Here is a 55,109-nt window from a genome sequence, read left to right as displayed (position 1 = left end):
CGCGGCACGGCGATGATGTTCCAGTCCTATGCGCTATTTCCGCATCTCACCGTGCTCGACAACGTTGCCTTCGCGCTGAAGATGCGCGGCATCGATCGCGCGACGCGTCACAAGCGCGCCGGCGAGCTGCTCGAACTGGTGGCAATGACGCCCTATGCCGCGCGCCTGCCGGCGCAGCTCTCGGGCGGCCAGCAGCAGCGCGTGGCGCTTGCCCGCGCCCTGATCACCGAGCCTCAGATCCTGCTGCTCGACGAGCCGCTCTCTGCGCTCGATCCGTTCCTGCGCGTCAGGATGCGCGGCGAGTTGAAGCGGCTTCAGCGCGAGCTGGGCATCAGCTTCATCCAGGTCACGCACGGCCAGGAAGAGGCGATGGCGCTCGCCGACCACATTGTGGTCATGAACCAGGGACGCATCGAGCAGCAGGGCAGCGCCCGCGACATCTTCCACCATCCGCGCACCGAGTTCGTCGCGCGCTTCATCGGCGGACACAACGTGCTCTCGGATGCCGGCCAGATGATCGCGGTTCGCGCCGATCAGCTCGGCATCAAGCCGATCGCGGACGGCGCCTTCGGCGCGCCAGCGCTTTTGACCGAGACCGAGTACCAGGGCTCCTATGTCGCCGTCTCGCTCACGCTCGACGACGGCACCGCCCTGTTCTCCCATGTTCCCGAGGCCACCTTCGACGCCCACCCCTTCCGTCCAGGCGATCGCGTGCTGGCCACCTGGGATCCCGCCAAGGCGCAGCGTCTGCAATAGCGCCATCCAGTCCAGAAAATGCGCAACACAGAGGAGTGACCGACATGACAGAGACGACGAGGAAGACCGGCGTCAGCCGCCGCACATTGTTGAAGGGGACCGCGGGCCTCGCAGGTTTCGCCGCCGGCTCCGGCGCCATCACCGGCTTCCCCTACGTGATGTCGGCCGAGCCGAAAGTGCTGCGCTATCTCGGCACCGCCGTGAACGAGGGCGATGACATCTCCAAGCAGTGCCTGAAGGACACCGGCATCAAGATCGAATACATCACCGCGACGACCGATGACGTCACCAAGCGCGTGATGACCCAGCCGAACTCCTTCGACGTGCTCGACACCGAATATTTCTCGCTGAAGAAGCTCGTGCCCTCCGGCAACATCCTTGCCCTCGACGCCAAGAAGATCAAGGAATTCGACAACATCACTCCCGTCTTCACCAAGGGCGAGACGCCCGGCGGCAAGAAGATCGGCAATCAGGGCACCGCGCCATGGAAGGTGCTCTATCTCGAAGGCAAGGACTCCAAGACCTTCGCCAAGTCGGCGACCGAATTCGTGACGCTGATCCCGACCGTCTACAACGCCGACACGCTCGGCATCCGTCCCGATCTCATCAAGCGCCCGATCAGCTCGTGGGCCGAGCTGCTCAATCCCGAGTTCAAGGGCAAGGCCTCGATCCTCAACATCCCCTCGATTGGCATCATGGATGCGGCGATGGTCGTGGAAGCCACCGGCAAGTACAAATATGCCGACAAAGGCAACATGACCAAGGAAGAGATCGATCTCACCATGAAGGTGATGACCGAAGCCAAGAAGGCCGGTCAGTTCCGCGCCTTCTGGAAGGACTTCAACGAGAGCGTCAACCTGATGGCGTCGGGTGAGACCGTCATCCAGTCGATGTGGTCGCCGGCCGTGACCAAGGTCCGCTCCATGGGCATCGCCTGCACCTTCCAGCCGCTGAAGGAAGGCTACCGCTCGTGGGCCTCGGGCTTCTGCGTCTCCAAGGGCGTGTCGGGCGCGAAGCTCGACTGGGCCTACGAGTTCGTCAACTGGTTCCTGTCCGGCTACGCCGGCGCGTACCTCAACCGCCAAGGCTACTACTCCGCGGTGCTCTCGACCGCGAAGGCGCACATGGAGCCCTACGAGTGGGCCTACTGGATGGAAGGCAAGCCCGCCGAGAGGGACATCAAGGCGCCCGACGGCTCGCTGCTCGAGAAGGCCGGTGCCGTGCGCGACGGCGGTTCGTACGAGGACCGTATGGGCGGCGTCGCCTGCTGGAACGCGGTCATGGATGAGAACGACTACATGGTCCGCAAGTGGAACGAGTTCATCGCAGCGTGATGGACACGTCCGACGAGCTCTTGCAACAGGCATCCCCGGGCCTCGCCCGGGGATCGGGACAGGCGCGCCAGAAAGCGGCGCGTCTGTCGCCTTCCTTCATCTCCTGGCTGCAGGCCGGGCCGATGATGCTCGTCTTCCTCGCCTTCTTCCTGATCCCGCTGGTGTTCGTCGTCATCGTCTCCTTCTGGGACTACAACGAGTACCAGTTGCTGCCCGCCTTCTCCGGCCGCGGCTACACCGACACGTTCGAAGGCTGCATCGGGCAGCTCCCCGATCTCTGCACGATCGGCAAGACCTATGTGAAGACTTTGAAGCTGTGCTTCATGGTCTGGGCGATCACACTGTTCGTCGGCTTCTGGGTCGCCTACTTCCTCGCCTTCCATATCAAGTCCAAAACCTGGCAGATGGGCCTGTCGCTGCTCTGCACGATCCCGTTCTGGACCTCGAACGTGATCCGCATGATCGCCTGGATTCCGCTGCTCGGCCGCAACGGCCTCGTCAATTCCGGGTTGCTCAAGATCGGCGTGATCGACCAGCCGGTCGAATGGCTGCTCTATTCCGAATTCTCCGTGGTGCTCGCGCTCGTGCACCTCTTCACCTTCTTCATGGTGGTGCCGATCTTCAACTCGATGGTGCGCATCGACAAGTCACTGATCGAGGCCGCCTATGACGCCGGCGCCACCGGCTTCCAGACCCTCGTCAACGTCATCATCCCCCTTGCAAAACCCGGCATCGTGATCGGCTCGATCTTCGTCATCACCATCGTGATGGGCGACTTCATCACCATCGGCGTGATGGGCGGCCAGCAGATCGCCGCCGCCGGCAAGATCATCGAGACCCGGCTCAACGCGCTGCAATTCCCCGCGGCTGCTGCAAACGCCGTGATCCTGCTCGCGATCACCTTCCTGATCATCACCATGATGTCGCGCATCGTCGACATCCGGAAGGAGCTGTGATGAAGGAAGGACGCCCGCGCTCCTTCTACGTGCTCGCGATCTTCTTCGCGGCCTATGTGTTGTTTCTCTATGGCCCGATGATCGCGATCTACGTACTATCGTTCCAGGGCCCGCAGGGCGGCCTCACCTTCCCGATGAACGGGGTATCCACCTTCTGGCTGGCAAAGCTGTTCGAGGGTACCGGCATCGTCGATCTCGGGGCCGCCTTCCGCCGCTCGCTCCTGCTCGGGCTGGTCGTGATGGCGGTCACCGTCGTGCTGTCGGTCGCCGCGGGCATGGCGTTCCGCCGCAGGTTCAAGGCGCAGAGCATCCTGTTCTATTCGGCGATCGCGAGCCTCATCGTTCCCTCCATCATCACCTCGCTCGGCATCTCCCTGGAATTCCGCATCATCGACGATCTCATCAAGGCGCATTGGAACGAGAATTTCGAGACCTCGATGGGCCTGCTCACCTCGGGCCTAGGTGCGCATCTGACCTGGACGCTGCCGTTCGGCCTGCTCATCATGTTCGCGATCTTCAACCGTTTCGACCCCAGGCTCGAGGAAGCCGCGCGCGATCTCGGCGCGACGCCCTGGCAGACCTTCCGCCACGTCGTGCTGCCGATCATCCTGCCCTCGGTGATCGGCATCGGGCTGTTCGGCTTCACATTGTCCTGGGACGAGCTCGCCCGCTCCAGCCAGGCGATCGGATCGGTGAACACGCTGCCGCTGGATCTCCAGGGCCTCACCACCACGGTGACGAAGCCCGACATCTATGCGCTCGGCACCATCATCTCCGCGGTCTCCTTTGCGGTGATCACGCTCGCGCTCGGCACCATCCACATGCTGAACAAGCGGCAGGCCGCAAAGGGATCGGATGCCGGCAAGGGACTGGTCTGACCTGATGCGGCTCCACGTCGTCAATCCCAACACCACGGCCGCGATGACGGCAAAGATCGCCACAGCCGCCCGCGCTGTCGCCTTGCCGGACACATTGATCGATGCCCGTCAGCCCGCGATGGGCCCGGTCTCGATCGAGGGCTTCTACGACGAGGCCTTCGCCGTGCCCGGCATGCTCGGCTGCATCCGCGAGGCCGACCGCGATGGCGCGGACGCCCACATCATCGCGTGTTTCGACGACACCGGCCTCGATGCGGCGCGTGCGATCGCCAAGGCACCGGTGATCGGCATCGGTGAAGCCGCGTTCCACATGGCGAGCCTGATCGCGGCGCGCTTCTCGGTGGTGACGACGCTCGGTGTCTCCATCGTGCCGATCGAGCATAATTTGCGTAAATACGGCCTCGCCGAGCGCTGCGCCCGCGTCCGTGCCGCCGAGGTCCCCGTGCTCGCGCTCGAGGAGCGCAATGCCGATGCGCTCGGCAAGATCTCCGGCGAGATCACGGCCGCGATCCGCGAGGACCGCACGGAGGCCTTCGTGCTCGGCTGCGCCGGCATGGCCGACCTCGCCGGCGAGCTAGCGACCAAGCATGGCCTCCCGGTCGTCGACGGCGTCGCCGCAGCCGTCCCACTCGCCGAGGCGCTGGTGCGGCTGGGACTGAAAACGTCGCGGCTGGGGCCCTATGCGTCGCCGCGGGCGAAGACGTATTCGGGACCGCTGAGCGGCTTTCAACCCTGAATCCCGCGGCCCTTGCGGCCATATTCGGCCGCAACGGCCTTTTTTTGCCCCCGCAGCCTCTTTTTGGTCCTATTTCCTGCCGAAATGTAATGTTTTCGGGACGCCCCGGCGGCCGTTGCCGCTGGTCTTCGCCACTTCAGTTCATTTTTTGGGCTTTGTCAGCGATGATTGATCTCGCACCGCGCGACGCGCGAACCAGCGCCTTGACCCGTCTCGGCAGCCAGCCGATCGCGCTCACGGCTGCGACCTTGCTCCTGCTCGTCACCGGGGTCACCTCGATCGCGATCTGGCGCGTCTATAGCGGCACCGCCCCGGAGTCCCACCGGGTGGTCACCGCCCGGCTGCTGCAGGCCCGCACGGCGCAGGCTTCCGAGCAGCTCGTCGAGAAGACCCGGGGACTGGAAGCCACCCAGCAGGAATCCATCGACCAGCTCCAAGTGGTGCAGGACCAGCTTCTGACGGTCAAACGCCTGCTCGCCTCGCAGCAGGCCGACACCAAGCGCCTGTCGGAGCAGGTCGCGACCCTGACCGAATCCGTCGACGGGCTCAAACAGTCCTACGCCAGCGCGCAGGCCACGGAGACCGAAACGCCGGCAGTTGGCCGCCGGAAAGCGGCGCGGCGCCATGCCAGCCTGCGCAAGCGGGGCAGATCGCGAAGCTGATTTGGCCGGCGGCGATTTGTTCCGGCCTGGTGCGCCAAAATTTTGCGTCATGTGAACTAGATCACATTCCCCCGTATGATTCCGCGTCATGCTGCGGGCTACCGGATGGCGTGAGCCAATTTCAATATCCGGGGCTGGCAAGGTCGTTGGCGGTATATTGCGTCAACGGCCTTGTTTTTTACGGCTGCTTTTCAAGCACTTAAGGGATTGGCCCATCCCTGCCGGCTCAGCAGCCGCGGCAGATGCTTTTCACCGTCTTGTCGATCTTCTTGTTCTCGGCATTGACCACCGAGTCGACTGACTTGTCTCCACTACCGGATCCCATGCCGACGGTCCCGCCGGAGGACTGTGCGGTGCCGAGGCTGTTCGTGCCGGGCGGCGGAGCAACCCCACTCGTCGCCCCGGTACCGCCCGGACCGTTGGCGGACGTCGCGCTGCTGCTTCCGCCCGTACCTCCGCTGCTTTGTGCGAACGAGGTCGTCGGCATTGCAAGGACCGCGAGACCAAGCATCGATACGAACATCGCTGCCGAAACTGTTGCAGGCAATCTCATCATCGGAAACTCTCCCTTTCGGGCACCAACGAAGGGCGCTCGGGCGCGTTCCGGAACATTTCCGTCACGCACGATTCGAAAAAGGAGGCGGCGACGATCATGCGCAAGCTGATCGCATTCGACGAGGACACGTTCGGCAAGCTCAAGCAGCTTGCGCGCGACCGCATGGAGACGCTTCAGGATCTGGCGGACGAGGCCTTCGCAGACCTCCTGGAAAAGCACGGCATACCGGCCGACCTGAAGGACGCGCTGCGCAAGAGTGCCAAGCTCGATCAGGCAAATGCCAAGCGAACCGCGCGTCCAAGATCCGGAAAGGCAAAGTCATGACGGCTGATCGCGATCCCTTCGCCGAAGGCGAGCGCGCCGCGCGCGAGAACATCCCGCGCGAGGCCAATCCCTATCAGGATGGCAGCGACGAACATGCGCTGTGGGCCGCTGGCCATGAAAAGATCGCCGGATCCCGCGAGGCCCGGGAGTCCGAAGGGAGCTGACGCGTGACGTCAGCCGATCCGCTTCAAGCCTTTCTTAAAGCGCGGGCCGTTGGCGACGTAGAACTTCGCGGCGCTGCCCATCCTCGCGACTTGCGCGTCGTCGAGCGCGCGGATCACGCGCGCCGGCGAGCCGATGATCAGCGAGCGTTCGGGAAATTCCTTGCCTTCGGTGATGACGGAGCCGGCGCCGACGATGCTGTTGCGGCCGATCTTCGCGCCGTTCATCACGATCGCGCCCATGCCGACCAGCGCGCCGTCCTCGACGGTGCAGCCGTGCAGGATCACGTTGTGGCCGACGGTGCAGTTTTTGCCAATATGGAGCGGAAAACCGAGATCGGTGTGGCAGGTCGAGCCGTCCTGCACGTTGGAGCCCTCGCCGATCTCGATCCACTCATTGTCGCCGCGCAGCACCGCGCCGAACCAGACGCTGGCGCCTGGCTTGAGGCGCACCCGGCCGATCACGGTTGCGGTATCGGCGATGAAGTAGTTGCCATCGGCGGGAAGGTCGGGCGCCTGCCCGTCAAGCTCGTAGATCGCCATGAAGGTCTCCTGTCAGGAAACCTTGGCATAGCGGAGCTGCGACGTTCAAGCAAAGGGCCGCGAGGCGTGCGCTCAGGCCAGCACGCCGGCGGCGCGCAGCGTCATCAGGAAGAACGTGCCGCTCATCATGCTCCAGAAGCCCGCGATGACGGTTGCCATCATCACGAATTCCATGCGGCGGCTTTCCAGCCGCGCCCCGCGCAGCGTGTTGCGCATGATGATGAAGGGCGCCGCGAACACCAGGAACGGCACGGCCGCAAAGGTCTTCGGCGCCACACCCTCCTGCAACAGCCCGAAGCCGGCAGGCCGCTGCGAAAGGGCCTGGTATCCGTTCACGAGCGCGCCCGCGAGCGCGAACCCGATGCAGATGGCGAAGAAGGAATTCAAGGTCTCAGGAGTCATCGGAAGTTCCGCCCATACGCAACGCTGGCCCCTTCCTGTGACAAAAAGTGCCGCTTAACGCTACATTAGTCTTAAGGAAAGGTTAACGGAGTGCCCCGCCGGCGTCATCCCCCCAATGGGGTCGGCAGGCTGCGCGGAACCGTCGCCGCGTGGCATATTCGCCCTTGATTCGTCGGCCACCGGCCGACTTTTGCGGCGATCTCATTGATGAGCGTGTTCTCGGCAACTTCCTCTCGCGGCCGTCAGGGCCGGACCATGGCGCACCTCGCCCCGCTCGTGCTCGGCGGCATGTTCGCGGCAGGCGCGGTGGCCGTGGTGGCCTATCTCCTGTGGCCAACCTGGGGCCCGGTGATCGGCGCGAGTGCGCCGGACAGGCTGCCGGTCAGCGTCGGCGGCACGCTGTTCAACGTGCCGACGGCTGCGATCCGGATGAAGATCCAGCGGCATTCCGGGCCACAGGAGCGCATCGACATCGATTTCCTCTACCCCTCGCTCGAAGTGCCGGGCGCGCCAAGGCATGTCACCGCCGATGCTGCGGAGACGACGATGCAGCCGATCGACCGCATCTTCCTGTCGATCGCGGCGCATCACGATGCGCTCGCGCCGGAGCTGCTGGTCAGCACCATCTATCCGCGTTATCTCGATCAAGCTGCGACCTCGCCGGACGACGGGCTGACGATGCGGATGTTCCGCACTGACACCCCCTATGGCAGCGAGGATCTCTACTCCGCCGCAAGCCCCGCATTGACCGCGCGCTGCACGCGCGATGCGGCGACCCCTGGCATGTGCCTCTCGGAGCGCCGCGTCGACGGCGCCGACCTCACCTTCCGATTTCCGCGAAGCTGGCTCTCGCAGTGGCGCGACGTGGCCGAGGCGATGGACAAGTTGACGGCGCAGTTGCGCGGACCGAAGGGCTGAGCGCGGCCGCCCTGCCCTGCCGTGAGGCCAGCTTGCAGGACGGGACGGAGCCCCCGTCAAAAATGTCGAAAACAACCCCATGCAAAGTAGCCACGCAGACATAACGAATTTCGTATTTTGCGAATAACACTTGACGCGTCGGGCAAATCAGGAGCATGATGGCATCCTGAGCGAACATCAAGCCGGCCGCGCCGATCGTGTCACGTCTGCCCCCGCTAGAGCAGATCGAATGCCATCACGGTGCGTATCTTGCCGAGATATTCGAGTTCCTCGACTGGCTTCCAGCCGAGGGCAACCTAGTACGAACGCGTGGTCGTGAGCAGGCAGTCATCGGATGGCACTGACGCCATCTGCTTCGGTTCGTCGCGTAGCTCTCACCATCAGACAAACCGGGACACCGTTGATCGCAGCATGCTCGAACGTCTCCCAGCCAAGACGAGCATAGAGAGCTTCGTTCTTCGGTGTGAAAAGATAGATCTTGTCGAACCCGAGCCGATCGGCCTCCGAGATCGCGGCCAATGCGAGCTTTGAGGCGATGCCTCTGCCGCGTTGCGCCGGCGGTACAAACACCGACGATAGCCAGGGCGTGAGATGCTTGTGGATTAACGTTGTCGCCACGATGTTGGCCGAGCCAACGAGATCGCCCGCGTTTGAGATCGCCACCAGGGAGATTGGCAGGCGCGCTTTGTCGCTGGCGCTTCTCAGCCGTTCGGCACGTTGCTCCTCGGTACCGTTGGGGCTCAGATAGCCAAACTCCGCCTGCTGCCATGCCGCAACGGTCGGAATGTGATGGTTGTGGTCGAGCAAATGACGGATCTCGATGCTCATCTCGTGACCACTCCCCCTCGGTTCGATCGTACTGGCAGCACTATTCGGCATGCTCGCTGAACGACGCGATCGCTTGCCGGCTTCGGTTGACCACCAAGCGCGTCACGTCCGGCCGGGAATAGTGGCCTGCCTGATCGAAGTTTTGCCGCTCGCGTCGCACCAACCGCTGATCCAGTGTTGCAACAATGACCTCCTCGACGTCTGTCACAGGCCTGACGATCCACTCACCGTCTGGTCCGGCGATGCAGGACCCACCGTTCGCCAGCACATCCGGGCACTTTTCAAGCATTGCTCTTGCAGGACTGTCCGTCGGCACGTCACTTTTCCGCATCAAGCCGGAGACCGCTAACACATAGCTCCTGCCTTCACGGGCAAGAAAGCGTGTGGTGCCTTCCGTGTTACGCAAGTTACCGGGCCAGAGAGCCACATGCAGATCTTCACCCTGAGCATAAAGTGCCGCGCGCGAGAGAGGCATCCAGTTTTCGTAACAGTTGAGGCTGCCGACATTGAAAGGGCCTACGCGATGGACTTGCAGCCCGTTGCCATCGCCGGGCGCCCAGCTCAAGCGCTCTTCGTATGTCGGCATCAACTTGCGATGTATTGATGCGATCTTCCCATCGCTCCCGATGTGAACGCGTGAGCAGTACACGCTGTGGCCGCCACGATCGGCCGGACGCTCGATAATCCCGAGTGTCACCGCGAGGCCAAGTTCTTCGGCAGCCTTGGTCACGGGCTCGAGGTGACCGGACTCAATCTGAACGGCTTGATCGAGGTAGTGCGCGTGAATTTCCTTCTGAAGGTCCGATTCAAACCGTGCGCCGTCGGTGTGCTCAATCCAGAAGGGATAACCGGGCGCAAGCGCCTCACCAAACGCAACGAAGCTGCATCCTCGCTTCGCTGCTTTCACACAATACTCGACGACTTTTTCAAGGGTTGGCGCGCGTTCGAGCCAGATTGGTGCAATCTGGGCCAAGCCAACAGTCAAATGATCGCGGTCAAGGGCGGACATCGTAGAACTCAGTTTTGCCTTTTTGCTTTCCGCTTGGTAGTCGACGCTATATCATTAATCCAATTAATCCTACTTATTGGATAGAATCTTGTTTCCTAATATCACCGTCGTCCAGGCCCGCTGCTTCTGCAGTGTCGCGGAGAAAGGCAATTTCACTGTTGCGGCCGATCACCTTTGCCTGTCGCAGTCAGCGGTTAGCCAAGCGGTGGCCGCACTGGAGAGGACCCTGGGTGCGCAGCTTCTCGTACGACGACGGGATGGAGTTACCCTCACGGGCGCGGGAGTCGCGGCGTTGGCCGAGGCTCGGGCGGTCCTGGCCGCGGTCGAGCGCCTTGCAGGCAGCGCCCGCCACTCGGCCGCACTGAGCGGCAGCTTGCGCATCGGCGTCGTCCAGAGTGCTGCGATACGCCTATTGCCACGCTGGCTTCGTCAGCTTCGTGACGCCCATCCCGATATTTCGGTGACGCTCTACGAAGGCACCGATCCTGAAGTTACCGCATGGATCCAAGCGGGGATCGTTGAAATCGGCTTCACCAGCCGCACGCACGCGGAGCTGGCAGCGATGCCCGTCTTCAGGGATGACTATGTCGTGGTGGTGCGTCAGGGGCATGCCTTCGCAGCAAAGAGATCAATTGCCCTCAAAGATTTGGATGGGCAACGCATGCTGCTATCCGGAGGCGGATGCGAGACGCTTGTTCAGGAACTCTTGGCGGCCGCCTCAAGCAATCCGGAGATTGTCTGCCTCGTGCGCGACAATGCAACGTTGACCAGCATGGTCAGCGAGGGGCTGGGGCTCACCATCATGCCCGAACTGGCGTTGCCCTTGGACCGGCACGACTTCGTCACAATCAAATTGCGCCCGAGCATGCAACGTACACTTCATGCCGTCACAAGGAAGCCCGACGAGCTCGGACCTGTACCTTTGGCATTTCTGAACCTGATTAAGAACGCGGAAGATCAGAAACGAACACCCAAAAGCACGTAGCATGGGTGCCGCGCCGCTTTGGATCAGAGCGCGGCGATCGTGACTTTAGGAACAGCCCGTAGGATGGGTGGAGCGCAGCGATACCCATGAAGCACGCTGCGCTAACCTCGTCAGACTTGGAGTCTATCCCGAAGACCGGCGCCGGCGAATTCTTCGGTCACGACGATGCATTCGATGAACGTTCCGCCGGATGTCGAGATGATGGGTATCGCTTCGCGCCACCCATCCTACGAACTGCAGCGCAGCGGCCCCACTTTGCTGGGGGAGCTAGGTAGGGCCGCCAGTTCTCCCGTGACTAAGGCTGGAGGGCATCAGACCGGGAGACAAGGAAGCTTTACGCCTTCTAGTCGCGACAAACATTAACACTTGATGTGTCCTAGGCCGCGTACTCATATACCGTCGGCGATGTCCGCTTTCCTCCGATAGCGACCGCCCTTGTGCAACCGCAGCAAATGACGCGATGGGCCATTTGCAGACTTCCGCACTTCGCATCGCCATGTCGGGTATGAGCTCGATATCCGAGTTGTTCCAACACGTTCGAACGGAATACTTCGTTGGTCTGGAATTGCCCTGGCGCGCCTTAACGAGGCCAGGCTACATCAGGTTAACTGGCGCTGGGCACCCCTCGCCAGAGGCAGCGCCGACCCGGTTGCTGTTCAAGCCCGCGATGTCGCTCCAGGACAGCCCGACATCATGCAAGTCGCGGTCGGTCCATCGCGCTAATTCGCGGCGCTGCCGAACCCGGTCGCGCCAAGTGTGCAGGGTGTCGCTGACTTGCTTCACGAGATCCCAACCATGATGATTTGTCATCGTTTCGCGCATGAGAGCGGACATTTTTGGCTCTGAATTTTGCAGCGTGCTATTTCGCAGAGCACAGCACTCGGAAAATCCAACTCGGACGAGCTGACAATTGCGCTCTTCGTCGCGTAAGAAAGCGACGAACCGTCCGACACCCTGGTCTTCTGCCTCCGGGTACCACACGAGCTCGGTCTGCACATCTCCTCTTCATCGTCCCTTCTTTGATCGGCCAAGCCAGATCACGACCGCACCTGCGAGCAACACGGCAGCCGATATCACCAGCGAGGCATGTGCGCCTGCAATGAACCCATTGTCCCCTCCGACCAGCGAGCCGAACAGGGCAACACCAAGCACGCTGCCTGTTTGTCGCGTCGCATTCAGCACGCCTGCGGCGATGCCGGATCGCGACTTCTCGACACTGCCGAGCAGTGTCGAGGTCAAAGGCGGCACGAGCAGGCCGAGGCCGCCGCCGAGGACGACGAGTTGCACGCCGATCGCCCAGTAGCTCGTGCCTGAGGTCATGGGCAGAAGCGCAATGCAGCCCGCGGCGGTGATCACCGAAGCCAGCGCGATGGTTTGCGGCGCGCCCAGGCGCTCGCTGACCGACGCGGCGACGAGGTTGGCGGGCAGCACCATGCCCATCATGGGCACAAAGGCGAGGCCCGTTGCGAACGGCGACCAGCCACTGACCTTCTGGAAATAGAGGCTCAGCACGAAGATCAGGCCGTAGAAGGCGACGTTGAAGAGAAGCCCGACCAGCGCGGTCAGTGCGAACATGCGATGGCCAAACAGCGAAAGCGGCAACATCGGTTGTGCCGCGCGTGCCTCGCGCCATACGAACAGGAGTCCGATCACGGCCGCCGCCGCGAAGCCCATGATGACGAGCGGATCGCTCCAGCCGAGCACGCCGCCCTCGATCAGAGCGCCGGCCAGCATGCCGAGCGCTGCGATCGCCGCGATCTGGCCCGGCAGATCGATCTCGCGCTGCGCGAGTCGCGGCGTCTCCTCCGCATAACGCCATGCGAGCCAGAGGCCGGCGGCGCCAATTGGCAAGTTGACCAAGAAGATCGAGCGCCAGCCGACCAGCGCGATCAGCGCGCCGCCGACGAACGGCCCTGCAGTCAGTGCGACGCTCGCACCTGCAGCCCAGAAGCCGACCGCGCGGCCGCGCGCCTTCGGATCGGCATAGGCGTGAGTGAGCAGCGTCAGCGAGTTCGGCACCAGGATCGCCGCCGCCAGGCCCTGCACGGAGCGCGCGGCGATCAGGAACACCGCCGACGAGGCCAGTGCGCAGGCGAGCGAAGCCAACGTGAAGATTGCAAAGCCCCCTATGAATATCCGTTTGGCGCCAACGCGGTCACCGAGCGCGCCGGCGGTCAAAATGAAGGCAGCGAACGCGATGGTATAGGCGGTCACCACCCATTGCAGCTCGGCGACGCTGCCGCCGAGCGAGGTCCCGATGCTGCTCAGCGCGGTGTTGACGATGGTGATGTCGAGCTGCACAACGCCAAGGCCGAGGCTCATGGCCGCAAGCGCCAGCGGCTTCGCGAGATGCGAATGCAATGACGTGTTGTCGGAGCGGGCTTGTTCCCGATGCCTTGTGTCGAGCAAAGTTGGTTGCATTGATCACACTCAGTTGTCTGTGAGAATTTGACGGCTCAGATAAGCCCCGTTTTGCGATGATCATTCGCTATCAATCGAATATTCGACGCCGCAGGATGATCTATGCTTCGCGACAGCACTTCCTTCGACGGGGCGTATTGGTGTCCGCGCAATCTATGTCCCGCGATCGCGCCAGTCTCGCGGAAACACTACGATCTTCGCCGAAGTGTTTGTGCTTGGCGCTGCGTCCTAGTCGGCGTAAGACAAAGACATGGACACGGGACCCAAGATCGCGCAGGTCGCGGCACTCGTCGGCGATCCTGGGCGCGCCAACATGCTTAGTGCGCTGATGGATGGCCGAACATTGACCGCCACGGAGCTCGCCTATCTGTCCGGCGTGGCGCCGCAGACGGCGAGTGGCCATCTCGCGAAACTCAGCGACGCCGGACTGCTCGCGCTCGAAAGGCGGGGTCGACGACGATATTTCCGTCTGGCCTCTCCGCTTGTCGCACGCATGCTGGAAGGTCTCATGGTCGTGGCGCAGGAAGGCCCCGCAAGGCAGCGTAATCTCTGGCGCGGCGGAGAGACGCTTCGACACGCGCGCACATGCTATGACCACATGGCCGGCCGCATCGCCGTTGCAATCGCCGACCGGCTGGTCCAACAGTCGTTTATTCTGCTCGACGAGGATGGCGGCCAACTGACCGATGCCGGTCGGTCATTCTTCGATGAGTTGGGCGTCGATCTTTGCCTCGCCTCCAAGCGCCGAGTGTTCTGCCGACCTTGTCTCGACTGGAGCGAGCGCCGGCCGCATCTGGCCGGGGCGGTCGGCGCTGCCATTCTTCGTCACGCCCTCGAGCACGATTGGGTCGAGCATATCCGGGATAGCCGCGCGCTCCTCGTTACTCCCGTTGGCGTTAGAGAACTTGCCACAACGTTCGGCATTGAGGGCGCACCACCAACGGACGCCTGCAAGGGGCCTGTTGCATCACTGTCCCGAGGCCGGGCAGCGGTTATCCCGGTTTAGGCAGCTTCCCCCGGAATGGAGCTAGCAGTGCATCAGCCGCTTCGGCCGCGGCTACTGTCGTCCGTATTTGACCTCAAGATCGTGAAATTGCCTTGTGTGACCAAGCAAGCCGACGCGGCCAGTTAGAAAAATTCGACGAAGTCCGCCTTGGGGCATTTTCGACGGTTTCATCGGCGATTGTCGGCAGGTCGATGTCGCTCCAGCACGTAAGCGCCGAAACGGGGCCGGGCCAAGCGTTGCGCTTGGCCAGACCCCCGTGATTCAAACTCCCGAACTGGGGGCTCGAATCATGCGCTACGAACTCGCGGATTATGAATGGACCACCATCAAGCCGATGCTGCCGAACAAGCCGCGTGGCATTCCCCGGGTAAACGACCGACGCGTTCTCAATGGAGTTTTCTGGGTTTTGCGATCCGGAGCCCCCTGGCGTGATCTGCCCGAGGCATTTGGTCCGTACACCACGTGCTACAACCGCTTCGTTAGATGGCGGCGGGCCGGTGTCTGGGGCCGCATCATAGACGCACTTGCTGCTGCCCACGATGCCGCTGTCAAGATGATCGACACTTCGATTGTCCGCGTGCATCGGCATGGAGCCTGCATCACCAGGAACCAGCGGCAGTCGATGGGAAGGTCACGCGGAGGCTTGACCAGCAAAATCCATGCGGTGGTCGATCGCAATGGTCTCCCGGTACGGCGGCTTGCGTTGAGCCCCGGCGAGGCCCACGACGTTCGACTTGCAGGAAAGCTGCTATCTCGCCTCCAATCTGGGTCAATGCTGCTTGCCGACCGCGGCTATGACGCCGACTGGATCAGAGAGATTGCCATGAAGAAGGGCGCGTGGGCCAACATCCCGCCGAAAGGAAATCGCAGCGATCCGATCTGCTTCAGCCCCCATCTCTACCGCGCTCGCAACCAGGTCGAGCGGTTCATCAACAGGATCAGACAGTGTCGTCGGGTGGCGACGCGCTACGACAGGCTCGCCGCCAACTACCTTGCCTTCGTTCAGCTCGCGTCAATCAGGCTATGGCTGCGCCTTAATGAGTCCGCGTCCTGATTCTCGATCGCGAGCGTCCTAATTAGGACAGCACCATCATTTTCAACGAATTCAGTCGCCCTATTTCTCTTCCGCCGCCGTCGCTGTTGCCGGGCCTTCGCCCATGATCAGCAGCACGGCGTCCTCGTCCTTGGCGCCGTCCCAATGCACCTGCTTGCCGTAATGGGTCACGAAGCTGCCGGGCGGCATCGGCACGGTGCCGTGGTCGGGATCGAATTTCGGGCCTGAGCCGACCCACCAGGTGCCCTGGAGCACTACGATGTAGCGGTCATTCGGATGGAAGTGCGGTCGGCTGAAGTGATTGCCCTTGGTCCACTTGTTGTAGACCATGTAGAAGCCGGGTTTATTGGGATCGCCCACCACCACGGCGCTCTGCGCGCCGCGCGCGTCGACCGGGCCCCAGGGGATCTGGTCCGGCAATTTATAGACGACAGCGGCAGGATTGAGCTCGGCGGCGGACCCGATGCTCAGCGTGCCGGCCAAGGTGAGCGGCAACAGCAGATAGCGACAGGCGCGGCTTGTCGTCATGACACTCTCCTTTTTTTGGCGCCAGTCGCGTTGGCACCATGTGTTTGCAGGGACGCTAGCCCGTCCTGTCGCCAAGGCAAGGCGCGGGCCGCACCTAATCCCGGCCGGCCAGACGCCAGGATCGTTCTGACGACGGGTCAGGGTTCCTTCCGTAGTTCTCCGGCCGTGAACATAGTTCCGCCTTCTCGGCTGCGTTAAACCGGGCTGGTGAAAAAGCCGATTGACATGCAGTTGCATGCTCATCCCTGAGAAGCGTCGCAGGCTCAAGAACCATCTGCGTTCCGTTGAATGTCAGCTTCGCCGTAGCGCAGACGCGTGGACCGCTCTCAGGCGGATGCCAATGCATTTGATACGGAGCGGCCAATGAATTCCACGCTGGACGATGTGCTCGCGGAAGGACAGATCGCGAGCTTGGAGGAACAGCTTTCGAACCTGGCTCGCGAAGCGGGAGTCAGTCATTCGGACCCGCCGGCCAGCATTCCGCCGACCAGCATGACAACGTCTCGCGCCCCCCTGGCGGCGATTTATCGATTGGCAGATTTGCGATTGGCAGATTTGCGCGCCGATTGGCGCTATGTAGCTCTCGTCGGTGCTCTATTGGCGGCTTCCATTGGTATCGCTGCCTCGTGGCGGTCATCCTCCGTTGATACTGCGATAACGGCACCCGCAGACGCAGCACGTCTGACGCAAGCCACGCCAGACGCAGCCGCGCCGAAAGAGGTCGCGCCGACTGCCGATGCCCTGCATTCCGAGTTGGCGCAGCAGCTCCAACCGATCGCACGCGACGTCGCTGCCTTGAGCCAAATGGTCGAACAGCTCAAAGCGAGGCAGGATCAATTGGTCAGCGACAATGAAAATCTCGCGAGCCAACTGAAGGCGAGCCGAGATGAAAGCGCACGCAACAACGGCATCATCGACCAGATCAAGGCAGACCAGATCGAGATGGTGCACGAGAACCAGAAGCTTGCCGAGCGGCTCGACGCGAGCCAGCAACAACTCGCCCAGGTCGTCGCCAACGCTGCAGAGCCGAAGGCGATGCCCGAAGCGCCACCAAAGGTGAGCCCCGAAGAACCAAAGGTGATGCCCGAAATACCGCTGCCGCGTCCGCGGCACCCGGCCAATATCGCCCAGGCGCAAAAGCCGACGCCAACCGCGGAGCGGTCGCAAGCCAAGAAGCCGCAATCATCATTGGCATGGCCCTGGTCAGCGCGCTAAAACGCGCTGAGATTGGGTTGAATCGTCATCGCGCTTTAGGTTGTTGTTTGCGCATGATCTCCGCGCAAACGCGTTCCGCGTTTGTCGCAAGGGAAAACCGCTTCACACTTTGCGCTAACGCGGCCCTTCGGGTCCGGATCATGCGCTGATCACGACAGACAATTGTCTCTAGGGACAATTGCTCGCTTCGCTTCTGTCGCCTTTGATGGAGGTGCGTATCGGCAACCCGATAGGCATCGCGCCAACGGTCCCGTAGCGGCCGCCCGTTGTGGGATCGTTGGTGCGGAGTGCCCGGCAAACCGGCGCACGGCCCACCTTGAGCTCCCGGCGAAAAGCAAGTGGTGCCAGGCGAGAACGTCGCAGGGTCGGCGCCGGAGGCCGCCAACTGAGGCGGCCTTTGTCGTCGCTACGGTTTCTGAAGCGATCGATCAATTCTTGAAGCCCTGACTACTGCACCACCACCAGGCACCGTTACTGTCCGCACCCGTCTTCCTCACCATCGCCATACATTCGGTGTAGTTGTGGGCGAGAGGCTTCGAACACTGTTCGGCCGAAAAACGGGGCCAAGAAGTGGTGGAGCAGTTGCCGGTAGTTGAGGCATAGGTAATTGGCGCGACTATCTTTCCAGCGTTGGCGGGTGCAAACGACAGGGTTGCGGCAGCCAGGCTCGCAACGAACAACGATGTGGCTTTCATGACTATCTTCCTCTCCAAAGGCGACAAAATGCCCGCCATGCTACCTATAGTAGCACCGATAGCAAATCGGGGATAGTGCCAAACGGTCGTCGAGCAGGCGCCACAGTCCGCAAGCTGAGATAACGAAATTAGGCCATCGCGAAATTCAGTTGGATCACTGCGACAGGAAACATGTCAGCACCTGTTCGCGCACAACGATTGCGCACATAAGTACACTCCAAAAATCAACCTAGGACACCAGGGGTTAAATACGGACAGTCCCCGGAGCCGTGTGTCAGCCTCTATTTGCGACGATGCGGTCTATGTCTCGGGGGGGCCATTCCCGTAATTGCCCGATACCATGCAGCGTCTGCTTGCGCCTGCGCTCTGGCAGCGGCGAGATCCGATTGTCCCTGATAGAACTGACTTAGGGCGAGGTAGCAATCGGTGCGGTCCGGTCCGCGAGGTATCGTCGCGCAGTCCACCTGCGCGCTCGCGATGGCAGGAACACTTGCTAGCCCTATTACGACGAGGCTTGCGGTCAAATACCTCATGCCGCCTCCGCGCTGTTTTGGTCTAGGTCGATATACAGTCCTCTCTGCTGCGCCGTCTCGCAGTTGCGTAGGCCGAAAGGGCCCCCGCCGCCGATGGTCAGCAAACCGCCGCGTCAGTCGCGAACCTTCTGCGCGCGATAAAGGCTCGGCGTCGTGCCGACGGCCTTGCGGAAGGCGCGGTTGAAATTGGCCTGCGACGAAAATCCCGTGGCATAGGCGATATCGACCAGCGGGCGATCGCTGGTGGCCAAGAGCCGCTTGGCGAGATCGAGGCGCTGGCGGCTGACATATTCATGCGGCGCCGCACCGGTCGCCGCCTTGAAGCTGCGGGAGAAATGCGCAGGGCTCATGCACGCCACCGATGCCAGATCCTTGACCGAAAAATCGCGCTCGACGGATGCATCGATGAACTCCGTCACGCGCGACAGTCGCTTGGCATCGAGCGGCCTTTGGCCGACATTCAATTGCCGGAGCCTGACCGCCGTGGCCGAGTAGGCATGCACCAGATGGGCTGACAACGCACGCCCGAGGCTTTCGATCAGGAGCCGGCCAGTGGAGGTCTCCTGTTCGAGCTCCTTCAGGATGCGGTCCGCAACGTGCTCGATGAACATGTCCTGGTCGATGGTCTCGTAGCGGATCGAGATTCCCGACGGGTCGATGTCGAGATCCCGGAGCATGGTATCGTCGAACGGCCGGCCGGGAAGAAAGAGATGCAGGCATTCCTGCATCTGGTTCTCGACACGAATGAAATCTTCGCGGATGCCGGCCGGGCAGAGCCACACCGTGCCCCTTCTGCCGAAGGTCCGCTGCCGCATTCCTGCGCCTTCGCGGTCGACGACCGAGTTGCCACGCAGCAGGATCGCGATCTCGGTGTCGCGCGGCAATTGCGGCGGCAGATCACCCGGCTCATGGCTCCATCGCTCGGCGAGGAGATGCGCCCATCGCCGGTCGTTGGACGTCTGAAGCATTCTGCCGGTAACATATTTATCGACAGAGTTGCCAAGCATACCCATCGGGAATCTCCGCCAGATAACGCGATGTGGGTAAAGAGGTATTGCCGGGTCCAGCAATAACCATGCCAGAGATCCGGTTGGCCGTCCACGGGCCGAAAGCAGTCCGGGACAACAACACCGCACGTTTTGAAAAGCCAGGCCGCGCCCGGCCGCCGCATCCTTCACCGTCTTGAATCGGGAAACGGAGAAGACCCATGGCCCGGACCACGGTAATAGGCGCGTGCCCCCACGACTGCCCGGACACCTGCTCCATCCTGACCACGGTCGAAGATGGCAAGGCCATCGCGGTCCGCGGCAATCCCGATCATCCGTTCACGCGTGGACGGCTCTGCGTGAAGGTCAACAACTATGAGGAGCGCGTCTACAGCGACAAGCGCATCCTCCATCCCCTGAAGCGGGTCGGCCCGAAAGGCTCCAGGCAGTTTCAACGGATCTCCTGGGACGAAGCCATCGAGACCATCGCGTCGCGCTGGAAAGCTGTCATCGCCGAGCACGGCGCGCAGGCGATCCTGCCTTACAGCTATCTGGGCACGCAGGGCATCATCAACGGGCTGAACGTCGGCGATCCCCTCTTCAACAAGCTCGGGGCGACGGTTCTGGAGCGAACGTTCTGCGATTCCGCGTCATGCACCGCGTACATGATGACGATCGGGCACACGCCGGGCGTCGATCCCGAGAGCTTCGTGCACTCGAAATACATCATCCTGTGGGCCTGCAACACGCTGAGCACGAACTCGCATCACTGGCCGTTCATCGAGCAGGCGAAGAAGGCCGGCGCCAAGCTCGTGGTGATCGATCCCGTACGGACGCGCACGGCGCGCCTCGCCGACTGGCATATTCCGATCCGCCCAGGCACCGACGCAGCACTCGCACTCGCGATGATCCACGTCATCATCAAGGAGAACCTCGTCGATCGCGACTACGTCGACAGGCACACCGTCGGATATGATGAGCTGGCGGAGCGGGTGTCGGGCTACACCCCCGAATTCGCATCGCAGGAAACCGGCATTGCCGTCGACGACATCGTCAAGCTGGCGAGGGAATTTGCGACCACGCCGCCCGCCGTCGTGCGCATTGGCGTCGCGGTGGAGCGGCATGCCGGCGGCGGCCAGACCGTGCGCGCGATCGCCTGCCTTCCGGGACTGATCGGCGCGTGGAGGCATGTCGGCGGCGGCCTGCTTCAGCTTCCGATCTGGGCCTTTCCGGTCAGATGGGACGTGCTGATGCGTCCCGATCTCCAGCCCGAGAAGATGCGCGTGCTCAACTCCTGGCGCCTCGGCGCGGCGCTGACTGGCGAACTCGGCTTCGACCCGCCGATCAAGTCGCTGTTCGTCTACAACGCCAATCCGATGGCGATGGTGACCGAACAGGGCAAGCTCGAAAAGGGGTTGGAACGCGAGGATCTCTTCACCGTCGTCAGCGATCACTTCCTGACCGACACCGCAAAATATGCCGACATCGTTCTGCCGGCGACCACCCAGCTCGAGCAGAAGGACATCATGTTCTCCTGGGGACACCTTTACCTGTCCTACAACAACCAGGCGATCGAGCCGCTCGGCGAGGCCGTTTCCAACACCGAACTGTTCCGCCGGCTTGCGCGCGCGATGGGCATCACAGACCCGGCCTTCTTCCGGACCGACGACGAGATGATCGAAGGTTCGCTGGACTGGAGCAACCCGGTCCTCGAGGGCATCACGCTCGATGACGTCAAGGCCAAGGGCTATGCACGCCTCAACATGCCGGCACCCGCCGACTGGGCGCCGCATCGCGAGGGCAATTTTCCGACCGCGTCGGGCAAGTGCGAATTCAAGTCGACGATCGCCGGCGGCGGCAACTTCGTGGTGCCGCTGTTCCGCCAGGGCTACAATGGCGACCAGGATGGCGCGCTGGTCGATCCCCTACCCCACTACATCCCGCCGAACGAGAACGCACGGACGGCGCCCGCGCTCGCGACGCGCTACCCGCTCAGCCTGATCTCGCCGAAGAGCCATGCCTTCCTGAATTCGAACTACGGCAACCTTCCGGCTCAGACTGCCCAGGCCGGCGAGGAACAGGCGGTGCTTCTCAATCCGGACGACGCGGCGCAGCGCGGGATCGTCGCGGGCGCGCCGATTCGCGTGTTCAACGATCGCGGCTCGTTCGAGGCCTTTGCGACCGTTTCATCCGACATCATGCCGGGGGTCGTGGTGGCGCCGTCCGGCTACTGGCAGCGCTCCAATCGCAAGGGCGCAACGGTTCACGCGCTGACGCCGCCCGCGTTCGCCGACCTCGGCCGTGCCCCGACATTCTCGGACATCCTCGTCCAAGTCAGCGGCCTACAAGTCAGCGGAGCCTGACGATGACATATGTGGTCACCGACAACTGCCGCGGATGTCGATACACCGAATGCGTCACCGTCTGCCCCGTGGAGTGTTTCCACGTCGACGACGCCATGACCTATATCGATCCGGAGAATTGCATCGACTGCGGCGGCTGCGCGCCGGCATGCCCGGTCGGCGCGATCGAGCCCGACTATCGCCTCGCCGCGGACAAAAAGTTCTGGATCGACGTCAACCGCAAACGCGCCGCCGAAACCCCCGTCCTCAGCGCGCGCCTGCCGCCTCTGCCAGGCGCCGACGAACGCCGGCAGGCGCTGGGCCGATGATTGGCCCGGCTGAAAGCGTACGCCGCATCGCCATCGTCGGCAGCGGTCCCAGCGGCTTCTACACGGCTGAGGCCTTGTTGCGCTCGGGCGCAGCGGTCGCGGTCGACATGTTCGAACGGCTTCCGGTGCCATATGGGCTGGTGCGGTTCGGCGTTGCGCCCGACCATCCGAAGCTCAAGCAGGTCACGATTGCCTTCGACCGCATCGCCGGAATGCCCGGCTTTCGCTTCATCGGCGGCGTGACGGTCGGAGACGACGTCACGGTCGACGAGCTGCGCGAGGCCTATGATGCCGTCGTGCTCGCGACAGGTGCCGAACTGAGCCGGGCCCTCGACATCCCCGGCGAAGCGCTGCCGGGAAGCCACAGTGCCGGCGATTTCGTCGCGTGGTACAACGGGCATCCCGAATTCCGTGATCGCGAGTTCAATTTTGACCAAGAGGCGGCGATCGTGATCGGCCATGGCAACGTCGCGCTCGACGTTGCGCGCATTCTTGCGAAAACGGCCGACGAGCTGCGCCAGACCGACATTGCGCGCCATGCGCTCGAGGCTTTGGCGCAAAGCCGGATTCGCACCGTCTATGTCGTCGGCCGTGGCGGGCCGGCGCAGGCCAAATTCACCGCGAAGGAGTTGCGCGACTTTTTCGAATTGAGTGCATGCGACACGTCGATCGACATGCGCGACGTCACATCGGATGAGTTCGAGCCGCAACGTCCCGATGATCCAGAGCTTGCCGAAAAGCTGTCCTTGCTGCGCGCGTTCCCGCGGCAGGCAACCACGAAGCCGCGGCGCTGTGTCTTTCGATTTGGTCTGTCGCCCGTCGCCATCAACGGACGAGGCCGCCTGGAGACGATCGCGTTCCGGCAGCGGTCGGGCACCGTCGAGGACATCGCATGCGGTCTCTCCTTCAGCAGCGTCGGCCGAAGGACAGCGCCCGTTGCCGGTGTTCCCTATGACGCGCATCGCGGCGTGCATGCGAACATCGACGGACGCGTCGCGATCGGTCATTCCCTCGTTGATGGCCTCTATGTCTGCGGATGGAGCAAGCGCGGGCCGAGCGGCACGATCGGCACCAATCGCGGCTGCGGGATTGCGACGGCCGAGGCCGTGCTCGCCGATCTTGCCGATCGGCGGCCGCGTTCGGATACTCCCGATGCACTGCTTGCGCGCCTCGCCAGCCGCGTCGCGCGCATCGTGAGCTATTCGGAGTGGACCACGATCGACGCGGCCGAAAAACGCAGGGGAGCCCTGCTCGGCAAGCCCCGGGAGAAATTCGTCACGATTCCCGAGATGCTTGCTGCGACGGATGCGTGACCCCGAAAACGGGGCCGCGCTCGCGCAGGTTATTGTTTGAGCGTCATCTCCGCGCAAACGCGTTCCGCGTTTGTCGCGAGGGAGAACCGCTTCACACTTTGCGCTAACGCGGCCCTTCGGGTCCGGATCATGCTCATTCCTGATCGACGAGATCGTCCTCGAGGATCGCCATCTGGAACTGGAACGAGCGATCGTCGTCCTCGTCATCGACGAACAGCACGCCGATGAACTCCTCGCCGATATAAACCTCGGCGGAATCGTCCTTCTTGATCCGCGGCTGGACGCGAATCTTGGGATTGCCGAACACGCGCTTCAGATACGCGTCGAGCTTCCTCACTTCTTTGATGTCCACGGCAAGTCTCCAATCGAAATCTAACGTGGCGGGGTTTTAGGACGAGACGCGACGAACCGCCAGCATGAATTCCCAAAGAATTCTGGGGACGATCGGGGCCCGAAGGCAAGGCCCCGATTCAAGGTCAAAGCGTGATCAAAGCCCCATGGCGTTGATCATCTGGTCCATGGTGCGCGACGGCTCGGCGCAGCCGGCCTTGCCAACGATCCTGGCGGGAACGCCGGCAACGGTGACGTTGTGCGGCACGGCCTCGAGCACGACCGAGCCGGCCGCGATGCGCGCGCAGTGGCCGACTTCGATATTGCCGAGGATCTTGGCGCCGGCACCGATCATGACGCCATGACGGATTTTCGGATGGCGGTCCTCGTTCTCCTTGCCGGTGCCGCCGAGCGTGACGCCATGCAGGATCGAGACGTCGTCCTCGATGACCGCGGTCTCGCCGCAGACGAAACCGGTGGCGTGGTCGAGGAAGATGCCGCGGCCAATGCGCGCGGCCGGATTGATGTCGGTCTGAAAGACGGCGGAGGCGCGGCTCTGGAGATAATACGCAAAATCCTTGCGGCCCTTCAGATGGAGCCAGTGCGCGAGACGATGAGTCTGGATCGCATGGAAGCCCTTGAAGTAGAGCAAGGGGTCGATGAAGCGGGAGGTCGCGGGATCGCGGTCGTACACGGCGACGAGATCGGCACGGAACGCGTTGCCGAGATCGGGCTCGTCACGCAACGCCTCGTTATAGGTCTGGCGCACGAGATCGCCCGACAGTGACGCATGATCGAGCCGGTCGGCCAAGCGATGCACGACCGAATCTTCCAAGCGGCTGTGATGCAGCACGGTCGAATAGATGAAGGTTGCGAGCTCGGGCTCGCGCTGGACGATGTCTTCGGCCTCGGTCCGGACCCGATCCCAGATCGGATCGAGCGCGGCGAGCTTTCCTGCCGTATTGACCTGATGCATTGCCATGGCGTGCTCTCGAAATTCGCTCGTTTCGTTTAACCTATAGCACAGTCTAGCGTGCCCTGTCCCTGTAGGCTTGCCTGAGAGTGAACACCGGGTTGCCGCCAAAAGCCCATCAACGTGTTGAATTAAAAGACTTTCCTGCAGCACCCCTGATACGGCAAGGCTCGTTCTAAGTGGTCAGCGTTTCGCCAAAATCAAGCTCGGCAGCGTCAAACTATTGGTGAATTCCGCTCCAACCGTTATTGCGGGCATGGTCGAGAGACGACGGAGACGATTTGAGCATCACCACCGACATCTTGCGCACCCGCGCCGCGGGGTCCTTGTGGCTGCGGCTCGCCGCCGTCGCCCTGCCCCTCCTCCTGATCGCGCCGGCGTTCTGGAACGGATACCCGCTCCTTCAATGGGACACCGGCGGCTATCTGGCGCGCTGGTATGAGGGCTATCTCGTCCCCAGCCGCTCCACAGTGTTTGGCCTCTATTTGCATTTCGGAGAGAGCTCGAGCTTCTGGCTCAACCTTGCCGTCCAGTCGCTGGCAACGCTGTGGCTGCTGCAATTGACGCTCCGCGTGCTCGGCCTGATGCAGACCTTCCGCTTCGTCGCGATCAGCCTGCTCCTGATCCTGTCGACCGCGCTGCCCTGGCTTGCCAGCATGCTGCTCACCGACATCTTCGCGGGGCTATCGGTGCTGTCGCTGTTCATCCTGGTGATCGGGGGCGACCGGACCTCGGGCATCGAAAAAATCTCGCTGTTCGCCTTCACCGCCTTTGCCGCAGCGACCCACAGCGCGACGCTCGGCGTCCTGTTAGGACTTTGCGCGGTTGGCTGGTTGGTGCGGCCGCTGCTCGGCAAGCGCCTTCCCCTCGCAGGCCTTGCGCAAGGCAGCCTGACCATCGTCGCCGGCGGGGCCATGCTGGTCATGGCGAACCATTCGCTGTCGAGCCAATGGGCCTGGACGCCGGGCGGTTATGGCGTCGCTTTCGGGCGCATGATGCAGGACGGCATCGTGGCGCGCTATCTTGGCGATCATTGCCCGCGCGAGAGTTTCAAGCTCTGCCCGTACCGCAACGAATTGCCGGCGACCGCGGACGAGTTTCTGTGGGGCAACAGCATGTTCAACACGCTCGGCCGATTCGAGGGGATGAACGACGAGATGAGCTACATCGTCGTGCATTCGCTCGCCGACTATCCGGCCTGGCAGGCAGCCGCAGCGCTGCGGGCCATGGGCCAGCAATTGCTGCATGTCGGGACCGGCGAAGGCACCAATGGCTGGATCCCCCACACCTACGGCATCATCGAGCGCTACATCCCCTCACAAATCGCGCCGATGCGCGCAGCGCGGCAGCAGCACTGGGATATCGATTTCGACTACGTCAACTGGCTGCACGTGCCGGTCGCGCTCGCCTCGATGCTCGCGCTCATCGCCCTGCTCGGCCATGCGCTGGCCAGCCGACGGCTCGACGACCTGACGCTGCTGGCAACGACCGTGACGCTGGCGCTGCTCGGCAACGCCTTCATCTGCGCCGTCATCTCCGGCCCGCACGACCGCTACGGCGCGCGGATGGTGTGGCTTGCGACCTTCGTCGTGCTGACGGCGCTGGCGCGCACCTTCGGGAGGGACGAGCCGGCAGACGAGGTCTCAGCCGCGGCGTGACAGGAAGTCGATCACGCCGGTCTTGTAGACCTTGTCACCGACCGCGCGCATGTGATCGCGGTTCGGGATATCAAGCACTTCCGAACCGGGAATGATCTTTCCCAACGCTGAGGCTGAGCCCGCGACATCATCGGTGGTGCCGACGGCGATCAGGACCGGCACGTCGATGCGTGCGGCTTCCTCCCTCTTCATCAGATCGCGGGTGCCGCGCAGGCAGGCGGCGAGCGCCTTGCGGTCAGAGCGGGTTTGATCGGCGAACGCGCGAAAGGTGCGCCCGACGGGATCGGTGACGTCGTCGAGCGAGGGCGCCTCCAGCGCCTCGGCCACGTTCTCGCCGGGCCCGGTGCCCTCGATCAGGCCGCCGATGCCGATGCCGCCGAGGATCGCCGAGCGCAGGCGCTGCGGCTCGTTGAGCCCGAGCCAGGCCGTCATCCGACCTCCCATCGAGTAGCCCATCATGTCGGCCTGCGGGATGCCGAGATGGTCCATCAGCGCAAGCACATCGCCGGCCATGACCGGAATGGAATATTGCGCGGGATCGTAGAGCTTTGCGCTCTCGCCATGGCCACGATTGTCCAGCGCCAGCACGCGGCGGCCGTTCTTGCGCAATTCCGAGACCCAGGTCGGATAGACCCAGTTCACGTTCTTGCTCGAGGCAAAGCCGTGCACCAGGATGATCGGGTCACCCTCGCCTTCGTCGAGATAGGCAATTTCGACTGCGCCGTTGTGAAAGCTCGGCATCAAGTTAAGTCCGCGTCTGTTGGGGGAGTGGATGATCTTAGGCGCTGACGGCTGTGCCCGCCAGCGTAAGTTGCGCCCGGCGCAACCGCCGCGCCCGCCTGCGGTCACACCAGGCCTGCGTCAGCCGCTCGGTCGTGGCCTTGATCGAGGACAGGACGCCGAACAGCGTCACCAGCGCGCCGAACAGCCACAGTGCAAGATCGAATGCGCCGGTTGCGAGCAACAGCGCGCCGCGGCCCAGCAGCTTCATGATCGCGCGGGTCTTGCCGCCCTGGGCCTCGGCGAGCCGCGCTGCGCGCGCAACGTCCTTCGGTCCCTCGGCGACGCGCAGCGTGTCGAGCGCGCCGCGTGTGCCCGCCTTCTCGGTGACGCGGGCGACGTCCTTGCCGAGCCGAACCAGCGCGCCGGCCTTTTCGACGCGGAACGCGGCCCTGATTGCGCTCGCGGTCTCGCCTGGCCGCAACACCGAGCCGGTGGCGACCGCGTTCTGGAGCATCGGCGTGTCGACCACCTCGCGCGCGGAGCGGCCGGCCCAAGCCGCAAGTCCCTCGCCGAGCCGCCCGACCTTGCGGGCGTCCTTCACCAGCGACAGGCCGGCGCGCACCGGCGCCGCACCGCCGACCGAGACATAGGTCGCCGCCGTCACCGCAAGACCGGCCGCGGCAAGCCCGAGCACGAGGCGGTCGGTCTCCTCGCCCATGGCCAGATGCTTGCCCTCGCGCACGACGTCCCTGACATCGCCGATCACGAAGAGGTCGCCGGCAACGGTGCCAGACAGGCTCGCGACGTCGTCGGCATTGCCGGTGACGAGACCGGTGGCAAAACCTCTGGCGAAATGCGAGGTGGAGTTTTCCTCCTTCACGGCGTCGTTGACGCGGCTCAAGAGGTCGTCAGGCAGCGCGATGCTGCGGTCGCGCGCGAGCTCGACGAAGCTGCTTGCAAGATCGGCGTCGTGCGCTGCGAGCGCCGCTTCGATATTGTCCTGAACCAGCGCGGCGTTCTTGCCCGGTTCGTTCTTGTCCAGGAGGGAATCGAGCTTCAGCTCCGAGAGCTTCGCAGGATCGTCCTTTGCTGCCAGCACGGCACCCGCCTCGCGCGCATGCGGCACGACCTGCACGAGCACAACGCTGCATGCCACGAGGGTGGTCAACGCGGTGCTGATTCGCAGCCACTTCATGCTCAAAGCCTGGACGTTCGCCTGGAAATTCGTTTGGAAAGTCGCCTGCCGCCGGGATTTCGTTCGTCCACAGACATAGTATGCCAGATTTGCGACACAACGGCCCCGACGAAAGAAGGGCTTCTCTGAGGCGACAAGATTGTGTCGAATTTGCATGAGCAAATGAGCATGGGGCAGTTGCGAACCTTTTGGTTCCACTGGACTAGCAATCATCTGCACCCCTCAGTATGGTCCGCGGCATTCAAAGATGCCGCGTCAGTCTTGATTGTGTCTGCCGCCATTGCCACTCCAGGATGAGTTCCGATGTCCGACCATGTCGTCCCGCACTTCCACAACGATGCCGGTGTCCCCGTCATCGAAATCGGCTCGCAGGAGTTCATGTGCGTCGGCGCCAATCCTCCGTTCGACCATCCGCACGTCTTCCTTGATCTCGGCAACGACAACGAGATCATCTGCCCCTATTGCTCGACCCTGTATCGCTTCGCGACCGATCTGAAGGCCGGCGAGGCGCGCCCGCCCGAATGCGTGCTGAAGGACAAGGTGGCCTGACCGGCGGCATCCGCTAACGGGTGGCCGTCTCCCGAACGATCATCATTGCCGGTGCCGGAATCGGAGGATTGACGGCAGCGCTCGCGCTTGCCGCCAAGGGCTTCCGCGTCGTCGTGCTCGAGAAGGCTGAGCGGATCGAGGAAGTCGGCGCCGGCCTGCAATTGTCGCCCAATGCGAGCCGCATCCTTGTCGAGCTTGGGCTGAAGGACCGCCTGGGCTCGCGCGCGGTGACGCCGGAGGCGGTCAGCATCATGAGCACACGCGCCGGCGGCGAGCTGATGCGCCTGCCGCTAGGCGCGGCGGCCGCCGAGCGCGCCGGCGCTCCCTATTGGGTGGTGCACCGGGCCGATCTGCAAGCAGCGCTGGCCGCTGCGGTTGCGGACCATCCTGATATCGATTTGCGGCTAGGTGGGACTTTCGAGGACGTCGCCGCCCACGCCAAGGGACTCTCCGTCGTCTATCGCAGTGGCACGTTGCGCCGGAGCGAAGTGGCAAGCGCGCTGATCGGCGCCGACGGCGTCTGGTCCACGGTACGCCAGCATCTGTTTCCGGACGTAGCGCCGCGCTTCTCGGGCCTGATCGCCTGGCGCGGTACGTTCGAGGCCACGCAACTGCCGAAGGAATACACCTCGCGCCGCGTGCAGCTCTGGATGGGACCGAACGCCCATCTCGTCGCTTATCCGATCGCGGGCGGACGCCAGATCAACGTGGTGGCGATCGTGCCGGGCACCTGGAACAGGCCGGGCTGGAGCACGCCCGGCGATACGTCCGAGCTGAAGGATGCCTTCCCGGCGCCGCGCTGGCCGGGCCCGGCGCGGATGATGCTCAGCGCGGTCGACAGCTGGCGCAAATGGGCGCTGTTCACGCTGCCCGACGGCGTTGGCTGGAGCAAGGGCGCGATCGCACTCGTCGGCGATGCCGTGCATGCGATGCTGCCCTTTGCCGCGCAGGGCGCAGGAATGGCGATCGAGGACGCAGCCGTGCTCGCAGAGCACCTGAGCGGCAACGCCACCGAGAGCGCAGCTGCAATCGCCGCGGCGCTGGCGCGCTATGGCCGGGCGCGCGAGGCGCGCGTCAGACGCGTGCAGCGGACCGCGCGGCAGCAGGGCCGCATCTATCACCTCGCAGGCCCCTTCGCGCTGGCGCGCGATCTTGCGATCCGCGCACTCGGGCCAGAACGCGTGCTGGAGCGGCAGGACTGGATCTATCGCTGGCGCGCGTGAGGTCAGGCGCCCTTAGTGGACGGCACTGCTGGATTTCGAGCCGGATGCTGGCTTCGCTGCAGGCTTGGCGGCGGTCGGGGGCACAGGCGATGCTGGCGGGGGCGTCGGCTCCATGTCGCTGTCGCGGCACTTGTTGCGCCGCCAGTTCTCTTCCACGAGCTTCTGCTGTCCGCGCAGGGAGATATAGTCGTTGCGATAGGCCAGCTCCGAGACGACCGCGCCGCCTGTGCCCGTCTCCGCTTTCGCCATCAGCTTTTCGAGGTCCTCGATGCGCTTGATCAGGCTCTTGCGTTCGGGGCCTAGCTGCTTGCAGTCCCAGAGCTCGTATTTGCCCGGATCGACGAAGGCCGGGCTGATGGCGTCGCTCACGCCGGCACAACCGGTGAGCACGGCACCGAGCCCGAGCAGCGCGACCAGCGCAAGCGCAGGACGGCGGCGGTTGAGAAGCGAAACAGACATGCCGGATTGGTAGTCCCCGTAGATTGACATTGCCTAAAGCAGCCAGAGATGTCCGGATTGAGGCTTGGCCAGATTGAGGCTTTGCCTTGTGCGGTCGGCTCGCTCAAGGGCACCTTTCGCCTCGTCCGGCCCCAAGCCAGGCGGCCTGCAGGGGCTTTAAGTGTTTGATCCCGTTGGATCAAGCGGGCATGGCGGAGCTCGTACTCGGCGCGCGTCTCCGCCTCGGTGGGGTGCGTCGACCAGTCGATACACACATGTCCCCAGCGGCAGTCTCGAAGAAGGCCCCCTTCGCCTCGCACGCCTTAGGCCGTTGCTTTGCGAAAGGAGCTGAAAGTACCGAGGGGGCGCCTGAAGAGCGCTTATGCACCACGCCCTGACGCCTTTACGGCTTCGCCGAAGGACTTGATGACCTGTGACACCATGCTGCTCAACTGGCTGATGTGGGTCGGCGCCAGCTACATCCGCACCGATCGGTAACCAGTCGCGGAGCGCGGCCCGCCCATGCCGCTGCCCTTCAGGCCGATCTCACACGCGCGAGCCTGCCGGATCAATCGATCTCTTTCAGCGCCCGGGGAAACGGAGTGTGCTCTCAGGCGCGCCTGCGCGGCCTGCTCGAGGAGCTGCCTTCGTTCGGCAGCCAGGTCAGGAGTGTCGTGTTGCATCGAAGTCCCCATCGACTTTCCGAATCACAGGATAATGGAGATGCGCGCCCACCGCCGTCGCCCTTCGGCCACACTCAGCGGCGCAGCATCGGTTTATCCACAGCGCCTAGGCGGAGCGACGGCCCGCGTGCGCCGCCTGCGCGTCGGGCGCATCCTTAACCGTACTTCGACACCGGCTAGCCTGGAGGCTTATCAGTGCGCTCGGCAGGCCGGACCTTACGGCAGCGACCCTCGAAGCTCTGCGACACCAGAGGTGGCTCGACCGGATTTCTCAGCAGGTCCGACGTTTCGAGCGAGGATCGCGGCAATCAGGAGGACGAACATCGCGACGGCAAGTCCGTTCAGCATCGCGGACAGATATCGATCAAACAAATAGCGCATCATACTGCACCCGTGCGCACCGCCCGCCCGCCGTACCTTGCGTCGTTGAGTCGTTGGGCGATTTGGTGGCGCCCTGGTCGCTAATCAACGTACGCCCTCCGCCAGGAGGCCGTCGCTAAACGGACCATCATCTGCGCTGGACCACCCCGCGGCTATCGAAACCGCGGACCGTCAGAAGTGCCGTCAAGGCAACTTCACGCACGGTTGTCGAGAGGATCGCGGGAGCGCCTAGTGGCGGTCAGTGACCAAAACAACCGGCGCCGTTTCTTGGACGGGCTTGCGATTGCCTTCATCGGCAACGCTCGTTGGCTGAGCCGTGGAGGCTTGCGAAGCTTGCCCGCCAACCGTGGTAGGGGTGGTGCTGGCGACAACGGAAGCCTTTGCGCTGGCTTCGCGGTTCCAATCGCAGGCAGCGGCCGAATACGCGGCGAGAGTAACGGCAGCAAAAATCGTAGCGACGACGATCTTCTTCATGGCCGGGCTCCTCTTCGAGGCAAGTCATTCTACTACGACGAGCCTTGCTCGAACGCTTTGGCTTGATCACGAAGCTGCGAGGGGCGAAGGACAAGCCGTCAACGCCGATCTGCAAAACAGCAAGGGAAAGCCCGCAAGACACTTGCCCGCAAACGGCGATTTCTCTAGACAAATCAACGCGGCGGGCATGGCGGAATTGGTAGACGCAAGGGACTTAAAATCCCTCGGTGCGCAAGCACTGTGCCGGTTCGATCCCGGCTGCCCGCACCAGCGCTGAAGCTCGTCAAAAATCGCAAATAGGTAGGCTATTCGCGCGAGGTGAGCTTGATGCCCTGGCGAGCGGCGGCCCGCCACGGACGAGCTTTTGTCAAAGCGATCTCATACCTTGCACGGTCCAATGTGCCGTACACCAGGTCAGCCTCTGGGGTTGCCTGCCCAAAGGGTCGCCCATCCGGCCCAATTAGGGTGCACGGAAGTTTGAGGCGGCTGACGGCAGGCGTCGCAACGCTGAACCAGACATTGTTCATGGCGGCGTGGGCTTGGGCTTCGATTGCAAAGATAGGATCGTCCGCGTAGGCGGAGTAGAGCACACCATCAACACCCAGCTTGGCATATTCCATAAACAGCTCCGGGAAATGGATCTCGATGCAGAGGGTGCATCCAAATCGAAAACCGTCCACCTCAAACACGAGCGGCTCTGTGCCGGGCGTGTACCAGCTTGTTGCCTCGGCATGGGAAATCAGCCGCTTATCGTAGCGCCCGACCGTGGCTCCCTTGTCTGAAATGACATAGAGCGCATTGCGCGGCCAGTGCGGCGGCGGGCGCGGAGAGTTGGCCCCCACGACAACCCATATACCAAGCTCCGCAGCATGTGCAGCGGTGTCCTCCAGCTCGGCCTGAAGGGTTGGCCAATCCACGGAATCCCACTTGTGGATTTCAGTCTTCACGTATCCGGACAAGGCGCCTTCCGGGAAATGGATTAGACGCGCTCCGAGAGATTTGGCTTTGGTCATCAGTTCGCGGATATGTGCGCCATTCGCGCGAACGTCAGCGCCGATGTGGCTTGAAGCCGAGGCGATGGTAAGCGTGTTGGGAAGCATTGTGTAGTGCTAGGAAATGTAAACGAGACGGTAGACGTAGGACTTGTGGCCCTTCCGGCTGACCCAGTCTCCCTCAGGCGGAACATCACCTTGGTCCTGCGGCAAGACATTCCAGGGCCGCCCCATGCAAGACTGGCTTGCTTCATCCCAGGCCACCCACCCCCATTCCGGTTTCCACTCGATCCAATAGTCGCCGTCTTCGCGCTTGTAGCCAACGCTCTCATCGGCTCTCGTCGTGCGCACGAACGTATAGATTAAATCGTCACTCCGCCGGCGCAGCTCAAATTTGGTGGGCTTATCGTCGTTGGGCATCTCACTTTTCCCTTCCTGGAAGAGATAATGAGTCATTGAACCCAGATGCGCAAACCCCCTGAAGTGCTTCACACGCAGTTCACGACTTTCTTCACACTGTCGTCTTCGCAGCAAAATCGATGCACGGTGCCTTTCGGGCACGCGCCTGCGTTTTCGCTACTGAAACCGATCGCATCCAGCTCTGCCGCCCTCCCCAACTTGGCCAAGTTTCTGTCAACGAAAAGCGCGATACGTTTTGCAATTGCTCCTCATCCTGGTACCCCCTTATCGTCCCCTGGAAAGAAGCGGAGCAAAGTTTGGTGCAGGGCCTTTTTGTCCTCCTGATCCTTATGTCGATGTCCTTCGCCGCCGGATATTTCACGCGCGATCATCTGTCGCGCAAACGACGCGAACAGGCACGCAGGTGGAGGGGCTATGTGGAGCCCGAATGGGTGCGGCCGGCCAACTCGAATGAAGCTGCAGCCCGTACGGACGCTGTTCCCGCCGAGCTTGGCGATTTGGGCCAAATGCTGGAACGCTGGGAAAGCAGGGCACGAGCGCGGAAACTCTCGGTTTCTTCCTGATAAGACTTTGGCGCCTCATAGCGCGGCACCATTTGGCAGCCCATGCCGCGGCCCAATTCATCCTCTCCAACCGGCACCAATTCTTGTCGGGTTCCCAGCTCGCCTACCTGCCATCCCCAAATGTGGGTTGTGCAACGCAGCATGCCTACTAAGACAGCATCTGCACTTGCAGAGGTAGCTACGTGTCCGACGTCAATGCCGACAGTTGGGTGTCCTCGGGACACCGCCCGATGGGGTTTCCGGAATTCGTGATCGTGATCGCCGCCATCATGGCGCTCAATCCGCTCGCGATGGACATGATGCTGCCGGCGCTGCCGAACATCGGAGCGGCTTTTCATATTCCCGTCGCCAATCATCTCCAGCTCGTGCTGTCGACGTTCCTGATCGGTTTCGGTGCAGGACAGTTCGTCATGGGGCCGCTGTCGGACCGGTTCGGCCGGCGGCCGGTGCTGCTCGGCGGCATGACGGTCTATGCGATCGCGAGCGTGCTTGCAGTTGCGGCGCCCTCGTTCGAGACGCTGCTGCTGGCGCGCGCGCTGCAAGGGCTCGGCACCTCGGCAACGCGGGTGATCGCGACCTCGATCGTGCGCGACTGCTATGTCGGCCGGCGCATGGCGAGCGTGATGTCGCTGGCGATGATGGTGTTCATCGCCGTGCCCGTGATCGCGCCGTCCTTTGGACAAGCGGTGCTGCTGGTGACGCATTGGCGCGGCATCTTCATCGTGCTGATGGCCTATGGTCTCCTCGCGCTCGGGTGGACCGTGCTGCGGCTGCCGGAGACGCTGCCCGAGAGCGAGCGCAAGTCGCTGGCGCCGCGCGAGGTGCTCGACGCCTTCCGCCAGACCCTGACCAACCGGCAGACGCTCGGCTACGCGATTGCCGCGGGCTTCGTCATCGGCTCACTGTTCGCCTTCGTGTTCTGCGCGCAGCAAGTCTTCACCGGCATCTATCATCTCGGCCATTATTTTCCGCTCGCCTTCGCCGCGATCGCGGCCGGCACCGCGATTGCCGGCTTTGCCAATGCGCGGCTGGTCGGGCGTCTCGGCATGCGCGTGATCTCGCATGGCGCTCTGGTCGGCTACGCGATCGCCGCCGGCCTCATGCTGCTCACCGCGATCCTGCACATGCTGCCGCTGTGGCTGTTCATGATGCTCTCGGCACTGATGATGTTCTCGTTCGGCATGATGATAGCCAACTTCACCGCGCTCGCGATGGAGCCGCAGGGCCACATCGCCGGCACCGCGTCCTCGCTCTACGGCTCGATCACGACGCTGTTCGGCATCGTCGTCGGCATGACGATCGGCCAGAGCTTTGACGGAACGTTGCTGCCGTTCTCGACCGGATTCTTCCTGTGCACGCTGGCCGCGCTCGCGGTCGTTGCCGTGGTGGAGAAGGGCCGGCTATTCCAGCCGCATCATCGCGCGGGCGCTTAAGTCGCGAGCAGGAACTTCGCTCACTTCTCCATGTTGTCCTGCAGCAATGGAGATATGAATGGAACCGGAACGTAAGGACCAACGAACGCAGGACGCCGAAGAGGTCAAGCAGGAGCACGCGGAACAGCAAGAGACCACCCTGCCCTTCGCAAGCGAAGGGCTCGAGCAATTGCGCGACAGCCATTGTTGATGGAGCGCCTTATCGCGGCGCACGCTTGCTCGCGCTGAAATCATCCGCAGGGCTCGCGGGTGGCTTGGTCTCATCATCATGCGGCGGCACGAGCAGCGCGACCAGCTTGCGCGTCACGCCGCCCCGGCCGAGGAGTTCCGCCTGAAGGGTGAATTCGCGCTTGACGAAATCACCGGCACGCGCCGAGGTCCGCTCCATCCAGCCGAGGCAATCGGGCTGGTCGTGGAAACACAGCGCCGCCCAGCCGCGCTCCAGCGTGGCCTTGCGCGGCAAGCCCCATGAATATTGATAGGCGAACGGCCGCGAATATTGCGGATGATCGGGACTATAGAAGGCGGTGGCAAAGGCCAGCGCATCGTCGCCGCTGACGGCTGTGAGCGGCACGCCGGTGAGATCGCGCCACTGCCGCGTGAGCTCGGCAGCCGCCTTTGAATAGAACTCCCGGCCCTCTTCGTAGCCGTGCGCATTACGGTAGGCGGCATGAATGGGGGCCACGACCACGAGCGCGACGACGCTGACGCCAGCAACCAGCACCGTGGCATTGACGGCATAGAAGCGCTCGATCGGATAGCGCGTGCCGCACACGATCAGCACGACGAACAGGAACAGGCCCTGCAACGCCCATAGCGACGGCAGGTCCGTGCCGAGGGCGAGCGAAGTCAGCATCGGCAAGAGCAACGTTCCGAGCGCGACATAGAACAGCAGCTTCAATCCCGGATCCATCGCGACGAAGTCGGCCGGCAAACGTTTCAGCCGATCACCTGCGATCATCACCCAGGTGACGGCCGCCGCGCTCATCGCCGCGACGAGCCCGAGTGCAAATGACTTGACCTCGCCCAATGCCGTGACGAGGTCGGCATTGGTATGCGCCAGGGCGTAGGAGAAGGTCGGGGCGCCCGTGGTCGCGAGCCAGTGGAGATGCGGCGACAAAGCCAGAAGCCCTGTCACGGCGGAGATCCAGGGCGAGGCCGAGGTGAAATAGGCGCGCCGCGCCGGATGCATCGCGGCAGCCAGCACGAAGCTCGCGACCAGGAACACCGAATAGTATTTCCCGACCATCGCCAGCGCCGTCGCAAGACCGGCGGCAATGGCCCAGCGCGTTGCGCGCGTCTCGAAGGCGCGCAGGAAGCAGAAGGTCGCGAGCGGCCAGGTCGCCAGCAGCACGCTGTTGGCGTTGAAGCGCTGGGCATGGAAGTGATACGCGGGCGTCAGCATCAACAGCAGCAGCACCAGAAGGCGCTTGTGCCCACTCACGAAGCGGCGCGAGATCAGGTCGACGAACCACAGCGCCAGCGCCGCATTGGCCATCGCCATCAACTGCATCGACCAGTCGCTCAACGGGAAGATCGCGGTCCAGGCCGCCGCCACCCACCCCATCAGCGGCGGATGTTTGGGATACCCCCAGGCAAAATGCCGACCCAGCGTCCAGGCCTCGAGCGTGTCGGGATGCAGGCCGGCGCCGAGATAGGCGATCACGAGATAGAGCGTCCAGACTGCGGTGAAGGCCGTGAGCAGCAGCGGGACGGCCCAGCCAGCCTCCACGCCGTCGAGCCAGCGCAGGAAGGGACGGCGCCAGCGTGCAGGCGCACGGTCCGAGCGTTCGGCCATCGCCTGGAATGCAAAATCTATCGGCACGTCACTCAAATCGGAGAAAAGGAACGGAAGAGCGCGCCATCTATTTCAGGCACACAAACAAATAGCAATGATCGGAAGCTGGAACAGTTAAAAGCGCGGCTCTTGCCACACAGACGAAAATGGCCGGGACGCTCGGTCCCGACCATCACGATACCACTTTGCGGCGTGACGCCTATTCGGACTTGTCCACGTTCCACCACACCGGCGTCGCCGGGCCGTCGAGCACGCCGGTGAGCGACTTGCGCCAGGAGCTCGGCGCCAGGTACTGCCCGAGCGGGACGTAGATCACCTGATCATAGGCTTCCTTCTGTATCTCGGTGGCGATCTTCTTCTGCTCGTCGAGCGAGGGCGCGCGCACGAAAGCGTCCTTAAGTTGCTCGATCTTCGCGTCCTCCGCCCAGCCAAACCAGCCACCATTCTTGCCCAGCCCGCCGATCGAGAGATTGGCGATCGGGTTGGAGACGTCGGCAGACACCCAGTTGGTGAAGAACATGTTCCAGCCGCCCTCCTTCGGCGGCTTCTGGCTGGCGCGGCGGCTCACCACGGTCTGCCAGTCGGTCGCCTGGAGATCGACCTTGAAGCCGGCCTCGCGGAGCTGCTGCGCCGCCACGATCGGCTGCGCCTTCAGCGTGATCACGTCGCCAGGCGCCATGATCACCACAGGCGTGCCGTCATAGCCGGACTCGGCGAGCGCCTTCTTGGCTTCCGCCAGGCCCCCGCCCTTGACCAGCGTCTCGGAGCCGACGTCGGTCGCGAACGGCGTGTCGCAGATGAAGAATGCACCGCACACCTTGTAGTATTTGGGATTGCCGACCAGCGCGTCGAGCACGTCCTTCTGGCTCATCGCCAGCAGTGCTGCGCGCCGCACCTTCGGATTGTCGAAGGGTGGATAGAGGAAGTTCATGCGGCCGAGCGTCTGGTAGCCGAACTTGTTCAGCACCTCGATCTTCAGATCGCTGTTGGCCTCGAGCACCGGCAGCATGTCCCATGGAACGTTCTCCATGAAATCGATGTCGCCCGATTGCAGCGCGTTCACCGCGGTCTGCGAGTCCGGCATCGTAACCCACTCGACGCGGTCGACCTTCACGACCTTGCCGCCAGCCGTCCAGCTCGACGGCTCCTTGCGCGGCACATAGTCCTTGTTCTTCTCGTAGACGGCCTTCACGCCCGGCTGGAATTCAGCCTGCACGAACTTGAAGGGGCCGGAGCCGATCTGCTCGGGAATCTGCTTGTCCGGTGGCGTTTCGGCGAGGCGCTTGGGCATCATGAAGGCGACGCGCGAGGACGGCTTGCCGATGGAGTCGAGCACGAGGCCGTACGGCTCCTTCAGCTTCAGCGTGATCGTCTTGGCGTCGGTCGCTTCCAGGCTGGCGGTGAAGTCCATCAGCTTCTGGCCCATGCCGTCGACCTTGGCCCAGCGCCGCAGCGAGGCGACGCAGTCTTCGGCCGTCACGGGCGTGCCGTCATGCCACTTCAGGCCGTCGCGCAGCGTGAAGGTGTAGGTGAGCTTGTCGTCGGAGATCTTCCAGTCCGCCATCTGCGGCTGGATCTTGAAATTCGAATCGGTCGCGATCAACGTGTCGTAAACCATGTAGCCATGGTCGCGCGTGATGTAGGCCGTCGTGAAGATCGGATCGATGATTCTGAGGTCGGAGTGCATCACGGCCGTGATGGTCTTTCCGGCGGCAAGGACCGGCGAGGCCAGTGCGGTGAGCGCAACGACCGACAGCGCGAGTTTGGAGACGATCGCGCTGCGTCCCCGGCGCAAGAAGTGGAACATCGAAGTTTCTCCTGACGTGAAACTGGTCAAAGGCAGGTTATTGGTTGAGCATGCGGATCGTTCCTTGGGCGAACCAACCTCATGCAATGCCTTTATTTTTAGAGACTTGCAGAGCGCATCGAAGGCGTCAATCCGCTTTCGCTGCATGCCGATGCAGGCGCGTACAAGGGCTCCGTCCTTGCGCGTTTCGCTATACAACGCATCCCGCCGATCGTTTCCTGACTGCAAAGCAATGCACGTTCCGCGCGTGTGAAGCCTCAAGAGGCCGCCCATGAATCCAGCCAATCTTCCCTTTGACTCCGAGGCCATGCTGCAGGGGCTGCGCGCATGGGTCGAATGCGAAAGCCCGACCTGGGACGCGGTTGCCGTGAACCGCATGCTCGACCTCGCCGCGCGTGACATGGCGATCATGGGTGCGACGATCGAGCGCATCGTCGGACGGCAGGGTTTTGGCGGCGCCGTGCGCGCACGCTTTCCGCATCCGAAGCAAGGCGAGCCCGGCATCCTGATCGCCGGGCACATGGACACCGTGCATCCCGTCGACACCATCGAGAAGCTGAGATGGCGGCGCGAGGGCAACAAATGCTATGGCCCCGGGATCTTCGACATGAAGGGCGGCAACTACCTCTCGCTCGAGGCTATCAGGCAATTGGCCCGCGCCTCCTTCGTAACGCCGCTGCCGATCACGGTGCTGTTCACGCCCGACGAGGAAGTCGGCACGCCATCGACCCGCGACATCATCGAGGCCGAGGCCGCGCGCAACAAATACGTGCTGGTGCCGGAGCCCGGCCGGCCCGACAACGGCGTCGTCACCGGGCGCTACGCGATCGCGCGCTTCAATCTCGAGGCAACGGGGCGGCCGAGCCACGCAGGTGCGACGCTTTCCTCGGGTCGTTCCGCGATACAGGAAATGGCCAGGCAGATTCTCGTGATCGACGCGATGACCACGGATGATTGCACCTTCTCGGTCGGCATCGTGCATGGCGGGCAGTGGGTCAATTGCGTTGCCACCACCTGCACCGGCGAGGCGCTCTCCATGGCCAAGCGCCAGGCCGACCTCGACCGTGGCGTCGAGAAGATGCTGGCGCTGTCGGGCACAACCAATGATGTCAGCTTCAAGGTGACGCGCGGCGTCACGCGGCCGGTCTGGGAACCCGACGCCGGCACCATGGCGCTCTACGAGAAAGCGCGCGGGATTGCCCGCGAGCTCGGCGTCGAGCTGCCACATGCCAGCGCCGGCGGCGGCTCCGACGGCAATTTCACCGGGGCGATGGGCATCGCGACGCTCGACGGCCTGGGCGTGCGCGGCGCCAACGCCCACACGCTCGACGAGCACATCGAGATCGACAGCCTCGCCGAGCGCGGCCGATTGATGGCGGGGCTGCTCGCGACGCTGGCTTGATGTATGGCACCGTCATTCCGGGGCGATGCGAAGCATCGAACCCGGACTCTCGAGATTCCGGGTCGCGCTTCGCACGCCCGGAATGACATCGAGAAGAACCGCGCTCGCAAAGCATGTTGGCTGCACCGCAAAAACGACGGCCGCAATGGCATGGGAATTGCTGAAACGTTAGGTTGGTGGCAACCTGCCGAAGGGCGCCTCGCCGGTTTGACTCTAATCTGACGGATCCAACTTGCTCGGATATCTCGTTCGCAGAATCCTCGCCGCCGTCCCCGTGATGGGCGTGGTGGCGCTGTTCGTCTTCCTCCTGCTCCGGCTCACCCCGGGCGATCCCGCCGCGATCCTCGCCGGCGATAACGCGACGCCCGAGCGGCTCGAGCGCATTCGCGCCTCGCTCGGCCTCAACGAGCCGCTCATCGTGCAGTTCATCACCTGGATCAACAAGCTGCTGCACGGCGATCTCGGGACATCGCTGATCTCGAACCTGCCGGTCCTGAAGATGATCGGCCAGCGCGTCGAGCCGTCGATCTCGATCGCGCTCTCCACCATCATCCTCGCCGTCGTCGTCGCGGTGCCGCTCGGCGTGATCGCGGCGTGGAAGCACGGCACCTGGATCGACCGCTTCGTGATGGGCCTGTCCGTGCTCGGCTTCTCCGTGCCGGTGTTCGTGGTCGGCTATGTCCTGATCGAGATTTTCGCCATCGACCTGCGCTGGGTGCCGGTGCAGGGCTTCAAGAGCATCACCGCCGGCTTCGGACCGTTCTTCGAGCGCATCATCCTTCCGACCTGCGCACTCTCCTTCATCTATATCGCGCTGATCGCGCGCATGACGCGCGCGGCAATGCTCGACGTGCTCGGCGAAGACTACGTCCGCACCGCGCGCGCCAAGGGCATCAGCGAGGTCGCGGTCATGATGCGGCATGCGCTGCGCAATGCCGCCGTGCCCGTGATCACCGTGATCGGCACCGGCTTTGCGCTTCTGATCTCCGGCGTCGTCGTCACCGAAAGCGTGTTCAACATTCCCGGCATCGGCCGTCTCACGGTCGATGCGGTGCTGGCGCGCGACTATCCGGTGATCCAGGCCATGATCCTGCTGACGTCGCTGATCTATGTCGTCGTCAATCTCCTGATCGACGTCGCCTACACGCTCCTTGATCCGCGGATCAGGTATTGAGGCTCAAGCATGTCGGTTGATACTCTCCCCCGATCGTCCATCCCGATCACCTCGCCACTGCGGCCGCGGTTCGGATTCCTCACGTCGACGCCGATCATCGCGGCCGCGACGATCTGCCTCGCGCTGATCGCGCTGATCTCGATCCTCGCGCCGCTGATCGCGCCGCATGATCCGGTCCTGCTCGCGCCCTCGCAGCGGCTGAAGCCGGCCTCGGCGCAATTCCTGCTCGGCACCGACGCCTTCGGGCGCGATCTGTTGTCGCGCGTGATCTATGGCGGCCGCGTCTCACTGCTGATCGGCATCGGCTCGGCCGCTCTCTCGATCGCCATTGGGCTGGCGATCGGCCTCGTCGCCGGCTTCTTCAAGCTGGTTGACTCCATCCTGATGCGCGTCATGGACGGTCTGATGGCGATGCCGAGCATCCTGCTCGCGATCGCCGTCGTCTCGCTGTCGGGCGCCAGCATCTGGACCGTGCTGGTCGCGATCACCATTCCCGAGATTCCGCGCGTGGCGCGCCTGGTACGCTCCGTCGTCCTGTCGGCGCGCGAAGAGCCTTACGTGGAAGCGGCGATTTCGGTCGGCTCGTCACTGCCGAAGATCATGTGGCGCCACCTGATGCCGAACACGATCGCGCCCCTGATCGTGCAAGGCACCTACGTCTGCGCCTCGGCGATCCTCACCGAGGCCATCCTCTCCTTCCTCGGCGCCGGTATCTCGCCGGAGACACCGACCTGGGGCAACATCATGGCCGAAGGACGTCAGTTCTTCCAGATCAAGCCATCGCTGATCTTCTGGCCGGGCCTGTTGCTCTCGCTCGCGATCCTCAGCATCAATCTGATCGGCGATGCCGCCCGCGACGCACTCGACCCCCGCATGAAGCAGCGGGAGGGCAAGTGAGGATCACCCATTTCGTCATTCCGGGGCGCGACGAAGTCGCGAGCCCGAAATCCATTTCACCACGCGTATCGGGGCTCGATGGATTCCGGGCTCGCGCTGACGCGCGCCTCCATTGCGCAATCGCGCAATGTGGAATGACGGCGGAGAGTTTTGCTGCATGACCAACACCGTCCTCGACATCAACAATCTCACCGTCTCCATCGGCAAGGCGCCGAATGGACCGAAGATCATCGACGGCATTTCGATCCAGGTCCGCGAGCGCGAGACGCTGTGCCTCGTCGGCGAAAGCGGCTCCGGCAAGTCGGTGACCTCGCTCACCGTGATGGGCCTGTTGCAGAAGGGCTCGCTGACACCCACCGGCGGCAGCGTCAAGCTGGTCGGCGAGGAACTCCTGACCGCGACCGACCGCCGCCTGCGGCAGTTGCGCGCCACGCAGATGGCGATGATCTTCCAGGAGCCGATGACCGCGCTCAATCCGGTCGTTCCTGTCGGCCGTCAGATCGACGAGGTCCTGCGCGCCCACACCAATCTCGACGCGAAGGCCCGGCGCAAGCGCATCCTGGAGATGATGGAACAGGTTCGGCTGCCGCAGGTCGAGCGCATCTTCGCCTCCTATCCGCACCGCCTCTCCGGCGGCCAGCGCCAGCGCATCATGATCGCGATGGCGCTGGTGCTGGAGCCGAAACTGCTCATCGCCGACGAGCCGACCACCGCGCTCGACGTCACGACGCAGAAACAGATCCTCACCCTGATCCGCGACCTCCAGCGCGATCACGGCACCGCCGTGCTGTTCATCACCCACGACATGGGCGTCGTCGCCGAGATCGCCGACCGCGTTGCGGTGATGCGGCAGGGTCGTCTGGTCGAGACCGGCACGCTCGATTCCGTGCTGCGCAATCCCACGATGGAATACAGCCGCAACCTGCTCGCCTCGGTTCCGAGCCTGGTGCCGCGCGCAGCGCGCCCGGAGACCAAGGAACCGATCGTGCTGGAGGCCAACGACCTCGGCAAGGTCTATCGCGAGCGCACCTTCTTCGGCAAAGGCCGCGAGGTGGTCGCTGCCGACAAGGTCACCCTCACCTTGCGCAAGGGCCGCACGCTCGGCATCGTCGGCGAAAGCGGCTCGGGCAAGTCGACGGTTGCACGCTGCATCGTTCGCCTGATCGATCCGACCTCGGGCGGCGTGCGCCTCGCGGGCCGCGAAATCTCCGACCTGTCGCGGCGGCTGCTCCAGCCGCATCGCCAGAAAATCCAGATCGTGTTCCAGGATCCCTACCGCTCGCTCAACCCGCGCGTCAGCGTCGGCGAGAGCATTGCGGAAGGCCCGATCAATTACGGCGTCGCGCGCGCCGATGCGCTGAAACGGGCGCGTGAGCTTTTGGAGCTGGTCGGCCTGCCTGCGGATGCCGTGTCGCGCTATCCGCATCAGTTTTCGGGCGGCCAGCGCCAGCGCATCGCCATTGCGCGCGCGCTCGCGCTCGATCCCGACGTGCTGGTCGCGGACGAAGCGGTCTCCGCACTCGACGTCTCCGTGCAGGCACAGGTGCTGGAACTTCTTGACGAGATCCAGAAGCGGCTCGGTATCGCGATCCTGTTCATCACCCACGATTTGCGTGTCGCAGCGCAGATCTGCGACGAGGTCGTCGTGATGCAGCACGGCCGCGTCGTCGAACAGGGCCCGGCGGCCGAGGTGCTGACGCATCCGAAGGAAGCCTACACCAAGTCCCTGCTTGATGCGGCGCCGGGCCGCGGCTGGGATTTTGCCAATTTCCGGCCGGTGGAAAGCGCGGCGGCGAGCGCTTAGGATCTTCCCCAATGTCGTCCTGGCGAAAGCCAGGACCCATTACCACCGTCGACAGTTTTGCGACGACTAGGGGCCACATCGTTTTCCGGCAAAACCCACTCGGGGTAATGGGTCCTGGCTTTCGCCAGGACGACACGGAAGGTGTGGTCGCGCACTTCCCTCCCTCTGACAGTGACGTGTCGCACCATTCCCAAAACGGCTTGACGCCATGCGCGGCGCGATTGTCTGCCTTGCTTGCTCTTGCCGCAAAGGCGGGTAACGTCGCGCGCATCATTTGCGTTGGACCAGAATTGAATGACCCGTATCGCCGTCGGCGGCTTCCTGCACGAGACAAACACCTTCGCTCCGACGAAGGCGACGTTCGCGGACTTCCAGCATGGCGGGGGCTGGCCGGCGATGACGCAAGGCGCCGATGTCTTGAAGGTGATGCGGCGCATCAATGTCGGTCTCGCCGGTTTCGTCGACGCGGCTGAGGCCAATGGCTGGGAACTCATCCCCACTATCGCCTGTGGTGCGAGCCCCTCGGCGCATGTCACGAAGGATGCCTTCGAGCAGATCGTGAATGTGATGGTCGACGGCATCAAAGCTGCCGGCCCGCTCGATGCGGTCTATCTCGACCTGCACGGCGCGATGGTCACCGAGCATCTCGACGACGGCGAAGGCGAGATTCTCGCGCGCGTGCGCCGCGTCATCGGTTCGAATGTTCCCCTCGTCGCCAGCCTCGACCTGCACGCCAATGTTACTCCGCAGATGGTCGCGCACGCTGATGCGCTGATCGCCTACCGCACCTATCCGCATGTCGACATGGCCGACACGGGCCGCGCCTGCGCCAGGCACCTCGCGCTGCTCCTGAAGACCAGGCAGCGCCTCGCCAAGGCGTTCCGCCAGGTGCCGTTCCTGATCCCGATCAGCTGGCAGTGCACCAACGACCAGCCCACCAAGAGCATCTACGAAAAGCTCGCCACGCTCGAAAGCGATGCGGTGCTGACGCTATCCTTTGCGCCCGGCTTCCCTGCCGCCGATTTCCGCGATTGCGGGCCAAGCGTGTTCGCCTACGGCCAGACCCAGGCCGATGCCGACCGCGCAGCGGACGCAATCGTCAAACTGATCGAAAGTCATGAGGACGATTTCGACGGCAAGATCTTTTCGCCGGACGAAGGCGTGCGCCATGCCATGGAGCTTGCAAAGAGCGCGAGCAAGCCGATCATCATCGCCGACACCCAGGACAATCCCGGCGCCGGCGGCGATTCCGACACCACGGGCATGCTGCGCGCGCTGGTGCGCAACAAAGCGAGTGCGGCGACCGGCGTGATCTATGATCCGGTCTCCGCCAAGGCCGCGCATGCGGCCGGCGTCGGCGCGACCGTGGCACTGTCGCTCGGCGGCAAGTCGGGCATTCCCGGCGACGAGCCCTATCGAGAGACATTCGTCGTCGAAAAACTGTCCGACGGCCGCTTCATCGCGCCGGGCCCCTATTATGGTGGCCGTGAGATGGAGATGGGCCCCTCCGCCTGCCTTCGCATCGGCGAGGTCCGCGTGGTCGTCAGCTCGCACAAGGCGCAGCTCGCGGACCAGGCGATGTACCGCTATGTCGGCATCGAGCCGACCGAGCAACAAATCCTCGTCAACAAGAGCTCGGTGCACTTCCGCGCCGACTTCGAGCCGATCGCCGCAAAACTCCTGATCTGCGCCGCACCGGGCGCGATGCCGGCGGATACCGCCTCGCTGCCCTGGACACGCCTGCGCGCGGGAATCCGCATCAAGCCGAACGGCCCCGTTTTCAGGCCTCCATCACGCTAAGGAATTAAGCACAAAATGCCCACCATCGACCGCATCGACGGCTATGCCGACGAACTCACTGCCATCCGCCGCGATCTCCACGCCCATCCCGAGATCGGCTTCGAGGAGGTCCGCACCTCCGGCATCGTCGCGGACAAGCTGAAGAGCTGGGGCATCGAGGTGCATCGCGGGCTCGGCGGCACCGGCGTGATCGGCGTCATCAAGGGCAAAGGCACCGGTGCAAAGCGCATTGGCCTGCGCGCCGACATGGACGCGCTACCCATGGAAGAGAATACCAATCTGAAATGGCGCTCCACCATTCCCGGCCGCTTCCACGGCTGCGGCCATGACGGCCACACCACCATGCTGCTCGGCACTGCGCGCTATCTCGCCGAGACGCGGAATTTCGACGGCACGGTGCATCTGATCTTCCAGCCGGCCGAGGAAGGCCTCGGCGGCGCGCGCGCCATGATCAAGGACGGATTGTTCGAAAAGTTTCCGTGCGACGAGCTCTACGGGCTGCACAATGCGCCGGACCTCAATCTCGGCGAGGTCGCGATCCTGCCGGGACCCGCAATGGCCGGCGCCGACTTCTTCGACCTTCGCATCAACGGCTATGGCGCACATGGCGCGATGCCGGAGCGCTCCAAGGACGCCGTGGTGATCGCAACCACGCTGGCGCAGGCCATTCAAACCATCGTCAGCCGCAACGTCGAGCCGCTCCAGGCGGCCGTCGTGTCGATCACCCAGATCCATGCCGGCTCCGCCTACAACGTCATCCCCGGCGAAGCGCATCTCTGCGGCACGGTGCGCGCCTTCTCCGATGAAGTGCGCGCGCTGATCCGCGAGCGCATGCGCACGATCTGCGCCGGTGTCGCCAGCGCTTTCCAGGTCGAGATCGAGGCCGACATCCGCGATGCCTTTGGCGTGCTGGTGAACCAGGTCGAGCAGTCCAAGGTCGTCGAGGAGGTCGCGCGCACCGTCGTCGACCCCGCCAAGGTGATCACCCGAACCCAGCCGAAGATGGGCAGCGAGGATTTCGCGGACATGCTGCAGACCATTCCCGGCGCCTATTTCTGGGTCGGCCATGATGGCTCGGTGCCCGTGCACAATCCGGGCTATGTGCTCGACGACAAGATCCTGCCGATCGGCGCCAGCATGTTCGCCCGCATCATCGAGCAGCGCATGCCGGTCGGTGGCCATGCATAAGCTGCGCGCCGAAGAGAAGGTCACCTCGCTGCACGATCTGTCCGCGGTCGATCTGATCGCGGGCTACAAGGCCAGGCAGTTCTCGCCGAGCGAGGTGCTGGACGACGTGCTCGCGCATGTCGCCGCATGGGAGCCGCATCTCAAGGCGCTCTACGCCTTCGATCCCGATGGCGCGCGCGAGGCCGCAAAGACCTCGACCGCGCGCTGGTCCGGCGGCGAACCGTCCGGTCCGCTCGATGGCGTGCCGGTGACGGTGAAGGACAATATCGCGACCAGGGGCGTGCCGGTGCCGCTGGGCGCGGCGAGCTCGAAGCTCGTGCCGGCGGCGAAGGACGCCCCGCCGGCTGCCCGCCTGCGCGAAGCCGGCGCGATCATCTTCGCCAAGACCACCATGCCCGATTACGGCATGCTGTCGTCGGGTCTATCCAGCTTCCATGCGCTGGCCCGCAATCCCTGGGACCTTTCGAAAAATCCCGGCGGTTCGAGCGCAGGTGCCGGCGCCGCTGCTGCGGCCGGTTACGGCCCCCTGCATCTCGGCACCGATATCGGCGGCTCGGTGAGGCTGCCAGCGGGCTGGTGCGGCCTCGTCGGATTGAAGCCGAGTTTTGGCCGCGTGCCGATCGATCCGACCTATGTCGGTCGCGTCGCAGGGCCAATGACCCGCACCGTCGACGATTGCGCGCTGATGATGAGCGTGATCGCAAAGCCGGATCGCCGCGACGGCATGAGCCTGCCGGCCAACACCATCAACTGGAAGGCGCTCGAGAAGTCGCCGCGCAAGCTGCGCATCGGCCTGATGCTCGATCTCGGCGTCGGCCTGCCGCTGGAGAAGCCGGTGCGCGACGTCGCGGTGAAAGCCGCCAAGGCCTTCGAATCCGCCGGCGCCGTCGTCACCGAGGTCGACGGCATTTTGACGCGCGAGATGCTCGATGGTCTCGACAATTTCTGGCGCGCGCGGATGTGGGACGATCTTGCGAAGCTCACGCCTGCCGAGCAAGCCAAGGTGCTGCCCTACATCTTCAAATGGGGCGAGTCCGGCGCAAAACTCTCCGGCGTCGAGGTGATCCGCGGCTTCAACCAGACCATGGCGATCCGCGCCGCCGCCGCAAAACTGTTCTGCGAGCTCGATTATGTGATCTCGCCGACCGCGCCGAACGTGAATTTCCCGGCGGAGCTCGCCTCGCCCACCAACGATCCGATGAAGCCGTTCGAGCACATCTGCTATACCGTGCCATGGAATATGTCGGAGAACCCGGCGATATCCATCAACGGCGGCTTCGACGCCGAGGGTTTTCCGATCGGCGTGCAGATCGTCGGTCGCCGCTTCGACGACATCGGCGTGCTCGGCCTGGCCAAGGCGTTCGAAGGCCTGCGCGGTGCGCGGAGGCCCTGGCCGTCGCCGCCGAAGAAATAACTCTTCCGTCATTCCGGGGCGCGCGTCAGCGCGACCCCGGAATCTCGCGTCACATCTCCAGATTCCGGGTTCGATGCTTCGCATCGCCCCGGAATGACGTGCTAGGTATCAGACAAAAAACGAGGGAAGGAAGCCACCATGGCGTATGAGACGATCAAATACGAGGTCGCCGACGAGATCCTCACCATCACGCTGAACCGGCCGGAGAAGCTCAACGCCTTCAACGCGAAAATGCAGGCCGAGCTGATCGAGGCGTTCGACGCCGCCGACAAGGACGACAACGTCCGCGCCATCATCGTCACTGGCGAAGGCCGCGCCTTCTGCGCCGGCGCCGATCTCTCCTCCGGCGCCGACACCTTTGACCGCGACGCGCGGCGCGGACCGGTGAAGCGGCTTGCGAACGGCCAGGTCGACTACAGCGATCCGCAGGTGCGCGATGGCGGCGGCCAGGTGACGCTGCGCATCTTCAAGAGCCTGAAACCCGTGATCGCCGCCGTGAACGGGCCTGCAGTCGGCATCGGCGTCACCATGCAGCTTGCGATGGACATCCGCATCGCCTCGGAGGCGGCGCGCTTCGGCTTCGTATTCTCCCAGCGCGGCATCGTGCCGGAGGCGGCGTCGAGCTGGTTCCTGCCGCGCCTCGTCGGCATCTCGCAGGCGCTGGAATGGTGCTACACCGGCCGCGTCTTCCCGGCGCAGGAGGCGCTCGCCGGACGGCTGGTAAGCAAGGTGGTGCCGCCGGATGACCTCCTGCCGACCGCGCGCGCGCTCGCCAAGGAGATTGCAGCCAAGACCGCGCCGGTGTCGATCGCGCTGATCCGCCAGATGATGTGGCGCATGATGGGCGCCGACGATCCGATGGAAGCCCACAAGGTCGACAGCCGCGGCATCTATACCCGCGGCCGCTCCGACGACGTCAAGGAAGGCGTAATGTCGTTCCTGGAAAAGCGTCCCGCGCAATTCAAGAACAAGGTGTCGAGCGACATGCCCGACTATTTTCCGTGGTGGACGGAGCGCGAGTACAAGTGAGCCTGGAGCTGACGAAGCCGCAAGACGGCGTCGTCCTCCTGCACGGCATCAGCCGGACGGCGCGCTCGTTTCGCAAGATGGAAATTGCGATCGGGCGCGCCGGCTACGCAACGCTCAACCTCGACTACGCCAGCCGTCGCAAGGCGCTTCAAGAGCTCGCGGACGACATTCATCCCGCGATCGAATCATTTGTCGGCTCGGTGAACGGCTCCGTGCATTTCGTCTGCCACTCCATGGGCGGCCTCCTGGCGCGCGTCTATCTCGGGCGGCACCGGACGCGCAATCTCGGGCGCGTCGTGATGCTGGGTACGCCCAATGGCGGCAGCGAGATCGCCGATCGCCTGATGGGCTCTTTCCCCTACCGCGCCTTCTTCGGCCCCGCTGGACAGCAGCTCGGCACGCATCGCGACGTAGCGACCGCGGCGCTGCTGCCGCCAATCAACTATCCCCTCGGCATTATCGCCGGTGACCGCTCGATCGATCCGGTGGGGGGCGCCTTGCTGGCGCGCCCCCATGACGGGCGCGTCGCCGTCGCGAACACCACGGTCGACGGCATGGCCGACCACATGGTGGTGCACGCCTCGCATCCGTTGCTGATGCGAAATCAGGAGGCGATCGCTGCGACCATCGCATTCCTGCAGAACGGATGCTTCCCGAGGTGATCGTGGCTCGAGATCGTAGGGTGGGCAAAGCGAAGCGTGCCCACCTCTTCTGTCGAAATCGTTGAGAGATGGTGGGCACGGCGCGAGAGCGTCTTTGCCCACCCTGCGAGAGCGTCAATCCATCACCAGTGCCACGCGCCCGATCGCCTTGCGATCGATCAGGAGCCGCATCGCCTTCGCATAATCCGCCAGCGGCAAGCGATGCGAAACGTTGGGACGCAGCTTGCCCTCCTCGGCCCATGCGAGCAGCGCCTTCAGGCGCACCTCGCCCAGCGCCGGATTCTTGCGTACCGCTTCGCCGGCGCGCACGCCCAGAACGCTCGCGCCCTTGATCAGCAGCAGATTTGTCTTCGCCGAGCCGATGCCGCCGGTGAAGCCGATCACCAGGAGCCGCGCGCCCCAGGCGATGCATCGCATCGAGTTCTCAAACACCTCGCCGCCGACGGGATCGAACACCACGTCGGCGCCGCGGCCGCCGGTGATGCGCTTGACGGCATCGCGGAACGGCTCCCGTGAATAGAGCAGCAGATGATCGGCACCTTTTGCTTTCGCGATTTCAAGCTTCTCCTCCGAAGAGGCGCAGGCAATCACCGTCGCACACAGCAACTTGCCTATTTCAACCGCCGCAAGTCCAACACCGCCTCCGGCGCCATGCACCAGCAGGACTTCACCGGATTGGAGCCGGCCGCGATCGATCAGCGCGTGATAGGCGGTGCCGTGGCCGGCCAGGAAGGTCGCACCTTCCGCGTAGTCGAAGGTCGACGGCATCGGTACCAGCTGCGAGTCCGCCACGACTGCCTCATCGGCATACGCACCGTAGCGCATCTTCACGATGACCCTGTCGCCCACCGCAACGCCGCGCGCCGCAGCATCGACCTCGATCACATCGCCCGCAGCCTCCACGCCCGGCGTGAACGGCAATTCTGGCTTGAGCTGATATTCGCCGGCCGCCATCAGAATATCCGGAAAGTTGAGCCCGGCGGCGCGGATCGCGACCCGCACCTCGCCTTCCCCAAGCGGCCGCGACGGGAAGGCTTCGAGCCGCAAGCTTTCGGGCGGGCCGAGCTCACGGCAGACCACGGCCCGCACCATCAGGCCGCACTCGCCTTGCGGCGAAGCAGCGCCTCGCGGATCAGAGGCAGCCGGTCATTGCCGAAATACATGTCGGTCTTGTCGAGAAAGATGGTCGGCGAGCCGAAGCCACCGCGCGCGACGACCTCTTCCGTATTGGCCTTGAGTTGGTCCTTGATGCCCTGCTCGGAAATCCCGGCGAAGAATTTTTGCGGGTCGACACCGACCATCTTGCAGATGTCTGCGAGCACGGCGTCCTGCGAGATATCCTTGTCCGCACCCCAATAGGCTTCGAACACCGATGTCGCGAACGGTAACATGTCTTTGCCGAGCCAGATGCAGCCGCGCATCGCCTTCACGCTGTTCACCGGAAACACCGTCGGCGGCATCTTGATCGCGAGCCCCGCGGAGCGCGCCCAGTCGTCGAGGTCCTTCCGCATGTAGCGCGCCTTTAGCGGCACCGGCTTTTCGCGCTGCGCATAGACGCTGGGGTTGACGCTGTTGAAGATCCCGCCGACCAGGATCGGCCGCCAGGAGATCTCGACCCCGAGTTCCTTTGCGAGCGGCTGGATGTTGTGGAAGGCAAGATAGGTCCAGGGGCTGGAGCAGTCGAAGAAGAATTCGATCATGGGGTTTCCTGATCGCCGGAATATGGGGCGACTTTTGTTGTTCTGTACCTCGACGTTAAGACATGGCAGGAAGGTGCGCAATGACATCAGACGCGGAGGGCGCCATGCTGTTTCCAACCACCATCGCCGGCTCCTTGCCGAAACCGGAATGGCTCGCAGAGCCGAACATGCTCTGGGCGCCCTGGAAGTCGAAGGACGACGAGCTCCTGCGCGCCAAGCGCGACGCGACGCTGATCTGGCTGAAGATCCAGGAAGACGCCGGCATCGACATCGTCACCGAGGGCGAGCAGGCGCGGCAGCATTTCGTGCACGGTTTTCTCGAGAAGATCGAGGGCATCGACTTCGCGCACAAGGTCGAGATGGGAATTCGAAAGGATCGTTATAAGGCAATGGTGCCGCAGGTGGTCGCGCCTTTGCAGCTCAAAGATCGCGTCCACGCCTTCGAGGCGCGCGTGGCGCGGACGCATACGAAGAAGAAGCTGAAATTCACCCTGCCCGGCCCGATGACCATCATCGACACTATCGCCGATCGCTACTACGGCGATCGGGTGAAGATGGCCTTTGCTTTCGCCGATCTCCTGAACGCGGAGGCCAAGGCACTGCAGGCCGACGGCGTCGATCTCATCCAGTTTGATGAGCCCGCCTTCAACGTCTACATGGACGAGGTCAACGATTGGGGCATCAAGGCGCTGGAGCGCGCCGCCGAGGGCCTCACCTGCACGACCGCCGTGCACATCTGCTACGGCTACGGCATCAAGGCCAACACCGACTGGAAGGAGACGCTGGGCAGCCAATGGCGGCAGTATGAGCAGATCTTTCCGGCAATCGATGCGAGCTCGATCCAGCAGGTTGCGATCGAATGCCGCAATTCCAAGGTGCCGCTCGATCTGCTCGCACTTCTGAAGCGCAAAATCGTTCAGGCCGGCGTGATCGATGTCGCCAGCGACACGGTCGAGACGGCCGACGACGTCGTTCAGGTGATCGACGCGGTGTCGAAATTCGTGCCCAAGAGCAACATCATCGCCACCACCAATTGCGGCATGGCGCCGATGCGACGGGAGATCGCGGAAGCCAAGCTGATGGCGCTCGGCGCCGGCGCTGCGCTGGCGCGCGAGAGGCTGGGTTGATGCGGCTTGCCTGCAGCGTCGCGTTGCTGGCAGCCCTTGCGCTGCCGGCGCACGCCGAAGATCGTTCTGTGCTCGTCAATTGCAAGGCGATGGTGGAGCGCGCGGCGAAAGATACCGGCGCGGCAAGCGATGCCGAGCTGGCCCGCTGCCGCCAGGTGATCCGCGAATGGGCGCTGCGCGATGCGCGAATGACCGTGGACGAACAGGGGCGGCCGCTGCGCTAGGGCGACGCGGTCGGATGCAGCGCGGGCTGATAGCCGGCGTGCAGTGTGCGCAGCGTCGACGGTGGCGTCAGCAGCATTGCTTCGCTGGGTTGACGCTCGACGTCGGTATAGCCTGCCGGCGACCACAAGAGCACCCTGCCCTGCGTCACCAGAAAACTCTCCTCGCCTTGGCTCACCATCGCGCCGTCGGGAAGCTGGTCGAGCGGCATCAGCAGTGCGTGCAGTCGTTTCTGACCGTGATCGAGCCGCTCGTGGTGCAGCACCGAGTCGATGTCGTGCATGCGGGCATCATGCACGCGATTGCCTTTCTGCCATGCGGCCCGAAACCGATTGGCATCGTCGCGGCGGCAATAGAAGCAGGGACGATGGCCGGCAGCGAGCGCGGTGGCCTCGTCCAGGAAGAACAGCTCGGTCCAGCTCTGCGTCGCCATCACCTCGCGGCGACGGCCGCGAAATTCGCACGTGCAGGTCAGCCAGGCCGGCGTCGACCAGCGTTTTTTCAGCAGCGTCTTCGTCACGGGATCGTGGATGATGCCGCGGTTGCCCGTGAACATGCCGCGATGTGGGGTGGCGATGATCTCACCCGTCGGCATGACGCGGTTTTGCAACGGCACTATTTTGGTGGCGCCGCGGTGACGCGCATTTTCCACAGGTTCCAGACACGGTCGAGAACCTGCAGATTGATCGCGTCGGCCTTGGCGCCCTCGGCTGCCGTCAGATAATTCACCTCGCCGCCAAGCGCGATGGCCTGCGACTGCAGCCGCGCATTGACGTCGGTGTAGTAGGCACGGAAGACCGCGACTTTCACGGATGGTCCCACGGTTGCGTCGCCATGGCCGCGCATCAGCACCACCGACTTGTCGGCGAGCGCGAGCGCCAGTCCCTTGCCGATGGCCGAATTGCTGACCAGCATGTTGGTCTCGCCGAAGTCTTTCCGGATATCCCAGACCGGCGCGCCCGCGGCAAGGAACGCCGCGTTGTGGAAGACCGGCCGCAGCGCAACCTGGCTGATCGTGAACGGAATCACGCCGGGCGAATGCGTGTGCACCACCGCCATCACATCCGGCCGCGCCTTGTAGATCTCGCTATGGATGAAGCGCTCCAGGAAGACGCTGCGCCCCTTGGCATCCACGGGATTGCCGTCGAGATCGAACTCCATGATGTCGTCAGCCGTGACGAGCGCCGGCGCCAGCGAGCGCGACATCAGGAAGTGATCGGGGTTCTTGGGATCACGGGCGCTGACATGGCCGAAGCCGTCGAGCACGCCAAGCTCGGCGAGAACGCGGCTGCCGATCACGATGTCCTCGATCACGGCTGGGTCGAGAGCCGAGGTCTGCCGATCCTGGCATCGGGCTTCGGCCGCAAGCAGTGTCACAGCGAACGCGACGACGAAGCCGAACCATGCCAACCGCGCGCGTCCGGCCATCGTAGTCAGCTCCCGTGGCTTACGCCGCTCCGTCGCGGAGCGGCGGATGGTAGGACAACGCTGTGTCCCAGGGGAAGAAGATCCAGGTGTCCTGGGAGACTTCCGTAATGAAAGTGTCGACCAACGGACGGCCCTTGGGCTTGGCATAGACG

The 55,109-nt window shown here is 63.6% G+C and carries 59 protein-coding genes and 1 tRNA gene (2 of these 60 only partly in view); 35 read left to right on the top strand and 25 right to left on the bottom strand.

The features are described from left to right. From SO156_RS08790 to SO156_RS08765, 6 genes are all read left to right on the top strand, one after another. Positions 1–756 carry the 3' portion of an ABC transporter ATP-binding protein gene (locus tag SO156_RS08790; protein WP_498534500.1) on the top strand. It extends 231 nt beyond the left edge of the window, so the window shows 756 of its 987 coding nt (coding positions 232–987); the start codon falls outside the window, past its left edge; its stop codon occupies positions 754–756. A 44-nt stretch (positions 757–800) separates the two neighbouring features. Next, positions 801–2,090 carry an ABC transporter substrate-binding protein gene (locus SO156_RS08785; protein WP_498534499.1) on the top strand — a complete coding sequence of 430 codons (1,290 nt, stop codon included), beginning with the start codon at positions 801–803 and terminating at the stop codon, positions 2,088–2,090. Further along, entirely contained in the window at positions 2,090–3,046 is a 957-nt protein-coding gene (locus tag SO156_RS08780) for an ABC transporter permease (RefSeq protein ID WP_498534515.1), read from the top strand. The genes SO156_RS08785 and SO156_RS08780 overlap by 1 nt, the downstream gene beginning before the upstream one ends. Beyond that, positions 3,046–3,924 (top strand): ABC transporter permease, encoded by an 879-nt coding sequence (locus SO156_RS08775; RefSeq protein ID WP_458145511.1) that lies wholly within the window; start codon positions 3,046–3,048, stop codon positions 3,922–3,924. The genes SO156_RS08780 and SO156_RS08775 overlap by 1 nt, the downstream gene beginning before the upstream one ends. 4 nt (positions 3,925–3,928) lie before the next feature. Then, the gene (locus SO156_RS08770) at positions 3,929–4,660 is read left to right on the top strand and encodes an aspartate/glutamate racemase family protein (protein ID WP_498534498.1); all 732 of its coding nucleotides are present in this window, start codon (positions 3,929–3,931) and stop codon (positions 4,658–4,660) included. A 164-nt stretch (positions 4,661–4,824) separates the two neighbouring features. Further along, positions 4,825–5,322, top strand: a complete 498-nt coding sequence (locus tag SO156_RS08765) for a hypothetical protein (RefSeq protein WP_498534497.1) — start codon at positions 4,825–4,827, stop codon at positions 5,320–5,322. Between the two features lie 226 nt (positions 5,323–5,548). Here SO156_RS08765 and SO156_RS08760 read toward each other — a convergent pair whose 3' ends face one another. Continuing rightward, the gene (locus tag SO156_RS08760) at positions 5,549–5,878 is read right to left on the bottom strand and encodes a hypothetical protein (protein ID WP_458145508.1); all 330 of its coding nucleotides are present in this window, start codon (positions 5,876–5,878) and stop codon (positions 5,549–5,551) included. A 96-nt stretch (positions 5,879–5,974) separates the two neighbouring features. Between SO156_RS08760 and SO156_RS08755 the strand changes: the two genes are divergently transcribed. Beyond that, positions 5,975–6,202, top strand: coding sequence for a hypothetical protein (locus tag SO156_RS08755; RefSeq protein ID WP_458145507.1), 228 nt, complete (start codon positions 5,975–5,977; stop codon positions 6,200–6,202). After that, positions 6,199–6,366, top strand: a complete 168-nt coding sequence (locus SO156_RS08750) for a hypothetical protein (RefSeq protein ID WP_458145506.1) — start codon at positions 6,199–6,201, stop codon at positions 6,364–6,366. The genes SO156_RS08755 and SO156_RS08750 overlap by 4 nt, the downstream gene beginning before the upstream one ends. A 9-nt stretch (positions 6,367–6,375) precedes the next feature. Here SO156_RS08750 and SO156_RS08745 read toward each other — a convergent pair whose 3' ends face one another. Together SO156_RS08745 and SO156_RS08740 are read right to left on the bottom strand one after the other, a co-directional pair. Then, positions 6,376–6,906, bottom strand: coding sequence for a gamma carbonic anhydrase family protein (locus SO156_RS08745; protein ID WP_458145505.1), 531 nt, complete (start codon positions 6,904–6,906; stop codon positions 6,376–6,378). A 72-nt stretch (positions 6,907–6,978) separates the two neighbouring features. Then, complete coding sequence (locus SO156_RS08740; RefSeq protein WP_458145504.1) at positions 6,979–7,308, bottom strand: DUF6949 family protein; 330 nt, start codon at positions 7,306–7,308, stop codon at positions 6,979–6,981. Between the two features lie 207 nt (positions 7,309–7,515). On the opposite strand from SO156_RS08740, the gene SO156_RS08735 reads away from it, so the two are divergent. Further along, positions 7,516–8,226, top strand: a complete 711-nt coding sequence (locus tag SO156_RS08735; RefSeq protein WP_458145503.1) for a hypothetical protein — start codon at positions 7,516–7,518, stop codon at positions 8,224–8,226. 327 nt (positions 8,227–8,553) lie between these two features. Here SO156_RS08735 and SO156_RS08730 read toward each other — a convergent pair whose 3' ends face one another. Further along, on the bottom strand, positions 8,554–9,054 hold the full coding sequence (locus tag SO156_RS08730; RefSeq protein WP_498534496.1) for a GNAT family N-acetyltransferase: 501 nt from the start codon (positions 9,052–9,054) through the stop codon (positions 8,554–8,556). A 40-nt stretch (positions 9,055–9,094) separates the two neighbouring features. Beyond that, complete coding sequence (locus tag SO156_RS08725; RefSeq protein ID WP_498534495.1) at positions 9,095–10,063, bottom strand: carbon-nitrogen hydrolase family protein; 969 nt, start codon at positions 10,061–10,063, stop codon at positions 9,095–9,097. Positions 10,064–10,151: 88 nt separating this feature from the next. Here SO156_RS08725 and SO156_RS08720 point away from each other — a divergent pair, with 88 nt between their 5' ends. Next, on the top strand, positions 10,152–11,048 hold the full coding sequence (locus SO156_RS08720) for a LysR family transcriptional regulator (protein ID WP_498534494.1): 897 nt from the start codon (positions 10,152–10,154) through the stop codon (positions 11,046–11,048). A gap of 594 nt (positions 11,049–11,642) precedes the next feature. Here the strand turns inward: SO156_RS08720 and SO156_RS08715 are convergent. Beyond that, positions 11,643–12,044 carry a DUF1127 domain-containing protein gene (locus tag SO156_RS08715; RefSeq protein ID WP_498534493.1) on the bottom strand — a complete coding sequence of 134 codons (402 nt, stop codon included), beginning with the start codon at positions 12,042–12,044 and terminating at the stop codon, positions 11,643–11,645. Positions 12,045–12,053: 9 nt separating this feature from the next. Next, positions 12,054–13,469 (bottom strand): MFS transporter, encoded by a 1,416-nt coding sequence (locus tag SO156_RS08710; protein ID WP_498534492.1) that lies wholly within the window; start codon positions 13,467–13,469, stop codon positions 12,054–12,056. Positions 13,470–13,719: 250 nt separating this feature from the next. On the opposite strand from SO156_RS08710, the gene SO156_RS08705 reads away from it, so the two are divergent. Further along, a complete protein-coding gene (locus SO156_RS08705) occupies positions 13,720–14,475 on the top strand; it encodes an ArsR/SmtB family transcription factor (RefSeq protein WP_498534491.1) in 756 nt (251 codons plus the stop codon). A 289-nt stretch (positions 14,476–14,764) separates the two neighbouring features. Then, entirely contained in the window at positions 14,765–15,529 is a 765-nt protein-coding gene (locus SO156_RS08700) for an IS5 family transposase (protein WP_498534490.1), read from the top strand. Between the two features lie 60 nt (positions 15,530–15,589). On the opposite strand, the gene SO156_RS08695 is transcribed toward SO156_RS08700, so the two are convergent. Continuing rightward, complete coding sequence (locus SO156_RS08695; RefSeq protein ID WP_458145496.1) at positions 15,590–16,057, bottom strand: cupin domain-containing protein; 468 nt, start codon at positions 16,055–16,057, stop codon at positions 15,590–15,592. Between the two features lie 363 nt (positions 16,058–16,420). On the opposite strand from SO156_RS08695, the gene SO156_RS08690 reads away from it, so the two are divergent. Then, positions 16,421–17,272 carry a hypothetical protein gene (locus SO156_RS08690; RefSeq protein ID WP_498534489.1) on the top strand — a complete coding sequence of 284 codons (852 nt, stop codon included), beginning with the start codon at positions 16,421–16,423 and terminating at the stop codon, positions 17,270–17,272. A 428-nt stretch (positions 17,273–17,700) separates the two neighbouring features. On the opposite strand, the gene SO156_RS08685 is transcribed toward SO156_RS08690, so the two are convergent. Together SO156_RS08685 and SO156_RS08680 are read right to left on the bottom strand one after the other, a co-directional pair. Then, positions 17,701–17,967 (bottom strand): hypothetical protein, encoded by a 267-nt coding sequence (locus SO156_RS08685; RefSeq protein WP_458145494.1) that lies wholly within the window; start codon positions 17,965–17,967, stop codon positions 17,701–17,703. A 646-nt stretch (positions 17,968–18,613) separates the two neighbouring features. Further along, the gene (locus SO156_RS08680; protein ID WP_458145493.1) at positions 18,614–19,513 is read right to left on the bottom strand and encodes a helix-turn-helix domain-containing protein; all 900 of its coding nucleotides are present in this window, start codon (positions 19,511–19,513) and stop codon (positions 18,614–18,616) included. Between the two features lie 194 nt (positions 19,514–19,707). On the opposite strand from SO156_RS08680, the gene SO156_RS08675 reads away from it, so the two are divergent. Genes SO156_RS08675 through SO156_RS08665 form a run of 3 tightly spaced genes read left to right on the top strand, consistent with a single transcriptional unit; the run spans position 19,708 to position 23,470 of the window. Then, entirely contained in the window at positions 19,708–21,849 is a 2,142-nt protein-coding gene (locus SO156_RS08675) for a molybdopterin-containing oxidoreductase family protein (protein WP_498534488.1), read from the top strand. Positions 21,850–21,851: 2 nt separating this feature from the next. After that, the gene (locus tag SO156_RS08670) at positions 21,852–22,157 is read left to right on the top strand and encodes a ferredoxin family protein (protein WP_254105298.1); all 306 of its coding nucleotides are present in this window, start codon (positions 21,852–21,854) and stop codon (positions 22,155–22,157) included. Then, positions 22,154–23,470: an FAD-dependent oxidoreductase gene (locus SO156_RS08665; RefSeq protein WP_498534487.1), complete on the top strand. Its 1,317-nt coding sequence runs from the start codon at positions 22,154–22,156 to the stop codon at positions 23,468–23,470. Before SO156_RS08670 ends, SO156_RS08665 begins: the two co-directional genes overlap by 4 nt. Positions 23,471–23,603: 133 nt before the next feature. Here the strand turns inward: SO156_RS08665 and SO156_RS08660 are convergent, their stop codons facing one another. Then, a complete protein-coding gene (locus SO156_RS08660; protein WP_458145490.1) occupies positions 23,604–23,822 on the bottom strand; it encodes a DUF3126 family protein in 219 nt (72 codons plus the stop codon). 135 nt (positions 23,823–23,957) lie between these two features. Further along, positions 23,958–24,782 (bottom strand): serine O-acetyltransferase, encoded by an 825-nt coding sequence (gene cysE / locus SO156_RS08655; protein WP_458145489.1) that lies wholly within the window; start codon positions 24,780–24,782, stop codon positions 23,958–23,960. 272 nt (positions 24,783–25,054) lie between these two features. Here cysE and SO156_RS08650 point away from each other — a divergent pair, with 272 nt between their 5' ends. Next, a complete protein-coding gene (locus tag SO156_RS08650) occupies positions 25,055–26,431 on the top strand; it encodes a hypothetical protein (protein ID WP_498534486.1) in 1,377 nt (458 codons plus the stop codon). Here the strand turns inward: SO156_RS08650 and SO156_RS08645 are convergent. Together SO156_RS08645 and SO156_RS08640 are read right to left on the bottom strand one after the other, a co-directional pair. After that, complete coding sequence (locus tag SO156_RS08645) at positions 26,417–27,172, bottom strand: alpha/beta fold hydrolase (RefSeq protein ID WP_458145487.1); 756 nt, start codon at positions 27,170–27,172, stop codon at positions 26,417–26,419. The genes SO156_RS08650 and SO156_RS08645 overlap by 15 nt on opposite strands. Positions 27,173–27,209: 37 nt before the next feature. After that, positions 27,210–28,349, bottom strand: coding sequence for a hypothetical protein (locus SO156_RS08640; RefSeq protein ID WP_498534485.1), 1,140 nt, complete (start codon positions 28,347–28,349; stop codon positions 27,210–27,212). 303 nt (positions 28,350–28,652) lie between these two features. On the opposite strand from SO156_RS08640, the gene SO156_RS08635 reads away from it, so the two are divergent. Both SO156_RS08635 and SO156_RS08630 read left to right on the top strand, forming a co-directional pair. Beyond that, positions 28,653–28,898, top strand: a complete 246-nt coding sequence (locus tag SO156_RS08635; protein ID WP_008140025.1) for a zinc-finger domain-containing protein — start codon at positions 28,653–28,655, stop codon at positions 28,896–28,898. A gap of 20 nt (positions 28,899–28,918) precedes the next feature. Then, complete coding sequence (locus SO156_RS08630) at positions 28,919–30,121, top strand: FAD-dependent monooxygenase (protein WP_498534484.1); 1,203 nt, start codon at positions 28,919–28,921, stop codon at positions 30,119–30,121. A gap of 12 nt (positions 30,122–30,133) precedes the next feature. Here SO156_RS08630 and SO156_RS08625 read toward each other — a convergent pair whose 3' ends face one another. Then, the gene (locus tag SO156_RS08625; RefSeq protein ID WP_458145484.1) at positions 30,134–30,580 is read right to left on the bottom strand and encodes a twin-arginine translocation pathway signal; all 447 of its coding nucleotides are present in this window, start codon (positions 30,578–30,580) and stop codon (positions 30,134–30,136) included. A 315-nt stretch (positions 30,581–30,895) separates the two neighbouring features. Here SO156_RS08625 and SO156_RS08620 point away from each other — a divergent pair, with 315 nt between their 5' ends. Next, positions 30,896–31,057, top strand: coding sequence for a hypothetical protein (locus tag SO156_RS08620; protein ID WP_498534483.1), 162 nt, complete (start codon positions 30,896–30,898; stop codon positions 31,055–31,057). Positions 31,058–31,851: 794 nt separating this feature from the next. Here the strand turns inward: SO156_RS08620 and SO156_RS08615 are convergent. Then, entirely contained in the window at positions 31,852–32,097 is a 246-nt protein-coding gene (locus SO156_RS08615; RefSeq protein ID WP_458145483.1) for a hypothetical protein, read from the bottom strand. 181 nt (positions 32,098–32,278) lie between these two features. Between SO156_RS08615 and SO156_RS08610 the strand changes: the two genes are divergently transcribed. Continuing rightward, positions 32,279–32,367, top strand: a tRNA-Leu gene (locus tag SO156_RS08610). 35 nt (positions 32,368–32,402) lie between these two features. Here SO156_RS08610 and SO156_RS08605 read toward each other — a convergent pair. Both SO156_RS08605 and SO156_RS08600 read right to left on the bottom strand, forming a co-directional pair. Further along, positions 32,403–33,197: a carbon-nitrogen hydrolase family protein gene (locus SO156_RS08605; protein ID WP_458145482.1), complete on the bottom strand. Its 795-nt coding sequence runs from the start codon at positions 33,195–33,197 to the stop codon at positions 32,403–32,405. A 9-nt stretch (positions 33,198–33,206) separates the two neighbouring features. Beyond that, positions 33,207–33,509, bottom strand: coding sequence for a hypothetical protein (locus tag SO156_RS08600; RefSeq protein WP_498534482.1), 303 nt, complete (start codon positions 33,507–33,509; stop codon positions 33,207–33,209). Positions 33,510–33,808: 299 nt separating this feature from the next. On the opposite strand from SO156_RS08600, the gene SO156_RS08595 reads away from it, so the two are divergent. The 3 genes from SO156_RS08595 (at position 33,809) to SO156_RS08585 (ending at position 35,695) form a co-directional block, all read left to right on the top strand. Then, the gene (locus SO156_RS08595) at positions 33,809–34,072 is read left to right on the top strand and encodes a hypothetical protein (protein WP_498534514.1); all 264 of its coding nucleotides are present in this window, start codon (positions 33,809–33,811) and stop codon (positions 34,070–34,072) included. Between the two features lie 182 nt (positions 34,073–34,254). After that, positions 34,255–35,505: a multidrug effflux MFS transporter gene (locus SO156_RS08590; protein WP_498534481.1), complete on the top strand. Its 1,251-nt coding sequence runs from the start codon at positions 34,255–34,257 to the stop codon at positions 35,503–35,505. Between the two features lie 58 nt (positions 35,506–35,563). Further along, complete coding sequence (locus tag SO156_RS08585) at positions 35,564–35,695, top strand: hypothetical protein (protein ID WP_458145478.1); 132 nt, start codon at positions 35,564–35,566, stop codon at positions 35,693–35,695. A gap of 9 nt (positions 35,696–35,704) precedes the next feature. Here SO156_RS08585 and SO156_RS08580 read toward each other — a convergent pair whose 3' ends face one another. Continuing rightward, a complete protein-coding gene (locus SO156_RS08580; protein ID WP_498534480.1) occupies positions 35,705–37,303 on the bottom strand; it encodes a glycosyltransferase family 39 protein in 1,599 nt (532 codons plus the stop codon). A 199-nt stretch (positions 37,304–37,502) separates the two neighbouring features. Beyond that, positions 37,503–39,110 (bottom strand): ABC transporter substrate-binding protein, encoded by a 1,608-nt coding sequence (locus tag SO156_RS08575; RefSeq protein ID WP_458145476.1) that lies wholly within the window; start codon positions 39,108–39,110, stop codon positions 37,503–37,505. 271 nt (positions 39,111–39,381) lie between these two features. On the opposite strand from SO156_RS08575, the gene SO156_RS08570 reads away from it, so the two are divergent. From SO156_RS08570 to SO156_RS08530, 9 genes are all read left to right on the top strand, one after another. Beyond that, positions 39,382–40,512 (top strand): M20/M25/M40 family metallo-hydrolase, encoded by a 1,131-nt coding sequence (locus SO156_RS08570; protein WP_498534479.1) that lies wholly within the window; start codon positions 39,382–39,384, stop codon positions 40,510–40,512. A 232-nt stretch (positions 40,513–40,744) separates the two neighbouring features. Next, positions 40,745–41,686, top strand: a complete 942-nt coding sequence (locus SO156_RS08565) for an ABC transporter permease (protein ID WP_027526424.1) — start codon at positions 40,745–40,747, stop codon at positions 41,684–41,686. A 9-nt stretch (positions 41,687–41,695) separates the two neighbouring features. After that, a complete protein-coding gene (locus SO156_RS08560) occupies positions 41,696–42,583 on the top strand; it encodes an ABC transporter permease (RefSeq protein ID WP_498534478.1) in 888 nt (295 codons plus the stop codon). A gap of 157 nt (positions 42,584–42,740) precedes the next feature. Then, complete coding sequence (locus tag SO156_RS08555; RefSeq protein WP_498534477.1) at positions 42,741–44,387, top strand: ABC transporter ATP-binding protein; 1,647 nt, start codon at positions 42,741–42,743, stop codon at positions 44,385–44,387. A gap of 294 nt (positions 44,388–44,681) precedes the next feature. Then, positions 44,682–46,187 carry a M81 family metallopeptidase gene (locus SO156_RS08550; RefSeq protein ID WP_498534476.1) on the top strand — a complete coding sequence of 502 codons (1,506 nt, stop codon included), beginning with the start codon at positions 44,682–44,684 and terminating at the stop codon, positions 46,185–46,187. Between the two features lie 15 nt (positions 46,188–46,202). Next, the gene (locus tag SO156_RS08545) at positions 46,203–47,375 is read left to right on the top strand and encodes a M20 aminoacylase family protein (RefSeq protein WP_458145471.1); all 1,173 of its coding nucleotides are present in this window, start codon (positions 46,203–46,205) and stop codon (positions 47,373–47,375) included. After that, positions 47,368–48,789: an amidase gene (locus SO156_RS08540; RefSeq protein WP_498534475.1), complete on the top strand. Its 1,422-nt coding sequence runs from the start codon at positions 47,368–47,370 to the stop codon at positions 48,787–48,789. Before SO156_RS08545 ends, SO156_RS08540 begins: the two co-directional genes overlap by 8 nt. Positions 48,790–48,927: 138 nt before the next feature. After that, on the top strand, positions 48,928–49,818 hold the full coding sequence (locus SO156_RS08535) for a crotonase/enoyl-CoA hydratase family protein (RefSeq protein WP_498534474.1): 891 nt from the start codon (positions 48,928–48,930) through the stop codon (positions 49,816–49,818). Further along, positions 49,815–50,480, top strand: coding sequence for an alpha/beta fold hydrolase (locus SO156_RS08530; RefSeq protein ID WP_498534473.1), 666 nt, complete (start codon positions 49,815–49,817; stop codon positions 50,478–50,480). Before SO156_RS08535 ends, SO156_RS08530 begins: the two co-directional genes overlap by 4 nt. A gap of 114 nt (positions 50,481–50,594) precedes the next feature. Here SO156_RS08530 and SO156_RS08525 read toward each other — a convergent pair whose 3' ends face one another. After that, positions 50,595–51,572 (bottom strand): NADPH:quinone oxidoreductase family protein, encoded by a 978-nt coding sequence (locus SO156_RS08525; RefSeq protein ID WP_498534472.1) that lies wholly within the window; start codon positions 51,570–51,572, stop codon positions 50,595–50,597. After that, on the bottom strand, positions 51,572–52,180 hold the full coding sequence (locus SO156_RS08520) for a 2-hydroxychromene-2-carboxylate isomerase (protein ID WP_498534471.1): 609 nt from the start codon (positions 52,178–52,180) through the stop codon (positions 51,572–51,574). Before SO156_RS08520 ends, SO156_RS08525 begins: the two co-directional genes overlap by 1 nt. A gap of 104 nt (positions 52,181–52,284) precedes the next feature. Between SO156_RS08520 and SO156_RS08515 the strand changes: the two genes are divergently transcribed. After that, positions 52,285–53,307, top strand: a complete 1,023-nt coding sequence (locus SO156_RS08515) for a methionine synthase (RefSeq protein WP_498534513.1) — start codon at positions 52,285–52,287, stop codon at positions 53,305–53,307. Further along, a complete protein-coding gene (locus tag SO156_RS08510) occupies positions 53,307–53,531 on the top strand; it encodes a hypothetical protein (protein ID WP_498534512.1) in 225 nt (74 codons plus the stop codon). The genes SO156_RS08515 and SO156_RS08510 overlap by 1 nt, the downstream gene beginning before the upstream one ends. On the opposite strand, the gene SO156_RS08505 is transcribed toward SO156_RS08510, so the two are convergent. The 3 genes in view from SO156_RS08505 to gpt are tightly spaced (at most 19 nt apart) and all read right to left on the bottom strand, a layout consistent with a single transcriptional unit that may run on beyond the window. Further along, on the bottom strand, positions 53,528–54,145 hold the full coding sequence (locus SO156_RS08505; protein WP_498534470.1) for a hypothetical protein: 618 nt from the start codon (positions 54,143–54,145) through the stop codon (positions 53,528–53,530). The two genes, SO156_RS08510 and SO156_RS08505, sit on opposite strands and share 4 nt — an antisense overlap. Next, on the bottom strand, positions 54,145–54,957 hold the full coding sequence (locus SO156_RS08500) for a class II aldolase/adducin family protein (protein WP_498534469.1): 813 nt from the start codon (positions 54,955–54,957) through the stop codon (positions 54,145–54,147). The genes SO156_RS08505 and SO156_RS08500 overlap by 1 nt, the downstream gene beginning before the upstream one ends. Positions 54,958–54,976: 19 nt before the next feature. Beyond that, positions 54,977–55,109: the 3' portion of a xanthine phosphoribosyltransferase gene (gene gpt, locus SO156_RS08495; protein WP_458145461.1), read on the bottom strand. It continues 392 nt past the right edge of the window; the window shows 133 of its 525 coding nt (coding positions 393–525); its start codon lies off the right edge, out of view; its stop codon occupies positions 54,977–54,979.

This window comes from Bradyrhizobium sp. UFLA05-125, from assembly GCF_059803515.1.
This window is presented reverse-complemented; position numbering and strand designations above follow the sequence as displayed.

Excerpts from the sequence above, each read along its gene's own strand:
- SO156_RS08725 (WP_498534495.1), bottom strand. The coding sequence starts at position 10,063 with ATGTCCGCCCTTGACCGCGATCATTTGACTGTTGGCTTGGCCCAGATT.
- SO156_RS08760 (WP_458145508.1), bottom strand. The coding sequence starts at position 5,878 with ATGATGAGATTGCCTGCAACAGTTTCGGCAGCGATGTTCGTATCGATG.
- SO156_RS08670 (WP_254105298.1), top strand. The coding sequence starts at position 21,852 with ATGACATATGTGGTCACCGACAACTGCCGCGGATGTCGATACACCGAA.
- SO156_RS08645 (WP_458145487.1), bottom strand. The coding sequence starts at position 27,172 with ATGCCGAGCTTTCACAACGGCGCAGTCGAAATTGCCTATCTCGACGAA.
- SO156_RS08525 (WP_498534472.1), bottom strand. The coding sequence starts at position 51,572 with ATGGTGCGGGCCGTGGTCTGCCGTGAGCTCGGCCCGCCCGAAAGCTTG.
- SO156_RS08680 (WP_458145493.1), bottom strand. The coding sequence starts at position 19,513 with ATGGGTATGCTTGGCAACTCTGTCGATAAATATGTTACCGGCAGAATG.
- SO156_RS08575 (WP_458145476.1), bottom strand. The coding sequence starts at position 39,110 with ATGTTCCACTTCTTGCGCCGGGGACGCAGCGCGATCGTCTCCAAACTC.
- SO156_RS08750 (WP_458145506.1), top strand. The coding sequence starts at position 6,199 with ATGACGGCTGATCGCGATCCCTTCGCCGAAGGCGAGCGCGCCGCGCGC.
- SO156_RS08550 (WP_498534476.1), top strand. The coding sequence starts at position 44,682 with ATGACCCGTATCGCCGTCGGCGGCTTCCTGCACGAGACAAACACCTTC.
- SO156_RS08675 (WP_498534488.1), top strand. The coding sequence starts at position 19,708 with ATGGCCCGGACCACGGTAATAGGCGCGTGCCCCCACGACTGCCCGGAC.
- SO156_RS08685 (WP_458145494.1), bottom strand. The coding sequence starts at position 17,967 with ATGAAAGCCACATCGTTGTTCGTTGCGAGCCTGGCTGCCGCAACCCTG.
- SO156_RS08510 (WP_498534512.1), top strand. The coding sequence starts at position 53,307 with ATGCGGCTTGCCTGCAGCGTCGCGTTGCTGGCAGCCCTTGCGCTGCCG.
- SO156_RS08785 (WP_498534499.1), top strand. The coding sequence starts at position 801 with ATGACAGAGACGACGAGGAAGACCGGCGTCAGCCGCCGCACATTGTTG.
- SO156_RS08625 (WP_458145484.1), bottom strand. The coding sequence starts at position 30,580 with ATGTCTGTTTCGCTTCTCAACCGCCGCCGTCCTGCGCTTGCGCTGGTC.
- SO156_RS08605 (WP_458145482.1), bottom strand. The coding sequence starts at position 33,197 with ATGCTTCCCAACACGCTTACCATCGCCTCGGCTTCAAGCCACATCGGC.
- SO156_RS08570 (WP_498534479.1), top strand. The coding sequence starts at position 39,382 with ATGAATCCAGCCAATCTTCCCTTTGACTCCGAGGCCATGCTGCAGGGG.
- SO156_RS08740 (WP_458145504.1), bottom strand. The coding sequence starts at position 7,308 with ATGACTCCTGAGACCTTGAATTCCTTCTTCGCCATCTGCATCGGGTTC.
- SO156_RS08580 (WP_498534480.1), bottom strand. The coding sequence starts at position 37,303 with ATGGCCGAACGCTCGGACCGTGCGCCTGCACGCTGGCGCCGTCCCTTC.
- SO156_RS08535 (WP_498534474.1), top strand. The coding sequence starts at position 48,928 with ATGGCGTATGAGACGATCAAATACGAGGTCGCCGACGAGATCCTCACC.
- SO156_RS08705 (WP_498534491.1), top strand. The coding sequence starts at position 13,720 with ATGGACACGGGACCCAAGATCGCGCAGGTCGCGGCACTCGTCGGCGAT.
- SO156_RS08700 (WP_498534490.1), top strand. The coding sequence starts at position 14,765 with ATGCGCTACGAACTCGCGGATTATGAATGGACCACCATCAAGCCGATG.
- SO156_RS08770 (WP_498534498.1), top strand. The coding sequence starts at position 3,929 with ATGCGGCTCCACGTCGTCAATCCCAACACCACGGCCGCGATGACGGCA.
- SO156_RS08540 (WP_498534475.1), top strand. The coding sequence starts at position 47,368 with ATGCATAAGCTGCGCGCCGAAGAGAAGGTCACCTCGCTGCACGATCTG.
- SO156_RS08695 (WP_458145496.1), bottom strand. The coding sequence starts at position 16,057 with ATGACGACAAGCCGCGCCTGTCGCTATCTGCTGTTGCCGCTCACCTTG.
- SO156_RS08640 (WP_498534485.1), bottom strand. The coding sequence starts at position 28,349 with ATGAAGTGGCTGCGAATCAGCACCGCGTTGACCACCCTCGTGGCATGC.
- SO156_RS08585 (WP_458145478.1), top strand. The coding sequence starts at position 35,564 with ATGGAACCGGAACGTAAGGACCAACGAACGCAGGACGCCGAAGAGGTC.
- SO156_RS08690 (WP_498534489.1), top strand. The coding sequence starts at position 16,421 with ATGAATTCCACGCTGGACGATGTGCTCGCGGAAGGACAGATCGCGAGC.
- SO156_RS08730 (WP_498534496.1), bottom strand. The coding sequence starts at position 9,054 with ATGAGCATCGAGATCCGTCATTTGCTCGACCACAACCATCACATTCCG.
- SO156_RS08560 (WP_498534478.1), top strand. The coding sequence starts at position 41,696 with ATGTCGGTTGATACTCTCCCCCGATCGTCCATCCCGATCACCTCGCCA.
- SO156_RS08615 (WP_458145483.1), bottom strand. The coding sequence starts at position 32,097 with ATGAAGAAGATCGTCGTCGCTACGATTTTTGCTGCCGTTACTCTCGCC.
- SO156_RS08755 (WP_458145507.1), top strand. The coding sequence starts at position 5,975 with ATGCGCAAGCTGATCGCATTCGACGAGGACACGTTCGGCAAGCTCAAG.
- SO156_RS08600 (WP_498534482.1), bottom strand. The coding sequence starts at position 33,509 with ATGCCCAACGACGATAAGCCCACCAAATTTGAGCTGCGCCGGCGGAGT.
- SO156_RS08520 (WP_498534471.1), bottom strand. The coding sequence starts at position 52,180 with ATGATCGAATTCTTCTTCGACTGCTCCAGCCCCTGGACCTATCTTGCC.
- SO156_RS08545 (WP_458145471.1), top strand. The coding sequence starts at position 46,203 with ATGCCCACCATCGACCGCATCGACGGCTATGCCGACGAACTCACTGCC.
- SO156_RS08745 (WP_458145505.1), bottom strand. The coding sequence starts at position 6,906 with ATGGCGATCTACGAGCTTGACGGGCAGGCGCCCGACCTTCCCGCCGAT.
- SO156_RS08555 (WP_498534477.1), top strand. The coding sequence starts at position 42,741 with ATGACCAACACCGTCCTCGACATCAACAATCTCACCGTCTCCATCGGC.
- SO156_RS08735 (WP_458145503.1), top strand. The coding sequence starts at position 7,516 with ATGAGCGTGTTCTCGGCAACTTCCTCTCGCGGCCGTCAGGGCCGGACC.
- SO156_RS08515 (WP_498534513.1), top strand. The coding sequence starts at position 52,285 with ATGCTGTTTCCAACCACCATCGCCGGCTCCTTGCCGAAACCGGAATGG.
- SO156_RS08775 (WP_458145511.1), top strand. The coding sequence starts at position 3,046 with ATGAAGGAAGGACGCCCGCGCTCCTTCTACGTGCTCGCGATCTTCTTC.
- SO156_RS08710 (WP_498534492.1), bottom strand. The coding sequence starts at position 13,469 with ATGCAACCAACTTTGCTCGACACAAGGCATCGGGAACAAGCCCGCTCC.
- cysE (WP_458145489.1), bottom strand. The coding sequence starts at position 24,782 with ATGGCAATGCATCAGGTCAATACGGCAGGAAAGCTCGCCGCGCTCGAT.
- SO156_RS08500 (WP_498534469.1), bottom strand. The coding sequence starts at position 54,957 with ATGGCCGGACGCGCGCGGTTGGCATGGTTCGGCTTCGTCGTCGCGTTC.
- SO156_RS08765 (WP_498534497.1), top strand. The coding sequence starts at position 4,825 with ATGATTGATCTCGCACCGCGCGACGCGCGAACCAGCGCCTTGACCCGT.
- SO156_RS08665 (WP_498534487.1), top strand. The coding sequence starts at position 22,154 with ATGATTGGCCCGGCTGAAAGCGTACGCCGCATCGCCATCGTCGGCAGC.
- SO156_RS08780 (WP_498534515.1), top strand. The coding sequence starts at position 2,090 with ATGGACACGTCCGACGAGCTCTTGCAACAGGCATCCCCGGGCCTCGCC.
- SO156_RS08635 (WP_008140025.1), top strand. The coding sequence starts at position 28,653 with ATGTCCGACCATGTCGTCCCGCACTTCCACAACGATGCCGGTGTCCCC.